Origin of the sequence: Rugamonas rubra (assembly GCF_900114705.1) — a bacterium.
GTDB lineage: Bacteria > Pseudomonadota > Gammaproteobacteria > Burkholderiales > Burkholderiaceae_D > Rugamonas > Rugamonas rubra.
Map to the genome: position 1 here is coordinate 55,064 of NZ_FOTW01000017.1, position 54,602 is coordinate 109,665.

Here is a 54,602-nt window from a genome sequence, read left to right on the forward strand (position 1 = left end):
TCTGCCAGCTGCTGCTGCGCGCCGCGCAGGACGGCGGCGTGCACCTGCCGGGCGCCGCCAACGACGCCTCCAGCGTCAACCCGGCCGCCCTGGCCGCCGCCGTGCAAGTACTGGGAGGCGTCCATGAGCAAGCGTAAGAAGGACCTGTCCATCCTCATCAAGAGCCCGGCGCAGATCGAGATGGCGCGCGTGGCCGCCGAGCTGGCCGCCGACGTGCTGACCTTCATCGAGCCGCACGTCAAGGCCGGCGTCAGCACCGAGTATCTGGACCAGCTGTGCAACGACTACATCGTCAACACGCAGAAGGTGATTCCGGCCAACGTCGGCTACGGCGGCTTCCCCAAGACCGTCTGCACCTCGGTCAACCAAGTGGTCTGCCACGGCATTCCGGCGCCCGACCAGATCCTGGTCGACGGCGACATCATCAACATCGACGTCGCCGTCATCAAGGACGGCTGGCACGGCGACACCAGCCGCATGTACGTGGTCGGCACGGCCAGCAAGGCGGCGCAGAAGCTGATCGACACCACCTTCGCGGCGATGTGGGCCGGCATCCGCGCGGTGCGCCCCGGCGCCACGTTGGGCGACGTCGGCCACGCCATCCAGACGGTGGCCGAGAAGGCCGGCTACAGCGTGGTGCGCGACTATTGCGGCCACGGCATCGGCATGGTCTACCACGAGGAGCCGCAGGTGACCCACTACGGCAAGCCGAGCCAGGGCCTGGTGTTGAAGCCGGGCATGCTGTTCACCATCGAGCCGATGATCAACGCCGGCCGCGCCGCGACGGTCGAGCTGGACGACGAGTGGACCGTGGAGACGCGCGACGGCAGCCTGTCGGCGCAGTGGGAGCACATGGTGGCGGTGACCGAGACCGGCTACGAGGTGTTGTCGCTGATCGCCAGCGAGCGCAAGGCGGCGGTCCAGCCGGCGGCGCCGGCGCAGGTGCAAGCCGAGGCCTGATGCAATCATTTGCGCCGCGTCCTACCCGCCGATTTGCTTGCAGGACTTGCGCAAGCGGGTCTTGACCAAGTGCGCGGCAATTGGCCATGCCAGGGAGCTGGCAATGGCCGCAAACTCTGTTGGATTCATGCTCCAACGAGCGCTGATTGTGCGGCCCAACGTGAAAGTGAGGGGCGGCCGGAGCGCAGCCTAGGGAACCACAAGCGCAGCTTGTGGCCGTCCCTCTCGACTGCGGTGTTGTGTGGCATTACTCGTAGGCCGCCAGCGTGTTGAAAATTTCCTGTGACAGAGCTTCAAATTGACTGTGAATGGACTCCGATAGCTTTGTTGAACTATCAAAGTCTGGGGCCAAAAGTAGAGGAGCTTCGAAAATTGAATACTCTGGCATTGCCTCCTCATTGACCCACTTCACTTCTTTTAGTTTTCTCCAGTAGAGAATCTGTACATCCTTTGTTTGCCCAAGAAGCCACAGCTCAAAGTTGGCATTTTTATGGTTGAAAACAATCGCAAGTTTGAGTTTTTTCCTCTTGAGATAGTCATTTTGCAAGTAGAAGTATGTGAAATCTATATAGCCATGTAGCACATTCGCAACCAAGAATTCACTTTTGTATTTCTTTGAGAATTCAGTTCTTAGATTTTGAACAATACCAACTAGATCTTGATAGGTCTTTTGGAGTTCTCCACTGGAGAATGCGGTTTTGTAAGCTGCTACACGTGCATTCAGACTTTTGCTCGGCATCCCCCATTCCCTCCAAATTCAACTGACACCTAGCGCAGCACCAGCTTGAGGGCCGGCTTCTCGCCGTAGTCCTCGTAGCGCTCGTTGATGCCGGCCACGCAATACGTGACCTCCTCCAGAATATCCGGCACGGCGGCGCGCATCGCCTCGGCGCCGTCGATGACGATCTCCAACACCTCGTTCGGTTTCAGGCGGAACTTGCTCATGCCGTCCTCGTCGCGCAGGTAGCTGAGGCAGTCGACCCAGGCGTCCATGCTGTTGCCGTAGGTGTCGGGGAAGCCCATCGCCGTCTTGCACTGCGCGTGGAAGGTGGGGAAGTCGACGATCGCTGCGCCATTCAATTGTGCTGTAGCCATTATTTTTTCTCTTGTTGGTTGGGGTCGGTGACGAAGCTCAGCTTGTTCAGGCCGCGCCCTTGCGCCGCCGCCATCACCTGCGCGACGACCTCGTAGCGGGTGTCCTTGTCGGCGCGCAGCTGCAGCTCGGGCTGCGGCTGCAGCGCGGCCGCCGCCAGCAGGCGGGCGTCCAGGGCGGGCAGGGCCAGCGCCTCGTCGTTCCAGTAGATGTGTCCCTTGGCGTCGATCGCCAGCGTCACGCTGGCGGCCGGCGGCGCCGGCTGCGCCTGCGCCTGGGCGCGCGGCAGCTCGAGCTTGACGGCGCTGGTGAACATCGGCGCGCTGAGGATGAAGATCACCAGCAACACCAGCATCACGTCGACCATCGGCGTGACGTTGATGTCGGCCATCGGGCCCTGCTGGCGGTGGTGGTTGAAGGCGCCGAATGCCATGTGCGCTCCGTTTAGTGGCGCAGGCGCTCGCCGCTGCTCAGGTAGGCGTGCAGGTCGTGCGCGAAGGCGTCCAGCTCGGCCAGGGTGAGCCGGTTGACGCGGTTGAATCCATTGTAGGCCAGCACCGCCGGAATCGCCACCGTCAGGCCGATGGCGGTCATGATCAGCGCCTCGCCGACCGGGCCGGCGACCTTGTCGATCTGCACCGCGCCGGCCGCCGAGACGTTGGCCAGCGCGTGGTAGATGCCCCACACCGTGCCCAGCAGGCCGATGAAGGGCGCCGTGGCGCCGATCGAGGCGAGCAGGGTCAGGCCGGACTCGAGCCGCGCCGTGCTGTGGTGGATGGCGGCGCGCAGCACGCGGGTGACCTGCTCGGCATGGCCGAGCTCGCCGCCTATCGACGGCCGGCCGGCCGCCATCAGCTGGGCCGCGCCCTGCCGCGCCAGCGGCGCGTAGATGTCCTCCGGGTCGGCCAGGACCAGGCCGGCGACGCCGTCGTGCATGGTCGGCGCGTCCCAAAAGGCCTGCAACGCCGGCGCGCTGCGCCGCACGCGCCAGGCCGCCAGCGACTTGGAGAGGATGAAGTACCAGCTCAGCAGCGACATCGCCAGCAACAGGTAGGCGACGGCGTGGCTGATGGCGTCGCCCTGCTGCCAGTAGCTCGCCAGACTGAAGTGGTTAGCGGCGGTGGCGCCCATGTCGGTCGGCGATCAGGCGCCGGCCGGCGTGTTGAGCGACAACACGTCGTTCATGTCGAACAGGCCGTTCGGCTTGTCCGCCAGGAAACGCGCGGCGCGCAGCGCGCCGTGGGCGTAGGTGATGCGGCTGCTCGACTTGTGGCTGATCTCGATGCGCTCGCCGGTGCCGGCGAACAACACCGTGTGGTCGCCGACGATGTCGCCGCCACGGATGGTGGCGAAGCCGATCGACGAGGGGTCGCGCTCGCCGGTGATGCCTTCGCGGCTGTAGACGGCGCAGTCCTTCAGGTCGCGGCCCAGCGCGCCGGCCAGCACTTCGCCCATCTTCAGCGCGGTGCCGGACGGGGCGTCGACCTTGTGGCGGTGGTGTGCCTCGATGACCTCGATGTCGTAGCCGGTGGCCAGGCTCTTCGCCGCCAGTTCGAGCAGCTTGAGGGTGACGTTGACGCCGACGCTCATGTTGGGCGACAGCATGATGGCGGTCTTCTTGGCCGCCTCGGCGATGGCGGCCTTGCCGGCCTCGTCGAAGCCGGTGGTGCCGATGATCATCTTGATGCCGTGCTCGGCGCAATAGGCGACGTGCTCCAGCGTGCCCTCGGGGCGGGTGAAGTCGATCAGGAAGGCGGCGTCCGCCAGGCCCTTGGCCAGCTCGGACTCGATCAGCACGCCGGTCGGCTTGCCGAGGAAGGCGGCGGCGTCGCTGCCGGCGCCGGGGGCGGCGGCCACGTCGAGGGCGCCGGCCAGGCGCGCGTCGGGCGCGGCCAGGATGGCTTCGATCAGCATGCGGCCCATGCGGCCGCCGGCGCCGGCGACGGCGATGTTCAGTTCAGTCATGGCTTAGTCCTTGTTCTTGATGACCGGCGTCACCTCGACAGGGCGGGCGGCGGCGTTGTCGTTACCGGCGGGCAGCGGCGCGCTGCTCGGCGCCGGCTGCAGCGCGGGCGCGTTCGGGTTTTTCAGCACCGGCGCGGGGCCGGCGATGCGGGCGATGTATTCCTTCTCGGTCGGCAGGTTGCCGCCCTCGAAGCGGTCGACCTTGCCGTCCTTGAAGAACACCACGACGCGGCTGCTGGTCACCTCGCCGTTGCCCTTGGCCAGGCGGAAGGGATAGTCCCAGCGGTCGGCGTGGAAGATGTCGGTCAGCAGCGCGGTGCCGAAGATGAAGCGGACCTGGTCGCGCGTCATGCCGACCTTCAACTGGGCGAGCATCTCCTCGGAGACGAAGTTGCCCTGTTGAATGTCGGGCCGATAGGGCGAGAAGAACCACATGAACTTCTGCAACTTGGTGATATTGGTGGTCTGCGCGCCGCTGGCCGGGGCGACGCTGGCGCTCTCCTGCTGGGCGGCGGCCGGCTTCTCGCCGAGCACGGTGCGGCTGGCGCAACCCGTGACGGCAACGGCGGCCAGCGCGACGCACACGGCGCCCGTCAAGCGGGGCGCGCGCTGTGTAAGACGGTGCAACAAAGACTGCGATAAAGCCTGGGTGACGCGCATAAGTGTCCTCAATTGGATTGAGCAGAAGTGCCAAAACGCTATATCATAAAGCACATGAACCAGAATAGAGTAACAAACATGAGTAACAATCCCTCCGACCTGAAGGCCAGCGGCCTGAAAGCCACCCTGCCGCGGCTGAAGATCCTCGACATCTTCCAGAGCAGCCCGGTACGCCATTTGACCGCCGAAGACGTGTATAAGATCCTGTTGGCCGACAATATGGACGTCGGCCTGGCCACCGTCTACCGCGTGCTGACCCAGTTCGAACAAGCCGGCTTGCTCAACCGCAACCATTTCGAGACGGGCAAGGCGATCTTCGAACTCAACGAGGGTTCCCACCACGACCACCTGGTGTGCCTGGACTGCGGCCGCGTCGAGGAGTTTTTCGACGCCGAGATCGAGCAGCGCCAGCAGATGATCGCCAAGGAGCGCGGCTTCCACATCGCCGAGCACGCGCTGGCGATCTATGGCAATTGCGTCAAGACGGCCTGCCCGCACAAGGCCTAAGCCGCTTCAAACAGGACGCCCGGCCGCACGGCCGGGGCCGCGTCAATGCTGGCTCAGCGCGTTCGACAACAACTTGGCGGTGATGTCGACGATCGGGATCACCCGCTCGTAGGCCATGCGGGTCGGGCCGATCACCCCCAGCGTGCCGACGATCTTGCCGTTGGCCGCGTAGGGCGCCGTCACCACGCTCATCTCGTCCATCGGCACCAGGTTGGACTCGCCGCCGATGTAGATCTGCACGCCGCTGGCCTTGCTCGAGACGTCGAGCAGCTGCATCAGCCCGGTCTTCTGCTCGAACATGTCGAACATCTGCCGCAGCGAGCTCATGTTGGACGACAGGTCGCTCACCGACAGCAGGTTGCGCTCGCCGGCGATGACCATGTCGTCGGAGCTGTCGGCCATCGCCTCGCTGCCGGCCTCGACGGCCGCCTGCATCAGCCGGCCCATGTCGTCGCGCAGCTGGCGCAGCTCGGCCTGCATGCGCGTGCGCACCTCGTCGAAGCCCAGGCCGCCATAGTTCTGGTTGATGTAGTTGGCCGACTGCACCAGCTGGGCCGGCGTGTAGTCGACGTCGGTCAGCAGCAGGCGGTTCTGCACGTCGCCGGTGGGGCCGACGATGACCAGCAGGATGCGCTTCTCGGACAAACGCAAAAACTCGATCTGCTGGAACACCGATTCGCGCCGCGGGCTCAGCACCACGCCGGCGAACTGCGACAGCGACGACAACATCTGCGCCGCGTTGGCGATCATCTTCTGCGGCTGCGGCGCCTGCAGGCGCATGCGGCCCTCGACGGCGTGCTCGTCGAAGTGCTGCACGGTCAGCAGGGTGTCGACGAAGATGCGGTAGCCGCGCGGCGTCGGCACCCGGCCGGCCGAGGTGTGCGGGCTGGCCACGTAGCCCATCTCCTCGAGGTCGGCCATGATGTTGCGGATCGTCGCCGGCGACAGGTCGAGGCCGGAGATCTTCGAGAGCGCGCGCGAACCGACCGGCTGGCCGTCGGCGATGTAACGCTCGACCAGGGCTTTGAGCAGGGTTTGGGCACGGGTGTCGAGTTGCATGGTTCTGTGTGCGGCGGCTAGGTTGCTAGCAAGTTGCTAACGAGTGGTATCGGGTGTTGCCCGGAGGATTCGAGGGCGGTGTTCTTATTATGCACGCTTGACGGCGGTGCTGGGCATCATTCTTCCAGCTGGCGCTCGATCCAGTGGCGAACTTCGTCAAAACTACTGCAGATGGCGTCCGGCACCACGCCGGCGGCCAGGTGGGCGTCGCCGCCGTGGCGGTTCAACCAGACGGCGCGCAGGCCGGCGCCCTGGGCGCCGACCACGTCGAGCCGCAGGTCGTCGCCGACGTAGACGGCCTGCTGCGGCGCCACGCCGAGCGTGGCGCAGGCGGCCAGGAAGATCGCCGGGTCCGGCTTGCCACGGCCGAAATGGCAGGCCGCCAGGCTGACCTCGAAATGCTGCTCCAGGCCGATCGCCGCCAGGTCGCCGTTGCCGTTGCTGATGGTGCCCAGGCGCAGCCGCTGCTTCAGCCGCAGCAGGCCGGGCAGCACGTCGTCGTAGGGCACCACCTCGTTGCGGGCGGCCAGGAAGTGGCGCATCGCCGCCTCGACATGGAGCGCGTCCTCGCCGGCCTCGGCGAAGGCGGCCAGCAGGCCGGCGCGGCGCACCGCGCTCAGGTCGATGGCCAGCTCGGGCTGGCGGCGCAGCAGCTCCATGCGGCGCTCGCGCAGCTGCTCGATGGAAAAGCGCCGCGCCACCTTGGGCGCGTGCTGGCCCAGCCAGGCGTGCAGCGTCAGCTCGGCGCGGGCGATGACGGGGCCGATCGGCCACAAGGTGTCGTCGAGGTCGAACAGGACGGCCAAGGGACGGACGGCGGCGGGCGGGACGGCGGTGGTGGACATGGCATGGGCGATGGTGGTGGAGAAAGTATTGTCGCACTTCCCGCGCCGGCGCGCCGCCAGCCTTTGCGGCAATATTTCCCCGAATGCATGGCGGAGCGTGCCAGCGGGGCGCTTCGCGGCTATCATACGTGGCTGTCATACTGCCTTGCCCCAGGAGTGAAAGCCATGCCCTACGCCCTTGCCGCCGCGCGCGCCGCCGCGCCGCCATCGTTGTTGCCGCCCGCCCTACTCGCCTTGTCGGCGCTGCTGACCGGCTGCGCCGGCCTGGCGCCGCCCGCCGCGCCGGGCGGCGCCGAGGAATTCGCCAGCTTCGTCGTGCTGGGGCCGGAGGGCGCCGCCGTGGCCCGCGTGCTGACCGCCGCGCCGGCCTGCCCGGCCATCGAACTGGACGGCCGCACACTGCCGATGACGCTGCGCGCGCCGGCCGCCACGCTGGCGCCGCGCCGGGCCGACACCAAGGCGGCGGGCTCGGCGCTGGCCAAGGCGGATGCCACAGCCGTGGCCAAGGCCGTGGCCAAGGCCGTGGCCAAGGCCGTGGCCTTCCCGGTGCTCAGCTGCGAGGCGGCGCTGCCGGCCGGCACCGCCAGCGCCAGCGTGCTGGGCCGCGCCCTGCCGCTGCCGCGCGGCGAAGCGCGCCGCATCGTCGTCATCGGCGACACCGGCTGCCGCCTCAAGCGCAGCGACGACGGCGACAGCTACCAGGCCTGCAACGACGCCGAGCAATACCCCTTCGCCACGGTGGCGGCCGCCGCCGCCGCCTGGCGCCCCGAGCTGGTGGTCCACGTCGGCGACTACCACTACCGCGAACACCCCTGCCCGGCCGGCAACGCCGGCTGCGCCGGCAGCCCCTGGGGCTACGGCTGGGACGCCTGGAACGCCGACTTCTTCGCACCCGGCGCGGCGCTGCTGCGGGCGGCGCCGTGGGTGGTGGCGCGCGGCAACCACGAGTCCTGCGAGCGCGCCGGCCAGGGCTGGTGGCGCCTGCTCGACCCGCGCCCGCTGCTGCCGGGGCGCGACTGCAACGCCACGGCCGACGACGCCGTCGGCGACTACAGCGAACCCTACGCCGTGCCGCTCGGCCAGGACACCCAGCTGCTGGTGCTCGACACGGCCGCCACCTCGTGGCGCGGGCTCAAGCCGGACTCGCTCGGCTACCGCCGCTACCAGGACGCCTACCGCCAGCTCGACGCGCTGGCGCGCCGCGCCAGCCGCAACATCGGCGTCAACCACCATCCGCTGCTCGGCTTCGGCGCCGAGCGCGGCGCCGACGGCGCCATCGTCCTGCGGCCGGGCGACGCCGGCCTGCAGCAGGCCTTCGGCGCGCTCAACCCGCTGCTGCTGCCCGAGCGCATCCAGACCATGCTGTCGGGCCATGTCCACCTGTGGCAGCAGGTCAGCTTTTCCAGCGCCCACCCGAGCCAGTTCATCGCCGGCTTCTCCGGCACCGCCGAGGACGTGGTGCCGCTGCCGGCGCCGCTGCCGCCCGGCGCCAGCCCGGCGCCCGGCGCCGTGGTCGAGCAACTGAGCTCGTGGATAGACGGCTTCGGCTTCATGACCATGGAACGCCAGGGCGCCGAGCAGTGGCTGGTGCGGGTGCACGACCGCCACGGCGTCCTGCGCAACACCTGCCAGATCGACGGCCGCCGCTCGCGCTGCGCGCTGGCCAAGGTCGAATAGCCGGCGCCGGCAATTTCACATGCTGTTACAAGGGTTTGCGTCCGGGCATTAGCAAATGCACTAAAATATGCGCCAATTCCGTGTAGCATACGGTCTCCCGCCGGCGCCCACGCGCGCCGTGCGCGACGGCCGCGTTACAGCCGTCCCGGCCCCGATTCGTTTTTGGAGAGAGTGTTTATGAAAAGTATTTACATCCGTTCGGGCTTGGCCCTGCTGTGCGCGGCAACCCTGGGCGCCTGCGGCGGCGGCAACGGCAACATGGTGCTCGGCGGCACCATCAAAGGCCTGACCCAGCCCAACATGGTCCTGAAGAACGGCAGCTGGGAAACCAAGCCGGCGGCCACCGACGGAACCTTCCGCTTCAGCGAGCTGATCGCCGACGACAAGGACTTCTTCATCGAGATCTTCAAGCAGCCGGACAATTCCAAGTGCACGATCGCCAACAACAGGAACAAGGCCAACACCTACACCGTGGTGCAGACGGTGGTCACCTGCGTCACCGACAGCTATGCGCTGGGCGGCACCGTCACCGGTCTGGACGCCGGCGACGGCTCGCTGGTGCTGGCCAACGGCAGTGAAACGGCCGCCGTGCCGAAGCCGGCCACGGCGGGCGCGCCCGTCAAGTTCAGCCTGCCGAAGGTCATGGTCGGCTCGCCCTACGGCGTGACCGTGCTGACCAGCCCGCTGGGCAGCGCCAAGAACTGCGTCGTCAGCAACGGCAACGGCACCATGGCCACCAGCGCCATCGACAACATCAGCGTCGTCTGCAGCAAGTAAGCAAGCAGCAAGCACAAACAAGCCAAGCAACCTGACCTGGCGCGGCGGCCCGAGCGGCCGCGCCGTCCTCCCCCTTTGGAGAATGCAATGAAATTTTCGACCCTGCGCGCCTCAGCGGCGCTGGCACTGATCCTGGCGCTGGCCGGCTGCGGCGGCAAAGCCTCGTTCGACGTCAGCGGCACCGTCATGGGCCTGACTACCCCCGGCCTGAAACTGACCATGGGCGGCAATGACGACGTCGACGTGGCGCCTGGCGCTGGCGACGTCAACTTCACCTTCGGCCGCCGCCTGTCCTACGGCGACGCCTACAGCGTCACCGTCAAGCGCAACCCCGACCACATGACCTGCAACCCCTACCGCGGCGTCTCGGGCACGGCTGGCCAGACCACCAGCATCGCGGCCATCTTCAGCTGCACCAAGAACGCCTACATGGTGACGGGCTGGGTGGTCGGCCTGACGCCGGTGGGTAAGGATGACGCCGCACTGGTGTTGATCAACGGCAGCACCAGCGGCACGACCACCATCGCCGGCACCACCGACGGCAGCAACCCGGTCTTCAGCTTCGGTCCGGTCGAACATGGCGCCTCCTACGGCATCACCGTGCAGTCCCAGCCCAAGGGCCAGTTTTGCACGGTCGTCAATGGCGTCGGCATCATGGGCGACGAACTGGTGCGCAACGTCCAGGTCAACTGCAAGCCGCTGTAGTGGAGACGCGGCGCGATGCTGGCGCGCCGCTGGATGGAGAGACATCACAGACTGTGATATCTGGTATGCGAAAGATAAATTGGCGTTATATGCGGCGCCGCAGCATACTAGATCCGTCTCCTCCACTTCTGCAAAGAATTGGATTTCGCCCGCTTTCACCAGCGGGCTTTTTTTTGCCCGGACGGTTTACGTGCAGGCAAAAAAAGGTTCTTCACGGATCGGCGGGGTGCGGGCCTTACCCCGCAAGCAAAGGGGTCTGACCCCGTGGCGTATCGGGGTGCGGGGTAAAAAAAGGGGCAGGCCCTGCGGCGCTGCCCCCTGTACGGACGCGGTGGAGGAGCCGGGCCGCGACTCAGGCCGGCGCGGCCAGCAGCTCGTCGATGACGGCCACGCTGCGTTGGTCGACCTTGATGAACTGCACCCCGGTCCTGTAGCCCAGCAGCGGGTCGGGGTCGCTGTAGACCACCTGGCCCATCGCCAGCACGGTGCGGCGCTCCTCGCCGACGGCGACCTGGAAGCTAACCGCGCAATACTGCGCCAGGCGGATCTGGCTGGCGGTCTGCAGGCTGACCCCGCCCTGCGACAGGTCGAGCGTGTGGGCGGCGTGGCGCGACTCGTCGATCATGGTCACGGTGGCCGGCAGGCGCAGATCGGCGCGGCGGCTGAGGCGGGCGTTCTTGCTCATCTTCGGCTCTCCCTCGGGTCGCACTAGCTAGGTCAGGATGGAACGGGCGGTGCTTTCAGGCTGTTGGCCAGGGCGACGTACTGCGCCACGCCGACGGTCTCCGGCCGCATCGACGGATCGATGCCGGCGGCGACGATCTGCGCCTCGCTGAACATGCCGGCCAGGCAGTTGCGGATCACCTTGCGGCGCTGCGAGAAGGCCTTCAACACCACCGCCTCCAGAGTCGGGCCGTCGCAGGCCAGCGGCTCGGCCAGCGGGATCATGCGCACGATGGCCGACTCCACCTTGGGCGGCGGATCGAAGGCCTCGGGCGGCACCACGAACAGCAGCTTGATGGCGTAGCGCCATTGCAGCATCACCGACAGGCGGCCGTAGGTCTTGCTGCCGGGCGGCGCGGCCATGCGTTCGACCACCTCCTTTTGCAGCATGAAGTGCTGGTCCTGCACCAGCGGGGCGATGTCGGCCAGGTGGAACAGCAAGGGGCTGGAAATATTGTATGGCAGGTTGCCGACCACGCGCAGCTTTTGCCCGGCCGGCACCGGGATGGTGGAAAAATCGAACTTCAGCGCGTCGCCGGCGTGGATGGTCAGCTTGGCCGGGTTGAAGGTCTTCTCCAGGCGCGCCACCAGGTCGCGGTCGAGCTCGACGACGTGCATCATCTTCAGGCTGCGCATCAATTGTTCGGTCATGGCGCCCAGGCCGGGGCCGATCTCGACCATGGCGTCGTCGGCTTGCGGCGCGATCGCTTCGGTGATGGCCGACAGCACGTACTTGTCGTGTAAAAAATTCTGGCCGAAGCGTTTGCGGGCGATGTGTTTCATGGTTGTTCTTCTTCTGCGTGAGGGGTTCTGCGGTTCTGCGGTTCTATGCTTCTATGCTTCTATGCGCTGGACTAGCCGGCGGCGGCGACCATCGCCAGCGCGCTGGCGATGGCCAGCTCCATGCTGGCGCAGTCGGCCAGGCCGAGGCCCCGGGCCGCCAGGTCGAGGGCGGTGCCGTGGTCGACCGAGGTGCGGATCAGCGGCAGGCCCAGCGTGATGTTGACGCCCCGGCCGAAGGTGGCGTACTTGAGCACCGGCAGGCCCTGGTCGTGGTACATGGCCAGCACGCAGTCGGCCTCGCGCAGGTGTTTGGCCTGGAACAAGGTGTCGGCCGGGTACGGGCCGCGCGCGTCGATGCCGCGCGCCTGCGCCGCCGCGATGGCCGGTTCGATGATGTCAATCTCCTCGCGCCCCAGGTAGCCGCCCTCGCCGGCGTGCGGGTTGAGCCCGGCCACCAGGATGCGCGGCGCGGCGATGCCGAAGCGCTGGCGCAGGTCGCGCTCGATGATGTCGAGGGTGGCGCCGAGGCCGGCGACGCTGAGCGCGGCCGGCACGTCCTTCAGCGGCAGGTGGGTGGTGGCCAGCGCCACGCGCAACTGCGGCGCCAGCGGCAACTGCGCCGCGCCGCCCTGCGGCTGGCCGGCCAGCATCATCACCACCCGGGCGCCGCCGCAACGCTCGGCGAAGTATTCGGTGTGGCCGGAGAAGGCCACGCCGGCGTCGTTGATGGTGCTCTTTTGCAGCGGCGCGGTGACCACGGCGGCGAACCAGCCGGCCTGCACGCCCTCGATGGCGGCGTCCAGCGTGGCCAGCACGCTGCGGCCGTTCTCCTTGTCGAGCACGCCGGCGCGCACGTGCGCCGCCAGCGGGATGTCGACCACGCTCAGACTGGCCGGGCCGAAGTGCGGCAGGCCGCCGTTGCGCAGCGCCTGCAGCGACAGCGCCGACAGGCGGATCGCCGGGTCGATCTCGTGGGCGATCATGGCCAGGTAGGCGGCGTCGCCCAGCAGCACGCAGTTGACCTCGTGGCGGCGCGCCCAGGCGGCGCGGATCGAGATCTCCGGGCCGATGCCGGCCGGCTCGCCGACGGTGACGGCGATGGCCGGCCGCCGGCCGGCGCTGCGGGTGGCGCTCATGCCTGGCCCCCCACGCTATTTCGCCTCGTCGCTGCGGAACTCGACGTAGGCGCGGTCGCGCACCTGGCGCTGCCAGTCCTCGGCCGCCTCCTCGATCTTGCGGTCGCGGATGGCGTTGCGCGCGGCGTTGCGCTGGCGCTCCTTGGAGGCGTCGTCGCTCTTGCGCTCCAACACCTCGATCAGGTGGTAGCCGAAGCTGGTCTCGACCGGCGCGCTCACCTCGCCCGGCTTGAGCGCGTTCATCGCCGCCTCGAACTCGGGCACGATGTCGCCCGGGTACAGCCAGCCCAGGTCGCCGCCCTTGGCGGCCGAGCTGTCGGTGGAGAACAGGCGGGCCAGCTCCTCGAACTTGGCGGCCTTGTTGTCGAGCCGCTCCTTGAGCTCGGTCAGCTTGCGCTTGGCGTCGTAGGCGCTCATGGTCGGCGTCACCTTGATCAGGATCTGCCGGGCGTGGGTCTGCTGCACCGCCGAGGCGGCGGCCGCCTCGGCCAGGCTGCGCTTGTCGACCATCTTGATGATGTGGAAGCCGCCGACGCTCTTCATCACCGGCGTCACCTGGCCCGGTTTCAGCTTGACCAGCGCCTCGGCGAACATCGGCGGCAGGCGGTCGGCGCTGCGCCAGCCGATCTCGCCGCCCTTGAGGGCGTCGCTGGCGTCGGAATAGGTGCCGGCCATCTTGGCGAAGTCGGCGCCGGTGCGCAGCTGGCGCATCACCTCGTCGGCGCGCGCCTTGCGCGCGGCGATCACCTCGGGCGAGGCGTTCTCCGGGATGCGCACCATGATCTGCGCCAGGTTCATCTCGAACTGCTCGGCGGCGGCGGCCTTCTCGGCCTCCAGGTAGTTGTCGACCTCGGCGTCGGAGATCTGGATCTTGGCGTCGACCTCGTGCTCGCGCAGGCGCTGCATGATGATCTCCTCGCGGATCTCCTCGCGGAAGGCGGCGAAGGCGGTGCCGTCCTTCTCCATCTGGTCGCGCATCGCCTGCACGGTCAGCTTCTGCTGCTCGGCGATGCGGCCGATGGCGCGGTCGAGCATGGTGTCGTCGACCCGCACGCCCATCTCCTTGGCCAGCTGCAGCTGGGCGCGCTCGACGATCATCCGCTCGAGCATCTGCCGCCGCAGGTCGGCCGGCTCGGGCATGGCGACGTTCTGCGCCTTCATGCGGCGGGTCACCGTGCCGATGCGCGCGGCCAGCTCCTGGCGCGTGATGACGTCCTCGTTGACCACCACGGCGATCGAGTCGATCGGCTTGTTGTTGGACTGCTGGCCGGGCGGCGTGAAGCCCTTGGCGGCGGCCGGCGTCGCAGCGGCCGGCGCGGCGGCCGGCTTGGCGTCCTGCGCCCAGGCGGCGCAAACGGTGGTGGCGCACAGCAGGGCTGCGGCGATCTTCAGTGGGTGCATACTGGCATTACGCATAATGTGGAACGCTCATCATCAGGTGGTACACAATCAAAAAACACGCCGGACATGGGACCGCCGCGCGTGCGCAAAGTTCTAGCGGCCGTAGCCCTCGTTCAAGCGCTGGTAGCCGGGAATGCTGTTCTTCATCGCCTCGAGCGGGTTGCCCACGCCCAGCTTGGACAGGCCGTTCAACTCGAGCTGGAAGAAGATCGGCGTCGAGACGTTCTTGGCGGTGGCGACGAAGCGCTGCGCGCCCATGCGGAACACCCAGCAGTCGCCATTGTATTCAAGACCGACCAGGCTTTCGATGACTTTCTTGCTGAGCTGGGAATACACCACCCGGCCGACGCCGTACCAGCGCTGCGACAGCGGCCACTGGCTCGACACCTCGAGGTTCTTCAAGGCCGTGTCGACGTAGTGGTAGCTCAGGTTGACCACCTTCTTCTGCCCCGGCTGCCAGTGCACGCCGTAGCTGGCGGCGACCATCTTGCTGTCGCGGTTGTTGTACTGCACCTCGCTCTCGAAGGTCCAGGTATCGGAGATGCGGCCGGCGGCGGCCAGCAGCTGGTCGGAGCGGGCGTCCTTGACCGGGTTGCTGGCGTCGAGCTGGACGCGCTGGTCGCGGAAGTAGAAGCGCTGGCCGATCGACAGGCGCAGCCGCTCGGCGCCGGAGCTCTCGAGGAAGCGCGAGACCAGCGCGGCGGTCACCTGGTTGGCGTCGCCGATGCGGTCCGAGCCGATGAAGCGGTTCTCGCTGAACAGCTGGGCGAAGTTGAAACTGGAGGCGTCGGTGTCGAAGTGCGGCAGCTTGCTCTGGTCGCGGTACGGCGTGTTGACGTAGAACAGGCGCGGCTCGAGCGTCTGCGTGGCGGTGCCGAACAGCTTGGCGTCGCGCTCGAACACCAGGCCGGCGTCGAGCGAGAAGGTGGGCACGACGCGGCTCAGCGACTGCGCCGGGGTCTGCGCGCCGCCGGCGTCCTTGAAGGCGTCGAGCTGGTAGGCGGCGGCGTTGAGCATCAGCTTGGGCGTGATGTGGAAGCTCGGCCCGATGATCGGATAGCTGAGCTGGGGCGCCGCCACCAGGCGGCTGCCGCGCACCAGCGTGGGGTGCCAGAAGTTCGTCAGCTCGCTGTTGAACGACCAGTCGAAGCCGCCGACGTCGTACTGGGCGGCGCTGTAGCTGACGGCCGGCAGGCGGTCGTAGGGGCGCGAGACGAACAAGCGCGGGTCGGTCTTCGAGTCCGGGTCCTGCAGCACCTGGTACTTCTGCACCCGCGCCGTCAGGTTCCACCAGCTGCCGCGGTAGTCCGTGCGCAGCTCGCGCAGCAACTGGCGCTCGGCGCTGCCGGAGACGGTCTTGGCGAAGTCGTTCGGATAGTTGTCGTCCGAGGCGGCCCGCAGGCTCCAGCCGAACGACCAGTCGCGGGCCAGGTCCTGGCTGTGGTTGGACTTGATGTTCCAGCGCTTGCCGCCGGTCTGCTTGTCGTGCGGCAGCAATTCGATGTCGGTCTCGCCGCCGTACAGGCCGGCGTCGGTCTCGCCGATGTAGCGGCCGCTGGCGCCGAGCTGGATGCCGCGCCGCGGGATCAACTTGGGATACAGCGTCAGGTCGCGGTTGGGCGCGATGTTGACGTAGTAGGGCACGGTCAGCTCGGCGGCGCCCTTCGAGCCGAAGCCGGGCATCGGCGGCAGCCAGCCGGAGCGGCGCGCGCCCGACAGCGAGAACGACATCGCCGGCGTGCCGAGGATGGGCACGTCCTTGAAGTAGACGATGGTCTTGCCGGCGGTGCCGACGTCGCGCCCCGAGTCCAAATTCAGCGTGCTCGACTTCAGATACCAGTCCGGGTTGGGGCCCTGGCAGGTGCTGTAGGTGCCGTCGAGCACCAGCGCCTCGTCCTCGTTGAGGAAGTTGATGCGGCGCGCCTTGCCCTGGGCGTGGTTGAGCTCCATGCGGTAGGTCGGCTGCAGCATATAGCCCTTGCCGGTGTCGAGGTTGAGCTTGAGCTCGTCGCCGGTGAAGTAGTCGCCGAAGCGCCAGATGCGCACGTGGCCGTTGGCCTCGACCTCGTCCTCGACCTGGCGGTAGCAGGCCGTGTCGGCCTTGACCCGGGTCTGGTCCTTGACGATCTCGACGTCGCGCTCGAGCGTGATTTCGCGCTCGGGGCGGCCGCCGATGTCCTCGGCGCGCACGGTGGTGACGGCGTTCTGGTCCTCCACCCTGGGCGGCCGCGGCTTGGTCTGGGCGTGGCTGGGCGCCGCCGTGGCGGCGAGCAGGGCGGTCAGGGCATAGGCCCATCGGTACAGCTTGGGGGGGGCAGTTGGCCGGCGCATACTGCTCATGAAAAGAGGAATCGAAACACCATGACAGGCGATTTTTTGATTTGAATCCCTTATTATATGGGAATCTTCACAATCAACCGGATTCCACAGGCCGCTTTATGTCTTTATTGTCTAATTCATCACCCGACGCGGCGCCCGCCGCGCCCGACACCCGCCTGATCCTGTTGCAAGCCTGGCTCTCCGGCCTGAACCTGGTGCGGGTCGACAGCACCCGCGCCGCCTCGGCCGACGCCAGCTTCCGCCGCTACTTCCGCGTCGACGTGCTGGCCGAGCACCGCGCCGCCCACGGCGCCACGCTGATCGTCATGGACGCCCCGCCCGAGCGCGAAAAGAGCGCCGCCTTCGTCAAGCTCGACGCCATGCTGGCCGCCGCCGGCGTGACCGTGCCGGCCATCGTCGCGCAGGACCTGGCGCAGGGCTTCCTGCTGCTGTCCGACCTGGGCGACACCACCTACCTGCAGGTGCTCGACCACGACAACGCCTCGACCCTGTACGCCGAGGCGCTCGAGGCGCTCAGCCGCTTCCAGCTGGCCAGCCAGCCCGGCGTGCTGCCCGAGTACGACCGCGCCTTCTTCCAGCGCGAGCTGGACCTGTTCCCCGAGTGGTACGTCGGCAAACACCTGGGCGCCACGCTGAGCGCGGCGCAGGCGGCCGAGCTGGACAAGGTGTTCGCCGCGATCCAGGCCAACATCCTGGCGCAGCAGCAGGTCTACGTGCACCGCGACTACCACTCGCGCAACCTGATGCGCATGGACGCCGGCAACCCCGGCGTGCTCGACTTCCAGGACGCCGTCTACGGCCCGATCACCTACGACCTCGGCTCGCTGCTGCGCGACGCCTACGTGCAGTGGGACGAGGAGCTGGTGCTCGACTGGGTGATCCGCTACTGGCAGCGGGCCAAGCAACTGGGCCTGCCGGTCAACCAGGACATCGACGCCTTCTACCGCGACTTCGAGTTCATGGCGTTGCAGCGCCACCTGAAGAACCTGGGCCTGTTCTGCCGCCTGGCCTACCGCGACGGCAAGACCAACTTCCTCGGCGACCTGCCGATTTTGCTCGACTACGTGCGCAAGACGGCCAACCGCTACCGCGAGCTGAAGCCGCTGGTGCGCCTGCTCGACCAGCTCGACGACGTCCAGCCGCAAGTCGGCTACACCTTCTGAGCGGGGCCGCGATGAAAGCCATGATCTTCGCCGCCGGCCGCGGCGAGCGGATGCGCCCGCTCACCGACACCTGTCCGAAACCGCTGCTGGCCGTGCGCGGCCGGCCGCTGATCGTCTGGCACGTGCTCAACCTGGTGCGCGCCGGCATCACCGACATCGTCATCAACCACGCCCACCTGGGCGACCTGATCGAGCAGACGCTGGGCGACGGCAGCCGGTTCGGCGCGCGCATCGCCTACTCGCCCGAGCAGACCGCGCTGGAGACGGCCGGCGGCGTGGCCCAGGCCCGCCACCTGCTCGGCGACGAGCCCTTCGTCGCCATCTCCGGCGACATCTACTGCCCCTACTTCGACTTCGAGCAGGTCAAGGACGTGCTGCCCGAGCACGACATGTGGGGCGTGCCCTGGCCCGAGGAGAAGCGCGACCTGGCCTGGCTCTACCTGGTGAAGAACCCGGACCACCACCCGCTGGGCGACTTCGGCGTCAACCTGTACACGCTGACGAACGAGGGCGCGCCGCTGTGGACCTTCGCCAACATCGGCGTCTACCGGCCGGAAATCTTCGACGGCATCGAGCCGGGCAGCCACGCCAAGCTCGGCCCGCTGCTGCGCCAGCTGATCGGCCAGGGCCGCGTCGGCGGCGAGGTCTACCAGGGCGACTGGACCAACGTCGGCACGGTCGAACAACTCGAGGCCCTGAACCGCCCCGCCGCGCGATGAGCCCCTACGCCGCGCGCCGCGCCCGCCTGCTGGCGCACATGCAGGCGGGCGGCGTGGCGGTGCTCGCCACCGCGCCCGAGGTGGCGCGCAACAGCGACAGCGACTACCCCTACCGCCACGACAGCTACTTCTACTACCTGAGCGGCTTCGACGAGCCCGACAGCGTGCTGGTGCTGCTCGCCGCGCGCGCCGACGCGCCGGCCCGCAGCATCCTGTTCTGCCGCGAGAAGAACCCCGAACGCGAGATCTGGGACGGCCTGCGCCACGGCCCCGAGGCGGCGCGCGCCGGCTTCGGCTTCGACGCCGCCCACCCGATCGACGAGCTCGACGCAGAGATGGGCCGGCTGCTGGCCAACGCGCCGGCGCTGTACTACGCGCTCGGCCACAGCGCCGCGCTGGACGCCCAGGTCAAGACCTGGCTGGCCGGCGTGCGCCAGCTGGCGCGCAGCGGCGTCACCGCGCCCACCCTGGCCTGCGACCTGCTGCCGCTGCTCGACGAGATGCGCCTGTTCAAGGACGCCGACGAACAGGCGCTGATGCGGCGCGCCGGCGCCATCTCGGCCCAGGCCCATGCGCGCGCCATGCGCGCGACCCGGCCCGGCATGCACGAATACGAGATCGAGGCCGAGCTGCTCTACGAGTTCCGCCGCCACGGCGCCCAGGCGCCCGCCTACACCTCGATCGTCGCCGCCGGCGCCAACGCCTGCGTGCTGCACTACCAGCGCAACAACGCCCTGTGCCGCGACGGCGAGCTGGTGCTGATCGACGCCGGCTGCGAGTTCGACGGCTACGCCGCCGACATCAGCCGCAGCTATCCCGTCAACGGCCGCTTCAGCGCGCCGCAGCGCGCCCTGTACGAATTGGTGCTGGCGGCGCAGGCGGCGGCGCTGGAAGCGGCCCAGCCGGGCCGCCGCTACAGCGAGATGCACGACGCGGCGCTACGCGTGCTGGCCGAGGGCATGCTCGAGCTGGGCCTGCTGTCGCGCCAGCGCTGCGGCATGGTCGACGACGTCATCGCCAACCGCCACTACCTGCAGTTCTACATGCACGGCACCGGCCACTGGCTGGGCATGGACGTGCACGACGTCGGCCACTACCGCGACCTGGCCGAGGCCGGCAAGCCCTCGCGCCCGCTGCAGGCGGGCATGGTGCTGACGGTCGAGCCGGGCATCTATGTGCGCCCGGCCGAGGGCGTGCCCGAACAATTCTGGAACACCGGCATCCGCATCGAGGACGATGTGCTGCTGACCGCCACCGGCCACGAGGTGTTGAGCGCCGCCGCGCCCAAGACCGTCGCCGAGATCGAACTTTTGATGCGCCACACACCATGACCACCGCCCACGCCACACCGCCCGCCCCACCGCAGCACACCCAACACGACACACCGCAAGGCACGCCGCAGCCGGCGGTACAACCAGCGCCCGCAGCGGCAGCCGACTACGACTACGACATCGCCATCTGCGGCGCCGGCCCGGCCGGCATGGCGCTGGCCGCGCTGCTGGCCAAGCGCGGCGTGGCGCCCGGGCGCATCGTGCTGGTCGACGCCAAGACGCTGGAGCAGGCCAGCCACGACCCGCGCACACTGGCGCTGTCGCACGGCAGCCGGCAGATCCTCGAACAGGTCGGCGCCTGGCCGCTGGCCTGCACCGAGATCCACCAGATCCACGTCTCGCGCCGTGGCCAGTTCGGCCGCAGCCTGATCGACCGCGCCGAGCACCACCTGCCGGCGCTGGGCTATGTGACCCGCTACGGCGACATCGTCACGGCGCTGGGCGCGGTGTGCCAGCGCGCCGGCATTGCCACGCTGCGCCCGGCCCGCGTGCTCGGCCACACCGAGCACGCCGAGCATGTCGAACTACGCCTGACCGGCGACGAGTCCGACGCCGACGCCGACGGCGACGCCGGTCGCACGCTGCGCGCCGCCATCGTGGTGCAGGCCGAGGGCGGCCTGTTCGACCAGCAGGAGGGCCGCAGCCTGCGCCGCGACTACGGCCAGACCGCGCTGATCGCCGAGGTGCGCAGCAGCGCGCCCATTCCGCAGCGCGCCTACGAGCGCTTCACCGAACAGGGCCCGCTGGCGCTGCTGCCGCAGGACGACGGCTATTCGCTGGTGTGGTGCGCGCGGCCGGACACGGCGCGCCAGCTGCTGGCCCTGGACGACGCCGCCTTCCTGGCCGCGCTGGGGCAGGCCTTCGGCGGCCGCCTGGGCAGCTTCACCCACGCCACGCCACGGCTCGGCTTCCCGCTCGGCCTGAACGCCGGCGAGCGCGCCAGCGCCCGCACTGTGGCCATCGGCAACGCCGCGCAGACGCTGCACCCGGTGGCCGGCCAGGGCCTGAACCTGGGCCTGCGCGACGTCAGCGTGCTGGCGCGCCTGCTGGCGCAGGGCGCCACGCCGGCCATGCTGGGCCAGTTCAACGGCCTGCGCCGGCAGGACCGCGCGCTGACCGTGCGCCTGACCGACGGCATGGCGCGCGTCTTCGCCAACGACTCGCCGCTGCAGGCGCTGCTCGGCCTGTCGCTGGCGGCGATCGACGTGGTGGCGCCGGCCCGTGGCCTGCTGGCCGAGCTGATGCTGTACGGCCGCCGCTGAACGCCTGCGGCACGGCAGCAGGTTCACCTTAGGGTCAGACCCTAGGGTCTGACCCTGAATTTGCTGCCCGCCTACTCGAGGAAGGTGACCACCGCGCCGACCACCACGTCGGCCGGTTCGGCGCCGCTGGTGCGCACGGCGGCGCGCGCCGGCACCGCGATGGTGGCGTAGGCGTAGCCGCCGTCGCGGCGGCGCGCGCCGGCGGCCAGGATGGCGCTCGGCTCAAGCCGCTGGCGATGGTCCAAGGTCACATGGCGCTCCTGCTTGAGCGCCGCGTCGACCACGCGCACGCCGGCGCGCAGGCGCTCGCCCTGGGCGTGCAGCTCCGAACCGAACAGCAGCAGCGAGCCGTCGCGCTTCTCGAAGGCGTGGCGCACGGCGAAGTCGAACGGCTTGTCGCCCTGGGTGCGCGCCACCACCGCCAGCGTCTCGTCTAGCGTGACCACGCTGCGCGGCAGCGCGTCGTTGGCCGGCACCGAACCGAACAGCTTGACCGGGCCGCTGGACTGGCCGTGCAGCAGCAGATAGCGGCCGTCGAAGCGGCGGTGGGCGCGCAGCCGGCCGTCGGCGTCGAAGCGCAGCACCTCGGTGTCGACGTTGTCGGTGGCCGACACCAGCAGCGCGCCGCCGACGTCGCGCACCACCACGCCCTGGCCGTCCGGCGCGAAACCCTCGCCCAGCGTCGGCACCACCTGCTCCCATTTGAAATTGCCCAGCCGGTCGAAGGCCAGCAGCAGGTAGGAGGCGCGCACGCCGTGACCGCCGTCGGCGCCGGGCAGCGGGTAGTGCTGCTCGTGGGCCAGCAGCACCACGCCGCCGCCCCAGGCGATGCACTGGTCGGCGCGGTAGACCATGGCGCCGCGCAGCGCCGGCGTCTCCAGCGGCCTTTCGCTGAGCAGCTGGCCCTGGCGGTCGAGCTGGGTCAGGAAGATGTTCGAGGCGCCGCTGCGGTACGGCGTGTTGCCGCACAAGAAAACGCTGCCGTCGGCCATGCTGGCCACGGCGCGGAACTCCGGCGTGGTCGCACTGGCCTCCTGCGCCAGCCGCTCGGCCGGCGGCGACTCGCGGAAGTACATCCACTCGACCTTGTTGGCGGCGCTCAGCCGCGCCGCCCAGGCCTGCCGCGTGGCGGTGGCGCCGCCGGCCACCAGCAGGCCGTCGTCGGCGCCGACGGCCATCGCCAGCGGCTCCATCACGGCGTTGGCCGCGCTGTTGAGCAGCACCTCCTGGCGCACCTCGGTTGGCCGCACGCCGCCGGCCCAGCCGCGGCAGCCGGCCATCGTCAGGCTGGCCAGCGCCGCCGCCAACACCACGGCGCCGACCACGACGCGGCCCGGCGACAGGCGCAGGCGGCGGGGCGGCGGGGATGGCTGGCGAGGGTTCATGCTGTGCGGGCTGGCGGTGGACGGTGCGGGACGCGGTCAATTGCGGCAATACAAAATGTGTTGCCATTATCCCCGAGTCGTTGGCTTGCAATCTAACCAATACTATCTGAAGGGTACTATTTTTCGGCGCACGGCAGCGCCGCCGCCAAAAACCACCGGCCAAAATCTAGGGTCAGACCCTGAGGGTCTGACCCTGGCTCTTCGCCTGTGGGGTTTTCCGGCCGCCCCGGCGCCTTGGCGTCCACGCAAAAAAAACCGCGTCGGGCTGGCGCCGGACGCGGTTGTTGCTGCGGCGGCGCCGCGCGGGCGCCGCCGTGGCGGCCTACTCGACCGCCTTGACCATGTCCTCGATGACCTTCTTGGCGTCGCCGAAGACCATCATGGTGTTGGCCTGGTAGAACAGGTCGTTGTCCAGGCCGGCGTAGCCGGAGGCCATCGAGCGCTTGTTGACGATGATGCTCTTGGCCTTGTACGCCTCCAAGATCGGCATGCCGGCGATCGGCGACTTGGGGTCCTTGGCGGCGGGGTTGACCACGTCGTTGGCGCCCAGCACCAGCACCACGTCGGTCTGGCCGAACTCGCCGTTGATGTCCTCCATCTCGAACACCTGGTCGTAGGGCACCTCGGCCTCGGCCAGCAGCACGTTCATGTGGCCCGGCATGCGCCCGGCCACCGGGTGGATGGCGTACTTGACGCTGACGCCCTTGTGGGTCAGCTTCTCGACCAGTTCCTTGAGCGAGTGCTGGGCGCGCGCCACGGCCAGGCCGTAGCCCGGCACGATGATGACGCTCTCGGCGTTGGCCATGATGAACGCGGCGTCGTCGGCCGAGCCGGCCTTGACCGGACGGGCCTCCTGCGCGCCGGCCGGACCGGCCGCCGCCGGGTCGCCGCCGAAGCCGCCCAGGATGACGTTGAAGAAGGAGCGGTTCATCGCCTTGCACATGATGTAGGACAGGATCGCGCCGGAGGAACCGACCAGCGAGCCGGCGATGATCAGCATGGCGTTGTTGAGCGAGAAGCCGATGCCGGCCGCCGCCCAACCCGAGTAGGAGTTGAGCATCGACACCACCACCGGCATGTCGGCGCCGCCGATCGGGATGATGATCAGCACACCGAGGGCGAATGCGATCGCCGTCATGACGATGAACGGAATCCACGCCGGCTCGCTGCCGCCGGCCAGGCAGAACACCAGGCCCAGGCCGACCATCACCAGCGCCAGCACCAGGTTGAGCATGTGCTGGCCGGGGAAGCTGACCGGCGCGCCCTGGAACAGGCGGAACTTGTACTTGCCCGACAGCTTGCCGAAGGCGATCACCGAACCGGAGAAGGTGATGGCGCCGACGAAGGTGCCGATGAACAGTTCGATGCGGTTGCCCAGCGGCAGCGCCTCGCCGAGGGCGGCGATGTTGAAGGCGTGCGGCTCGGAGACGGCGGCGACGGCGATGCAGACGGCGGCCAGGCCGATCAGCGAGTGCATCGCCGCGACCAGTTCCGGCATCTTGGTCATCTCGACCTTTTTCGCCAGCAGCGCGCCGATGCCGCCGCCCACCACCACGCCGCCGATCACCAGCAGGTAGCCGATGCTGCCGCCGGTGGCCTGCGACTTGAGCTTGAGGATCAGCGCCAGCGTGGTGACGGCGGCGATGGCCATGCCGGACATGCCGAAGGCGTTACCCTTGCGCGCGTTGGCCGGCGAGGACAGGCCCTTCAAGGCCTGGATGAAGCAGACGGACGCGATCAGGTACATCATCGTGACCAGGTTCATGCTGATGAAATCCATGCTGAAACTCATGCCTTGCCTCCGTCCTGTTTGGCCTTCGGCTCTTTTTTCTTGAACATCTCGAGCATGCGCTGGGTGACCAAAAAGCCGCCGAAGACGTTGACCGCCGCCAGCGCGACGGCGACGGTGCCGGCGATCTGGCCGACCAGGCCTTCGGTCAAACCGGCGGCCAGCATGGCGCCGACGATGATGATCGCCGAGACGGCGTTGGTGACCGCCATCAGCGGCGTGTGCAGCGCCGGCGTGACGTTCCAGACCACGTGGTAGCCGACGTAGATGGCCAGCACGAAGATGATCAGATTGGTGATGGTGTGGGTGACTTCCATATTCTTCTCCAGTTATTTGCGCAGCACTTCGCCGCCGGCGCACATCAGCGCGGCCTTGAGGATCTCGTCTTCGCGGTCGATCACCAGCTTGTCTTCCTTGTCGAAGATCAGCTTGAGGAAGTCGAGCACGTTGCGCGCGTACAGCGCCGAGGCGTCGGCCGCCACCAGGGTGGCCAGGTCGGGTTCGCCGACGATGTGCACGCCGTACTTGACCACGGTCTTGTTCAATTCCGACAGCGGGCAGTTGCCGCCCTGCGAGACGGCCAGGTCGACGATCACCGAGCCCGGCTTCATGGCCTTGACGGTCTCCTCGGAGATCAGCACCGGCGCCGGCCGGCCGGGGATCAGCGCGGTGGTGATGATGATGTCGGCCAGCTTGGCGCGCTCGTGCACCAGCTCGGCCTGGCGGCGCATCCAGTCGGCCGGCATCGAGCGGGCGTAGCCGCCGACGCCCTTGGCGATCTCGCGCTCCTCGTCGGTCAGGAAGGGCACGTCGATGAACTTGGCGCCGAGCGACTCGACCTGCTCCTTGACGGGCGGACGCACGTCGGAGGCTTCGATCACCGCGCCCAGGCGCTTGGCCGTGGCGATGGCCTGCAGGCCGGCCACGCCGACGCCCATGATCAGCACGCGCGCCGCCTTCACCGTGCCGGCCGCCGTCATCAGCATCGGCATGAAGCGCTGGTAGGTGTTGGCCGCCACCATCACCGCCTTGTAGCCGGCGATGTTGGCCTGCGACGACAGCACGTCCATCGACTGGGCGCGGGTGATGCGCGGCACCGCCTCGAGGGCGAAGGCCTGCAACCCGGCCGCCGCCATGGCGGCGTTGTTGTCGGCGTCGAAGGGGTTGAGCATGCCGACCACCACCGTCCCCGGGGTCATCAGCGCGCGTTCATCAACATTCGGTGCGCGTACCTTGAGCACCACGTCGGCGCCGAAGGCTTGCGCCGCCGTGCCGATCTGCGCGCCGGCGGCGGCATAGGCCTCGTCCGTCACCGAGGCCGTCAGGCCCGCGCCGGACTGCACGATGATCTGGTGTTTGGCTGCGAGCTTTTTGACTGTCTCGGGCGTTGCCGCCACGCGGGTCTCGCCCGACCGCGTCTCGGCCGGTATGCCTATTCTCATAAATGCCTCCAAAGGTTGATAAACTGACTAGAATCTAACACGGAAAGCCTTGACCACAACAGTTTTGCCCCAGCAACAATTAGGGGCGTCCCACTAGTCCATACCGTGCCGCAAGGGGCTGTGCCGCTGCCGCGAGGCCTACTATACTTGCTATTTATTTATCAATAAATACGCCATTTATCACTACATTTATTACTATTTGTAATGAATCCGCAACAAAAGACGTGAACAAGCGGAAAAGCCAACAGTCGACCATAGTTTTTCCGCATCAACTTTGTTCTATTTCAAGGTAAAGCCAATTAATGACAACACGATGAAAGAACGAAGCGCGCGGAACAGGCTAAAATGTCGGCTCTTTCAAGGATGACTCATGCCGCGTATCTGGAAACCCTCTGTTACTGTTGCCGCCATCATCGAACGGGATGGCCGCTTTTTGCTGGTCGAAGAAGAGACCAGCGACGGCATCCGCCTCAACCAGCCGGCCGGCCACCTGGACCCGCATGAGTCGCTCGAGCAGGCGGTGATCCGCGAGACGCTGGAGGAGACGGCGCACGATTTCACGCCCACCGCGCTGGTCGGCATGTACATGTCGCGCTACACCTCGCGCCGCACCGGCGAGGAGGTCACCTACCTGCGCTTCACCTTCTGCGGCGTGCCCGGCGCCGAATACGACCAGCCGCTCGACGACGGCATCATCCGCACCCTGTGGATGACGCGCGACGAGATCGCCGCCTGTCCCGAGCGCCACCGCAGCCCGCTGGTGCTGCAGTGCGTCGACGAATACCTGTCCGGTCTGCGCGCGCCGCTGGCGCTGCTGCACACCCACGCTTCCGTGTTCAAGGAAGTGGAATCTACCTAATTTGGAAATGAAGCAAGATGAGTAAGAAGAAAGTCGTGATCGGCATGTCGGGCGGGGTCGATTCCTCGGTCGCGGCATGGATGCTGAAGGAGCAAGGCTACGAGGTGGTCGGCCTGTTCATGAAGAACTGGGAGGACGACGACGACTCAGAGTACTGCTCGACGCGGCAGGACTGGATCGACGCGGCCAGCGTGGCCGACGTGATCGGCGTCGACATCGAGGCGGTCAACTTCGCCGCCGAATACAAGGACCGCGTGTTCGCCGACTTCCTGCGCGAATACCAGGCCGGCCGCACGCCCAACCCGGACGTGCTGTGCAACGCCGAGATCAAGTTCAAGGCCTTCCTCGACCATGCCATGCACCTGGGCGCCGACCTGATCGCCACCGGCCACTACGCCCGCGTGCGCCAGAACGGCGCCCGGTTCGAGCTGCTCAAGGCGCTCGACCACACCAAGGACCAGAGCTACTTCCTGCACCGTTTAAACCAGGCGCAGCTGTCGAAGACCCTGTTCCCGCTGGGCGAGATCCCCAAGACCGAGGTGCGCCTGATCGCCGAGAAGCTGGCGCTGCCGAACGCCGCCAAGAAGGACTCGACCGGCATCTGCTTCATCGGCGAGCGGCCGTTCCGCGAGTTCCTCAACCGCTACCTGTCGTACAAACCGGGGCCGATGATGACGCCGGACGGCAAGGTGGTCGGCGAGCACGTCGGCCTGAGCTTCTACACGCTGGGCCAACGCAAGGGCATCGGCGTCGGTGGCATGAAGGCCTACAAGAACCCGGACGGCAGCAGCGACGCCTGGTATGTGGCGAAGAAGGACGTGGTCAACAACATCCTCTACATCGTGCAGGGGCACGACCACCCGTGGCTGCTGTCGGCCGCGCTGAGCGCCGACCAGGCCAGCTGGATCGCCGGCCACGCCCCCGAGGCGCGCGGCATGGCGGCCAAGACGCGTTACCGCCAGGCCGACGTGGCCTGCGCCATCGCGCCCGCCGGCGACAGCGAGTTCGCGCTCAGCTTCAGCGAGCCGCAGTGGGCGGTCACGCCGGGCCAGTCGGCCGTGCTGTACGACGGCGACGTTTGCCTCGGCGGCGGCATCATCGCCGGCTCCGGCCCGGCCTGAGGCGGGGGCTCAGCCCTCGCCGCCCTCGGCGGCGGCCGCGCCGTCGTTCTGCGCGGCCAGCGCGGCGCGCTGCCGCTTGACCATGGCGATGACGGTGTTGCGGATGGTGTTGAGCACGGTGTCGGCCTTGAACGGCTTGACGATGAAGCCGTTGACGCCCATCGCGTGGGCCGCCTGCACGGTGGCGGCGTCGAACTCGCTCGACACCATGAAGATCAGGCTCTTCGGCCAGGTGCTGCGGATCTCGCGCAGCACCTGCGGATCGCTCTCCATCTGCTCGCGCGCCATGCAGATCATCTGCGGGTGGTACTTGACCATCAGCGCCATGCCGCTGGCGCAGGTGTGGCCCTGGCCGACGACGTCGTAGCCGCCGTCCAGCAGGACCGTGTTGAGCAGGCCGCGCGCCACGGCGCTGGAATCGATAATGACCGCTTTTAACATCGTAAAGAACCTCTAATCACATTTGAGCTGTTGTTGTTCGACGCGCGTCCGGGGCCGCCCCCACCGCTGTTACTTCTCCCAAGCCAGCATGTTCCAGCTCACGCCGACCCGCACGTCCGTCTTCAATTCCACTAGTTGTCTTGAAAGATACAGCATTTCCCGCTCTTTTCGTAGTGTTTCTCCAAGGGTATCCTTGAGAATGCCGGCGCCGGCCATGATCGCGTCCAGAGTGCCGTAGGTGCGCAACAGTCTTGCCGCCGTCTTGACGCCGACCTTGGACACGCCGGGGATGCTGTCGGTGACGTCGCCCATCAGCGCCAGCAGGTCGGGCAGCTGCTCGGGCGGCACGCCCCATTTGCGCTCGACCCAGGGGGCGTCGTGCCATTCGCTCTTGAAATGGTCCCACACCATGGCGCCCTGGGCGATCAGGCCGTGCAGGTCCTTGTCGGTGCTGGCCACGGTGGCCTCGCCGCGCCCCTCGGCCAGCCAGCGCAGCACCACCGTGCCGATCACGTCGTCGGCCTCCACCTCCGGCACCGACACCACGTGCAGGCCGAAGCCGGCCAGCTTGTCGTAGAAGGCCGGCAGGCGTTCGCGCAGCACGGCCGGCATCGGCGCGCGGCCCTCGCGGTAGCGCGCGTACAGGGCGTGGCGCCAGGTGGTCCCGCCGAAGTCGAAGGCCGGCAGCACGTGGCTGGGCGCGTGCTCGGTGATCAGGGTGCGGAAGGACGACAGGGCGTGGCGCAGGGCGGTGTCGGCCTTCTCGGCCGAGTCCGGTTCGGGACTGGCTTCGTAGACGCGGCGCACAATGTTGAGGCCGTCGATGGCGAGTAATCTACCCATGTAGCTGGTTCCGGGCGTGTTCAATCGCATATTTTACAACACCGCCCCGGCGCGGCGGACGGCGCCGGGGCGGCGGCGCGGCGGACGCCAGCGGTAGCATCCGGCAAGAAAGCGCAGTACACTCGAATCCGGTTCCGCCGGGTAATGTTCCGGCGGCCGCGCGGCGCGCCCCGGGGCCGGCGCCGCCCGACCACCCCGCCACCACCGGAGCATCCATGACCTTGTTTTCCCCGCGCTACCTGGCCTTCCTGGTCTGCCTGCTGACCCTGCCGCTGTCGCTGTTCCTGCTCGACGGCCCGTGGCTGCCGCTGTTGTCGGGCGCGCTGGTGCTCGTCGGCGTCGCCGACATGATGCAAAGCAAGCGCGCGCTGCGCCGCAACTACCCCATCCTGGCCCACTTCCGCTTCTTCTTCGAGTCGATCCGGCCGGAGATCCGCCAGTATTTCCTGGAGGACGACACGGTGGCCGCACCGTTCTCGCGCAACCAGCGCAGCATCGTCTACCAGCGCGCCAAGGTCGAGACCGACAAGCGCCCCTTCGGCACCCAGCTCGACGTCTACCAGGCCGGCTACGAGTGGATCAACCACTCGATCCAGCCGGCCGTGGTGGCCGAGCCGAACTTCCGCATCGAGATCGGCAACCATCCCGACTGCCCGCGCGCCCAGCCCTACTCGGCCAGCGTGTTCAACATTTCGGCGATGAGCTTCGGCGCGCTGTCGGCCAACGCGATCTTGGCGCTGAACGGCGGCGCCAAGCTCGGCGGCTTCATGCACGACACCGGCGAAGGCAGCATCAGCCCCTACCACCGCGAGCACGGCGGCGACCTGGTGTGGGAGATCGGCTCCGGCTACTTCGGCTGCCGCAACCCGGACGGCAGCTTCTCCGAGGCCAACTTCGTCGCCAACGCCACCACGCCGCAGGTCAAGATGATCGAGCTGAAGTTGTCGCAGGGCGCCAAGCCGGGCCAGGGCGGCATCTTGCCCGGCCCCAAGGTGAGCATCGAGATCGCCACCACGCGCGGCGTCACGGCCGGGCGCGACTGCGTCTCGCCGGCCAGCCACTCGGCCTTCGCCACGCCGCTGGAGATGCTGGCCTTCCTCGACAAGCTGCGCACCCTGTCGGGCGGCAAGCCGACCGGCTTCAAGCTGTGCATCGGCCACCCGTGGGAGTTTTTCGCCATCGTCAAGGCCATGCTGGCGAGCGGCATCACGCCGGACTTCATCGTCGTCGACGGCGGCGAGGGCGGCACCGGCGCCGCGCCGGTCGAGTTCAGCGACCACGTCGGCACGCCGCTGCAGGAGGCCCTGCTGCTGGTGCACAACACCCTGGTCGGCGCCAAGCTGCGCGAGCGCATCAAGATCGGCGCCTCGGGCAAGATCATCACCGCCTTCGACATCGCCCGCACCATCGCGCTGGGCGCCGACTGGTGCAACTCGGCGCGCGGCTTCATGTTCGCGCTCGGCTGCATCCAATCGCAGAACTGCCACACCGACCGCTGCCCGACCGGCGTGGCGACCCAGGACAAGCTGCGCCAGCGCGCCCTGGTGGTGCCGGACAAGACGCAGCGCGTCGCCCACTTCCACCAGAACACCATGAAGGCGCTGGCCCAGCTGATCGCCGCCGCCGGCCTGAGCCATCCGAACCAGCTCAAGCCGCACCACATCGTGCGGCGCATCTCGCCCAACCAGGTCAAGCTGGCCTCGGCCCTGCTGCCCTACCTGGAGCCGGGCGAGCTGCTCGACCCGAGCCAGCTGTCGCGCCTGCCGCCGGTGTTCGGCCTGTACTGGCCGCTGGCCCAGGCCGAATCCTTCCACCAGCTGGGCTGAGGCGGCCGGCGTCGTTTTTCCGCACAAGATCCGCGTCCTTATCACTTTTTCCACCTAAGCGAGGCGTTTCGGGTTATTTTTCGGTTGCCAATTTATCTTTATTTATTGGCACGATCAAACCACCCACCACGCGAAAAAAGGTCACCGATGAAGTTAGTCGCACTCCTCTCCTCCCTGCTGCTCGCCGCCGGCGCGCAAGCCGCCCCCACCCTGGTCGGCGACACCGTCGACGCCGGCATGTACCGCACCGTCGACACCGGCCGCGGCATAGGCCGCATCGGCGGCTTCGGCCTGGAAGCGCCCTTCGTCGTGCAGGCCGGCACAGCCGATCTGCAACAATACAGCGTGGCCTACAGCCTGAACGTCGAAGGCGACAAATTCCTCATCGACTTCCTCCATCCCAGCCAGTGGGGGGTAGGCATCGTGTTCCGCCTGAGCGGCCTGGACTTTTCGCCCGCCGGCGGCCACCTGTCGTCGCTGACGGTGGACAGCAATCTGAGCGGCTACACGCTGAACGTCGGCAAGGATTACGTCGAGATCGGCCTGGCCGGCGTCAAGGGCACGGCGGACTCCTACTTCACCGGCAGCTTCGACGTCAGCGCCGTGCCGGAACCGTCGTCGTGGGCCATGCTGGCGCTCGGCCTGGGCGCGCTGGGCGCGGCGGCGCGGCGGCAGAAGCGGAAAGCCGGCGCGGTCTAATACTTACTTGCGAAAGAAGATCACCGCCGGCAAATGCGCAAAATGCGCGTCACAGGTCAGCAGCGACGCCTTGTGCAGCCTGGCGGTGGCATAGATGATCGCGTCGGCGGTCGCCAAGCCATATTGGCGATGCATGCGGGCGGCCTGAAATGCGATCTTTGTCGTGAGTGGCACGACGTCGCAGCGACGGGTATAGCGAAGCACATTTCTAATCCGTGCCACGCCGTGGTTATGCATGCCCCACTTGGCCAACTCCAACTGAACGATGGTCGGCACCACACAATTGGGCCAAGTGGCGAACAGCGGCGCCATTTGTCCGCCAAGCGGGCTGTCAAGCAAGCACTCGATCCAGGCGGATGTATCGATCGCCAACATTAGTAGCGATCATCGCGATCACGGTAACCGGTCGGGTCGGCGCCACGCATGGCGCCGCGCAGATCCTCGATGGCCAAATCCGCCTTCGCTTCGTCTTCCTCGTCCAGCTCGCCAAACATTCCATTAAGCTCGGCCTCATCCTCCTGCAGCGCAGCGAGTAGCTCCAGGGTGGTGGGCTCGATCTGCACATTGATCCCGTGCACGACGAAAACAAACAGCTGTCCAGCCTGCCAACCCAAGCGCCGCGCCACTTCCGCCGGAATGGGCAAGCTCATGTCGGCCGTGAGTGTCGATGTGAAAATCATATCGCCCCCAGAAAGAATCAAGACGTCCTTCGGAAAGTATATACCTGCCTTGCAGACGGCCGGCTTGCGATGCCGCAGCGTCGACCGTGCTCAACGATGGCCGCTGGCTTGGCCAGTGCCGTTGCCGTCCACCTAATCGCCATACCGCGCAAAGAAGGCGTTGACCTCTTCCACGCTGGCGAACTCGCCCCGGTCCGCCTCGGCGATGCCCTCTTCGATGTCGCGGATTTGGCCGGCCTCGGACTCGACATAGCTCTGCAACGCGGCCACGGCGATATTGCTCTTGCTCCGGCCGGTCAGCTTGGCGAGTTTGTCGAGCGCGCCCGCGAGGTCGGCCGGCAGGCGGACCGTCATCGGTTTCCCGGCGTTGGGTTTCTTGATGTCCATGGGAGCGAGCGAAGGGTGGAAGTCCCGCAGCGGTCACATCGGGGACAAGCTTCGGCAAGTATATACCCGCCCTATGGGCAGCGCGCTTGCGCCGCCGCAGGAGGGCGCAGCGGCTCAGCGCTGCACGTGCAGCATGATGACGCGCTTGCTCGAATTCGAGGAGGAAGAGGACGAGGAGGAGCTGGCGGAGTCGGACGCGGCCGGCTTGGCCGGTGTGTCGCAACTGCCGCAACTGCCGCAACCGGAGCCGCAGCTCGGGCCGGTCTTGAACAGCTTGGCCATCTTGGCCTGGTCGAAGCCGCGCCGCGCCAGGAAGTGGACGATCTGCTGGCGCCAGGCCAGCGGCAGGTACTTGGTGCAGAAGTGTAGCGCGGCACCGCCGACGATGAGGAAGACGATCAGTTGCTGCCACATATCAGGCTCCGCTCAGGGCAAGGGCGATGCGGTAGGTCAGGAACGAGGCCGTGTAGGCCAGCGCGAACATGTAGCCGGCCATCAGCAGCGGATAGCGCCAGCTGGACGTCTCGCGCTTGACCACGCTGAGCGTCGACATGCACTGCGGCGCGAACACATACCAGGCCAGCAGCGACAAGGCGGTCGGCAGCGTCCACGAGCCGGCGATGATGGGCGCCAGCGACTGCGCCAACTCGTCGCCGGTCTGCGACAGCGCGTACACCGTGCCCAGCGCGCCGACCGCCACTTCGCGCGCGGCCAGGCCGGGCACCAGGGCGATGCAGATCTGCCAGTTGAAGCCGATCGGCGCGAAGATGAACTCCAGGCCGCGGCCCAGCAGGCCGGCCAGGCTGTAGTAGATCGGCGGATGGGTGGCGCCCTCGGGCGCGCCGGGGAAGCTGCTGAGGAACCACAGCAAAATCATCAGCGTCAAAATGATGGTGCCGACCCGCGAGACGAAGATCTTGGCGCGTTCCCACAGGCCCATGCCCAGGTTGCGCAGGTGCGGCCAGTGGTAGCTGGGCAGCTCGAGCATCAGCGGGTGCTGGTGTTGCGAGCCCATGCCGCGCTTCATCACCCAGGCCACCGCCATCGCCGAGGCGATGCCGGCGAAGTACAGCGCGAACAGCACCAGGCCCTGCAGGCTCATGAAGCCGGCCACCTCGCGCTCGGGGATGAAGGCGGCGATGATCAGGGCGTACACCGGCAGCCGCGCCGAGCAGGTCATCAAGGGCGCGATCATGATCGTCACCAGGCGGTCGCGCGGGTTCTGGATGGTGCGCGCGGCCATGATGCCGGGAATGGCGCAGGCGAAGCTCGACAGCAGCGGGATGAAGGCGCGACCCGACAGGCCGACCCCGCCCATCAGGCGGTCGAGCAGGAAGGCGGCGCGCGGCAGGTAGCCGCAGTCCTCCAAAATCAGGATGAAGAAGAACAGGATCAAAATCTGCGGCAGGAACACCAGCACGCTGCCGGCGCCGCCGAGGATGCCCTCGACCAGCAGGCTGCGCAGCAGGCCCTCCTGCATGTGGGTGGCGAGCAGCTGGCCGAGCCCGCCAACGCCGTCCTTGATCAGGTCCATCGGCGTGTTGGCCCAGCTGAACACGGCCTGGAACACCAGGAACATCAGCAGCGCCAGAATGACCGGGCCGAGCACGGGATGCAGCACCACGTCGTCGATCTTCTCGCTCAGGTTGCCGGTGTCGTGGAAGTCGTTGCTGACGGCGGCCAGGATGCGCCGCACCTCGCGCTGGGTCTGCTCGACCGGCACCGCGTCGATCGCCGCCAGCGGTTGCACCTTGACCTGGTGCAGCGGCCACATGGCGTCGAGCGCGCGCAGCAGCGACTTCTCGCCGCCGTTCTGCACCGCCACCGTCTCGACCACCGTCATGCCCAGCTCGACGGCCAGCTTGTCGGCGTCGATCTCGATGCCGCGCTTCTTGGCCACGTCGACCATGTTCAGCGCCAGCACCATCGGCAGGCCGAGCCGCTGGATCTCCAGCACCAGGCGCAGGTTCAGGCGCAGGTTGGTGGCGTCGACCACGCACACCACCACGTCGGGCGACTGCTCGCCCTCGCGCAGGCCGGCCACCACGTCGCGCGTGATGGCCTCGTCCGGCGTGTGCGCCGACAGGCTGTAGGCGCCGGGCAGGTCGAGCACGCGGAAGGGCCGCCCGTCCGGCGAGGTGAACAGGCCTTCCTTGCGTTCGATGGTCACGCCGGCGTAGTTGGCCACCTTCTGCCGCGCCCCGGTCAGGCGGTTGAACAGCGCGGTCTTGCCGCAGTTGGGGTTGCCCAGCAGGGCGACCATCGGCAATTGCGCCACCACCGGCGCGCTGTGATCCAAAGCGCCCATGCTCACTCCGCCTGTATCGAGACCAGCGCCGCCTCGAAGCGGCGCAGCGCGAAGGTCGAGTTGCCGACCTTGATGGCCAGCGGCTCGCCGCCCGGCACGCCGCGCTTGAGCATGCGGATCTTCTCACCCGGCACGAAACCCAGCTCCATCAGCCGGCGTGCCAGGTCGGCGCCGTCGCCCGCGTCGCCCGGCGCGACATGCACCACGGTGCCGCTGCTGCCCACCTTCAGGGCGTCTAGTGTGATCAGGGTGGGGGCGAGTGTCATGAGCAAAGTGTCCGGTTATGTATAACAACGACGTTACGACGGCAATCCAACAATACAGCACAGCAGAAATGCGGCCCCGGCCCACGCCAATATAACGTTCCGGCCGGAAAGACCAATACTAGCATTATAAACGGTAATGCGAATAGTTTCTATTTGCGCTTGCAAACTGCTGAAAGTTGCGGCAGAATGCATCAGGTAATGATAATGATTCGCATTAGGTAGAAGCCAACATTGTCTTGCCCACAGCCGCCGACCCCGCCCCCGTCGCCCCGTGCCTGTGCCGACCGCCCTTTGATTGACGTTGCCTTTCCCGACTTATAGGTACACCGATGATTGTATGTGTCTGCAACAACATATCCGACCGCGAGATCCGCCAGGCCATCGACCTGGGCCTGAACTCCATGGCCGAGCTGCGCCGCGACCTCGGCGTGGCCACCTGCTGCGGCAAGTGCCACAGCTGCGCCAAGGAGGTGCTGGGCGACCATCTGGAGCGCATCCAGGAAACCGTGTTGGCGCGTCCCGTGCTGACCACCTGAGAACACTGAAAGCATTCATATGAGCAGCATGACGATGTCGTCGGCCTACGGCGCCGACCTGGGCCAGCCCGGCCTGAAGCAGCGTTGCGCCAAGCTGGCCCCGCTGGCCGGCATTGTCGTCCTGCACGGCGTGTTGTTCTACCTGCTGCAAACGGGCACGCTGCACCAGATGGTGCGCGCCCTGCCGCAGGTGGTCAACGTGACCTTCGTCGCCGCCGAACCGCCGCCGCCGCCGCCCAAGCCGAGCAGCCCGCCGAAGACCGTCGCGCTGGCGCAGGCGCCGACCTTCGTGCCGCCGCTGCCGCTGCTGAGTACGCCGCAGATCGAGCCCACCATCACCCTGCCGCCGGCCGCGCCGGCGCGCGCCATCGAGGCCCGCGTCGCCACCAGCAGCACCGCCGCCGTCACCCCGTCCGCCGCGCCCAGCGCGCCGAAGACCGTCACCGGCGTCGAATACCTGCGCGCGCCGCAGCCGGTCTACCCCAACATCTCGCGCCGCCTGGGCGAAACCGGCGTGGTGATGCTGCGCGTGCTGATCGGCGAGAAGGGCCTGCCCGAGCAGGTCTCGGTGCACAAGTCGTCCGGCTCGAGCAACCTCGACGAAGCCGGCCGCCAGGCCGCCCTGCGCGCCCTGTACAAGCCCTACCTCGAGGACGGCAAGCCGGTCTCGGTCTACGTGCTGGTGCCGATCAACTTCCAGATGAGCTGAGCCGCCCCGGCCAGCCCCCCCCTCCCCCCGTTCGGCCCGCGGCGCCGGCCGCGCCGCCCGGCGCCGGCCGGCGCCGTTGCATTGCGCCCACCGGAATGCGAATAGCAACAATTCTCATTTACTTTCAAACCGCACTTCGTTACAATCTCACACAATATTTAATCTACATCAAATTTTTACCCAGCCAGCGCGGCAGTGGCAACAGCCGCCGCCGCCAGCCAGCACACCACCCATCGACGAGAGAAGACATGGCATTCATCAAGAGCCGTAAGCACGCCCCCCTGAGCATGACCCAACATGTCGGCACCGCCCTGGCGGCGATGCTGCTGCCGGTCGCCGCCCACGCCGCCGAGGCCGCCCCGGCCCCGGCCGCCGCCACCGCGCAGACCGGCCAGACCCTGCAGGAAGTCAAAGTGCTCGGCGCCAAAGAGAACGATTTCAAGGCCGACAAGGCCAGCTCGCCCAAGTACACCGAGGCGCTGGTCAACACGCCGCAAACCATCACCGTCATCAAGCGCGAGCTGATCGAGCAACAGGGCGCCGTCACGCTGACCGAGGCGCTGCGCAACACCCCCGGCGTGGGCACCTTCTTCCTCGGCGAGAACGGCAGCACCAACACCGGCGACGCCATCTACATGCGCGGCTTCGACACCTCCGGCAGCATCTATGTCGACGGCGTGCGCGACGTCGGCTCGATCTCGCGCGACGTCTTCAACATCGAACAGATCGACGTGCTCAAGGGCCCGGCCGGCACCGACAGCGGGCGCAGCGCGCCGACCGGCTCGGTCAACCTGAGCACCAAGCAACCGACGCTGGAAAATTCCTTCGGCGCCATCGTCACCGTCGGCAGCGCCAAGCAGAAGCGCGTCGCCGCCGACTGGAACCACGTCATCAACGCCGACACCGGCACCGCCGTGCGCCTGAACGTGCTCGACCAGGACAGCGAGAACCCGGGCCGCCGCGAGGTCAAGAACAAGCGCTGGGCCATCGCGCCCACCGTCGCCTTCGGCCTGAACGGCAAGACCCGCGTCTTCCTCGACTTCCTCCACGTCAAGCAGGACAACGTGCCCGACGGCGGCGTGCCGACCATCGGCCTGCCCGGCTACAGCAGCCCGGACAAGGCCCGCCCCTACATCGCCAACGCGCCCAAGGTCGACCCGAAGAACTTCTACGGCGCCACCTCGGACTTCGACAAGGTCAAGGCCGACATGGTCACCCTGCGCGTCGAGCACGACTTCTCGCCGACGCTGAAACTGCAAAACACCACGCGCTACGGCAAGACCCAGCAGAACTACCTGCTCACCGGCTTCATGGGCCGCACCGAGAACCTGTGGACCGAATCGCGCATGGTCGACAAGAAACTCGTCGACGTCGGCGCCGTCGCCACCGATCCGAGCACCTGGAAGCTGGACCGCACCATCCGCACCGTGCGCGACCGTGAAAACACCATCCTGACCAACCAGACCAACGTCACCGCCGAGTTCGACACCGGCGCCTTCAAGCACACCATGGTGGCCGGCCTGGAGCTGACCAGCGAGAAGCAGACCAGCTACGGCTACAAGGGCACCGGCATCTTCAAGGAACTGACTCCGCTGTACGCGCCGAACCCCAACGCGCAGCCGCAGGACCTGAACTTGGCGCGCGACGGCACGTTCATCGACACCACCGTCAACACCCAGAGCGCCTACCTGTTCGACACCGTCAAGATCGGCGAGAAGTGGATGATCAACGGCGGCGTGCGTCTGGACCGCTTCGACATCGGCTACAGCGACATCGTGCTGAGCACCGCCACCAACAAACTGCTGCCGGTCGGCACGCCGGTGCCGACCCGCCTGAGCGCCGCCGACACCCTGGTCAACGGCAAGATCGCCGCGCTGTACAAGCCGACCCCGGACAGCAGCGTCTACGCCATGTACGCCACCTCCAAGGCGCCGCCGGGCGGCAGCACCTTCGCGCTGAGCGCCTCGGCCAGCAGCGCGTCCAACGCCAACTACGAGCCGCAGGTCACCACCACCAAGGAGATCGGCACCAAGTGGGACTTCCTGAAACAGAAGCTGGCCCTGACGGCGGCGCTGTACCAGACCGTGGTCAAGAACGAGGTCGAACAGGACCAGACCGACCTGCTGAAGTACTACCAGACCGGCAAGAAGCAGGTGCAGGGCATCGAGATCGGCGTCACCGGCGAGCTGATGCGCAACTGGCTGGTCAGCGCCGGCTACACCCGCATGAACGCCACGGTCGAGTCGGGCAAGATGGTCTCGGCCAACCTCAGCAACAGCCTGGTCTACACGCCCAAGCAGGCCTTCACCGCCTGGACCTCGTACACCCTGCCGATGGGCCTGAAGCTGGGCGGCGGCGCGCGCTTCGTCGACCAGCTGCTGCGCGGCACCGACGGCGCCATCGGCACCCCGGTCTCGACCGACTCCTACTGGGTCTACGACGCCATGGCCACCTACCCGGTCAGCAAGAACGTCGACCTGCAGCTGAACGTCTACAACCTGGCCGACAAGCAGTACGTCGCCTCGATCAACAAGAGCGGCTACCGCTACACCCCGGGCGCGCCGCGCTCGGTCAGTGTCAGCGCCAACTTCCACTTCTGATCGCCGGCGCGCCGGCCGGCGCCGCCACCGCAACCCCGCCCCTTGCCGGCGGGGTTTTTTTTCGCGCGCCGGGCGGAAACTGCCCGAAAGCAACACTTCGCCGCGCGCCCCGGATATTTCGCCGCCTTGCCGCATTAATTGACACACGCCAGCCGCCCTCTGCTATTCTTAATCGAGTTCCTCCCCTCCTCCTTGCCACCGGCCTGTTGGTTTTCTCAGCGCTGATCGGCGCCAATCTGCGAGCCTGCTCTGCAGTTGTGGCACTACACCCCCTTGTCTGCGCCCCCGACTGAAACGCCACTCTTCACGCGGGCCACACCATGCACCGGACCAGCCTTGGCGGCAACGCCAGCGAACGCCCCAGCGGCCTCGAGGGCAACCTCGAACTGCTGCGCCAGGAAACCCTGCTCAAGACCGGCGCCCTGCAGGACGCCATCTTCAACAGCGCCTACTTCTCCAGCATCGCCACCGACGAGAAGGGGGTGATCCAGATCTTCAACGTCGGCGCCGAGCGCATGCTCGGCTACGCCGCCCTCGACGTGCTCAACCGCATCACCCCGGCCGACATCTCCGACCCCGCCGAGCTGATCGCCCGCGCCGCCACGCTCAGCCTGGAGCTCGACACCCCCATCACCCCCGGCTTCGAGGCGCTGGTGTTCAAGGCCTCGCGCGGCATCGAGGACATCTACGAGCTGACCTACGTGCGCAAGGACGGCAGCCGCTTCCCGGCGGTGGTGTCGGTGACGGCGCTGCGCGACGCCGGCGAGGCCATCATCGGCTACCTGCTGATCGGCACCGACAACACCGCGCGCAAGCAGGTCGAGGCGGCCCAGGCCCTGCTCGACCAGCGCCTGCGCGACCAGCAGTTCTACACCCGCTCGCTGATCGAGTCGAACATCGACGCCTTGATGATGACCGACCCGCAGGGCATCATCTCCGACGTCAACCAGCAGATGGTGGCGCTGACCGGGCGCACCCGCGACGAGTTGATCGGCGCGCCCTGCAAGAAGTTCTTCACCGACCCGGCGCGCGCCGACGCCGCCATCCGCCGCGTGCTCACCGAGCACAAGGTCAGCGACTACGAGCTGACGGTGCGCGCCATCAACGGCGAGGAGACGGTGGTGTCCTACAACGCCGCCACCTTCCACGACCGCGACCGCCAGCTGCAGGGCGTGTTCGCCGCCGCGCGCGACGTCACCGAGCGCAAGCGCTTCGAGCGCGCGCTGGAGGACAAGAACGTCGAGCTGCAACGGGCCAGCCGGATGAAGTCGGAGTTCCTCGCCACCATGTCGCACGAGCTGCGCACCCCGCTCAACGCCATCATCGGCTTTTCCGAGGCGCTCAAGGACGGCCTGATGGGGCCCACCAGCGAGCTGCAGCACGAGTACATCGACGACATCTTCAGCAGCGGCCACCACCTGTTGGCGCTGATCAGCGACATCCTCGACCTCTCCAAGGTCGAGGCCGGCATGATGGCGCTCGAGCTCGAGCCGGTCGACCTCAACGCCCTGCTGGCCGGCAGCCTGACCATGGTGCGCGAGAAGGCGGCGGCGGCGCAGGTGGTGCTCGAACTGGCCGCGCCCGAGGCGCTGGGCGCGCCGCTGCTGGACCTGCGCAAGACCAAACAGATCGTCTACAACCTGCTCAGCAACGCCGTCAAGTTCGGCGCCGACGGCAAGGCCGTCACGCTGGCGGCGCGCCGCGTGCCGCGCGCGGTGGTCGGCACGCTGGCCGGCGACTGGCCGGTGCACCGCTTCGCGCTGGCCGACAACGAGCACCAGCACTTCCTCGAGATCAGCGTGGCCGACAGCGGCATCGGCATCTCGCCGGGCGACATGGCCAAGCTGTTCCAGGCCTTCAGCCAGATCGACAGCAGCCTGGCGCGCAAGTTCGAGGGCACCGGGCTGGGCCTGGCGATGGTCAAGCAGCTCGCCGAGCTGCACGGCGGCACGGTGGCGGTGGCCAGCGCGGTCGAGCGGGGCGCCCGCTTCGCCGTCTGGTTGCCGCTGCGCGCCGCGCTGGCGACACCGGACGCCGACTCCGCGCCGGCCGCCACGGGCCGCGCGGCTGAGGGCGGCGGCGGCGGCGGCGGCGGGGCCGAGGCCGAGGGCGCCGGCGCGGCCGCGCCGGGCGAGCGCACCGCCCTGGTGGTCGAGGACAACGACCAGGCCGCCGAGCTGGCCCGCCTGCTGCTCGAGGCCGAGGGCTTCAGCGTGCTGCGCGCCGCCAGCGCCGAGGAGGCGCTGCGCATGGCGCCGCGCCAGCCGCTCAGCCTGATCGCGCTGGACATCCAGCTGCCCGGCATCGACGGCTGGGAGTTCCTCCAGCGCATACGCGACGACGCCGCCCTGTGCCGGGTGCCGGTGGTGGTGGTCTCCGGCGGCGCCGACGCCGAGCTGGCGCTGGCCGGCGGCGCCGCCGCCGCGCTGCAAAAACCCATCAGCCGTGGCCAGCTCAAGGCCGCGCTGGCCGCGCTGGCGCTGGCGCCGGCGCCCGAGCACAGCCGCACGGTGCTGGTGGTCGACGACGACCCCAAGGCGGTCGAGGTGATCGCCGGCTTCCTCCGCCCGCCGGCCTACAGCGTGGCTAGGGCCTACAGCGGGGTCGAGGCGCTGAGCCTGGCGCAGCGCCTGCGGCCGGACCTGATCCTGCTCGACCTGATGATGCCCGGCATGGACGGCCTCGACGTCGTCGCCGCGCTGCGCGGCGACCCGTTGACGGCCGCCATCCCGCTGCTGGTGGTGACGGCCAAGCAGATCGGCGAACGGGAGCGCGGCGCGCTCGACGACGCGCGCGCGCGGCCCGTCCGCGTCGTCGAGAAGGCCGGCTTCAACCAGGGCCGCTTCCTGGCCGAGGTGCGCCGCGCCCTGGCGCCGCACTGAGGGGGCGCCATGGCCACCATACTCGTCGTCGAAGACAACCTGGCGAACATGAAGCTGGCCGCGCTGTTGCTGCGCAACGCCGGCCACCAGGTGCTGGCGGCGGCCGACGCCGAGAGCGGCCTGGCGGCGGCGCGCGCCGAACGCCCCGGCCTGATCCTGATGGACCTGCAGCTGCCCGGCATGGACGGCCTGGCCGCCACCGCCCTGCTCAAAGCCGACCCGGCCACCGCCGCCATCCCCGTCATCGCGCTGACCGCGCTGGCGATGAAGGACGACCGGGCGCGCAGCCTGGCCGCCGGCTGCGACGGCTACATCGCCAAACCGCTGCGCTACCGCGAGCTGTACGCGCTGATCGACGCCCTGCTGGGCGCAAGGAGCACCTGATGCACGCCACCGCCGCCACCATCCTGATCGTCGACGACGAGGCGAAGAACCGCAAGCTGCTCGACCTGCTGCTGCGCCCGACCGGCTACCGCACCGAGTACGCCGCCAGCGGCGAGGAGGCGCTGGCGGCGGTGCGGCGCAGCGCGCCCGATCTGATCCTGCTCGACGTGATGATGCCCGGCCTCGACGGCTACCAGGTGGCCAGCCGGCTCAAGTCGCAGGCCGCCACCGCGCGCATCCCGATCATCATGCTCACCGCGCTGACCGAGCGCGGCGCCCGCCTGGCCGGCCTCGACGCCGGCGCCGAGGAGTTCCTCAGCAAGCCGGTCGACCGCGCCGAGCTGTGGCTGCGGGTGCGCAACCTGCTGCGCCTGAAAGCCTACGGCGACCTGCAACAGCACAGCGCGGCGCTGCAGCGCCAGGTCAGCGCCCGCACCGCCGACCTGCAGCGCTTCCGCACCGCGATGGACGCCACCGCCGACGCCATCCTGCTGATCGACCGCGCCAGCATGCGCTTCGTCGAGGTCAACGCCACCAGTTGCAGCATGCTCGGCTACAGCCGCGCCGAGCTGCTCGCCGTCGGCCCGGAGGCGCTCGGCGGCGGCACCCGCGCCCAGTACGAGGGCGCCTACGACGCCATGATCGCCGGCCGCGGCGGCGCCGAGCTGTACGAGACCGAGCTGCGCCGCAAGGACGGCAGCCTGGTGCAGGTCGAGGTGCACCGCCAGGCGCTGCGCAGCGGCGCCGACTGGATCATCGTCGGCGTGGTGCGCGACATCACCGAGCGCAAGCTGGCGCAGCAGCGCCTGCACCACCAGGCCCACCACGACGCGCTGACCGGCCTGCCCAACCGCACGCTGTTCTACGACACGCTGAAGAAGACCCTGGCGCTGGCCGGCGAGCACGGCTGGCAGGTCGCCGTGCTGTTCGTCGACCTCGACCACTTCAAGAACGTCAACGACACCCTCGGCCACCTGGTCGGCGACGAGCTGCTGGTGCGCTTCAGCGAGCGGCTGGTGCAGTGCGTGCGCCTGCGCGACACCGTCGGCCGGCTCGGCGGCGACGAGTTCGCGCTGATCCTGGTGACGCCGGAGGGCCAGCAGGGCGCCGCCCAGGTGGCCAACAAGATCCTGGCGGCGCTGCGCGCGCCGTTCGAGCTGCGCGGCCACACCGTCAACGTCAGCGCCAGCATCGGCATCACCATCCACCCCGACGACGCCGACACCCCCGACGAGTTGATCAAGTACGCCGACACGGCGATGTACCAGGCCAAGCACGCCGGCCGCGACACCTACCGCTTCTTCACCGCGCAGATGAACGCCGCCGTGCTGGCCCGCCTGGAGCTGGAGACGGCGCTGCGCGCGGCGCTGGAGAACGGCGAGTTCGTGCTGCACTACCAGCCCAAGGCGCGCCTGGGCGACGGCCGCGTCGCCGGCCTCGAGGCGCTGCTGCGCTGGCAGCGCCCCGGCCACGGCCTGGTGGCGCCGGGCGAGTTCATCGCCCTGCTCGAGGAGACCGGTCTGATCGTGCGGGTCGGCAGCTGGGTCATCGCCACGGCCTGCCGGCAGATCCGCCGCTGGCTCGACTCGCCGGTCGGCGCGGTGGCGCTGTCGATCAACGTCTCGGGCCGCCAGTTCGTCGAGGGCGCCCTCGACGCCGAGGTGCTGGCGGCGCTGGTCGAGAACGCCGTGCCGGCCGAGCTGCTCGAACTGGAGCTGACCGAGACCTCGCTGATGGCCAACACGGCGCGCACCATCGACTGCCTGCGCAACCTGAAGCGGCAGCACGTCAAGATCTCGATCGACGACTTCGGCACCGGCTATTCCAGCCTGGCCTATCTGCGCCGCTTCCCCATCGACACGCTGAAGATCGACATCGCCTTCATCCGCGACGTCACCAGCAACCCGGACGCGGCCGCCATCGTGCGCGCCATCATCAGCATGGCGCACAGCCTGAACCTGAACGTGGTCGCCGAGGGCGTCGAAACGCCGGCCCAGCTGAGCTACCTGCGGCGCCACCACTGCGACCAGATCCAGGGCTACTATTTCAGCCGGCCGCTCGACGCCGAGCGGGTCGGCGAGCTGCTGCTGCAGGGCCGCCGGCTGGCGCCGCCCGAGCCCTGCGACGAGCGCCGCCAGACGCTGCTGATCGTCGACGACGACCCGCTGATGCTCGGCATGCTGGTCGAGCTGTTCAAGGACGACGGCTACCACGTCGAGACGGCGCGCTCCGGCGCCGAGGGCTTCGACGCGCTGGCGCGCCACGAGGCGCAGGTGATCCTGTGCGACCAGTGCATGCCGACACTGGACGGCGCCGCCTTCCTCGACCAGGTCAAGGCGATGTATCCGGACACGGTGCGCATCGTCCTGTCGGGCAACGCCGACCTGGCCTCGATGATGGCGGCGGTCAACAGCGGGGCGGTCGACCGCTTCTACACCAAGCCCTGGGACGGCGCGCTGCTGCGCGACAACATCCGCCAGGCCTTCCGCCACCACCGCCCGCCGTGCGGCGGCGGCCCCGGCCCGCACGGCGGCGACGCCCTGCCGGAAGCGGCCTGAGCGGCCCAGCTTCCTGCTTAAGCTTGCTTGTTGTCCATGCGGTGGATATCTCGACTCGTTGGCAGTCCGTCAAGCGCCATGCCGACCTTGGCCGAGCATGCCCGGCGTGACATTGCGCATTTCATGCTCGACGCGAAACACTCTTAGGAACTCGCCATCGACGGCATAGAAAATGCGGAACGGGAAACGGTCGATTGACCAGGTGCGCAGATCAATACCCGGGAAGAGATAGGAAAAGCGCCGCGAACCGATGCCGGGCAAGCCGCACAACAGCGTCAAGGCAGCGCCGAGATTGTCGCGAAAGGAGGTTCTTAGTGCGGGGGGAATTGCAGCGTAGTAGGCGAGCGCTTCAGCCGCGTCGTCTTCCGCGAGCGCGGACATGTCCAACTTAAGCACGGCACCAAGTCGGCGGCGTCATCAAGGCACACGGGTATCCAAGGCCTGTATGAAGTCCGCAACCGTGGCGTACTTCTTGCCCGGGCCGGCGTCGAGGGCTTCCTGAACCAGCTGATGGACGCGCAGATCCTCATCGTTCCGCGGACCGTAGCTTTCCGGAACTTCGGGAGTCGGCAGCAATAGTGCCGGATCGATGGATTTGAGGTTGCGCGTTGCCATGCTGGCGATTATACGCCGGCCGGAAAGATCCAAGCCGGGCGTACTAGTGTCGTGTTGCGTCCTTGTTGACGTGGCGCAACGACGTGGCGATCACACCAGTTTTACAGCTCGGCCCACATGCGCAACAGGTTGTGGTAGTGGCCGGCCAGGCCGACGGTGGCCTCGCTGTCGCCGTGGGCGCCGCGCAGCTTCTGGATGTTCTGGTCCAGCTCGAACAACATGCCGCGCTTCCAGTCGTCGCGCACCATGCTCTGGGTCCACATGAACGAGCAGACCCGCTCGCCGCGGGTGACCGGCTCGACCCGGTGCACGCTGCTCGAGGGGTAGACGATCAGGTCGCCGGCCGGCAGCTTGACCTCGTGCGCGCCGTAGGAGTCCATCACCACCAGCTCGCCGCCGTCGTACTCCTCGGGGCCGCTGAGGAACAAGGTCGACGACACGTCCGAGCGGATCGTCAGCGGCGTGCCGGCGCGGTTGCGGATGGCGCCGTCGATGTGCGAGCCGTAGTGCTCGCCGCCGGCGTAGCTGTTGAAGTAGGGCGGCAGGATGCGCAGCGGCAGCACGGCCGAGAAGAACAGCGGGTGGGCCGCCAGCGCGCGGGTAATGATCTCGCCCAGCTCGACGGCCAGCGGCGAGGTCTCGGCCAACTGGCGGTTGCGCTTGACTTGGGCGCCCTGCGCGCCGACGGTGACACGGCCGTCGACCCAGTCGCTGGCGGCCAAACGTTGGCGGAATTCGCTTACCTGTGCCGGCGTCAGCACGCCGGGAATATGCAGCATCATGGAAGGTCCTTTTTCTTCGTCGCGCGGGGCGGTTCTGCCGCGCGCCGCGCGCGGTGGACGGGGCGCGAAAGGGCTCCGCCGGCACCCTGGAATGATAATGGGTTTCATTCCACGCCACAACGATGATAATGGTTTTCATTCCAGGCCATTGCCTTGATTTTATGGCGTTTTTCTCACTTTTTCCGCTTCGCGCGCGCCCCGCTTCGTGGCAGAATGGCGGAATTCTTCACCATTTTAGAAAGCCTCCCATGAAGGGCGACAAAGACGTCATCAAGCTGCTCAACGCGCAGCTGACCAACGAACTCACCGCGATCAACCAGTACTTCCTGCACTCGCGCATGTATCGTCACTGGGGCTTCGACAAGCTGGCCAAAAAAGAGTACGAGGAATCGATCGGCGAGATGAAGCACGCCGACAAACTGATCGACCGCATCCTGATGCTCGACGGCCTGCCGAACGTGCAGGCGCTGCACAAGGTGATGGTGGGCGAATCGACCGAAGAGATGCTGGCCTGCGACCTGAAACTGGAACGCGGCGCCCACAGCACCGTCAAGGACGGCATCGTCGCCAGCGAGAAGGCCGGCGACTACGTCTCGCGCGACCTGCTGCTGATGATCCTGGAAGACACCGAGGAGCACATCGACTGGCTGGAAACGCAGCTCGACCTGATCGGCAAAGTCGGCCTGCAGAACTACCTGCAGAGCCAGATGTCGGAATAAGCAGGACCTCGCTGCGGCGAACCACCCACCGGCAGCAAGCCAGGGTCAGACCCTAGGGTCTGACCCTAGAATTACGCCGGTGGGTGTTCTCACCTTGGCCGCCGGCGCCGCCGCCGCCCCCCTCAGCTTGACGAACAACACGGCCACCGCGCCACACAACATCAATCCCCCCGCCAAGCGAATCACGTTCTCCGGATTGCCGCCCAGCCAGCTGCGGTAGTACAGCGGCAGCGTGAAGATCTGGATGATCATCGGGATGACGATGAACATGTTGAAAATCCCCATGTAGACGCCGGTGCGCTCGGGCGGGATGCAGTCGGCCAGCATCACGTACGGATTGCCCATGATGCTGGCCCAGGCCAGGCCGATGCCGACCATCGGCACGAACAGCAGCGCCGGCGTGTGGATCAGCGGGATGCTCAGCATGCCGATGCCGGCCAGCGCCAGGCAGACGCTGTGCATCGCCTTCGGCCCGAAGCGGCGCGTGAACGGCACCAGCGCCAGCGCGCCGACGAAGGCGACGAAGTTGTAGAAGGCGCCCACCTGCCCGGTCAACAAGCCGGCGTCGCGGAAGCCCTGCGAGCTCTGCTCGGTGGTGCCGTAGATGGTGGTCGACAGCGACAGCATGATGTACTGCCAGTAGCAGAACATGGCGTACCACTGGAACAGCTTGACCAGCGCCAGCTGCTTCATCGTCGGCGGCATCTCGCGCACCGCGTCGACGATGTCGCCCAGGGTGTGCGCCAGGCCGCTCGGCCGGGCGCGGATGGCCGCCAGCTCGTCCGCGTCGAGCGGATGCTCGGGCGTGGTCTTCAAGGTCCACAGCACGCTGCTGATCGAGAACACCGCGCCGATCAAGAACGCCACGATGACGATGTGCGGAATGTGGCTGCCGTTGACGGCGTCCTTGTTCATGCCGAACCAAACCAGCAGCGACGGCGTCAGATAGGCCAGCGTCTGCCCCAGGCCGGTGAAGGCGCTCTGCGTCAGGAAGCCGAGCGAGTGCTGGCGCGGCGCCAGCTTGTCGCTGACGAAGGCGCGGTAGGGCTCCATGGTCACGTTGTTGGCGGCGTCGAGTATCCACAGCAGGCTGGCGGCCATCCACAGGGTCGGGCTGAAGGGCATGGCCAGCAGGCCCAGGCTGCACAGGATGGCGCCGATGAGAAAGTACGGCGTGCGCCGGCCCCAGCGCGTCACCGTGCGGTCGCTCAGCGCGCCGATCAGCGGCTGCACCAGCAGCCCGGTCATCGGCCCGGCCAGCCACAGGTAGGGCAGGCTGGCCTCGTCGGCGCCGAGGTATTTGTAGATCGGGCTCATGCTGCTCTGCTGCAGTCCGAAGCTGAACTGGATGCCGAAGAAGCCGATGTTCATGTTGACGATCTGCCAGAACGACAGATGCGGTTTGTGCGTTGCCATCAGGGGCTCCGGTTCAGGTCGGGCTGCCGCTGGCTTGCCAGCGCGCCAGCCAGGATTGGTAGAAGGCCAACTCCGGCGCCACCGCGCCGGCGATGCCGCAGACGGCGCCGGCGAAGTCGTTGGCGCGCGCCAGCGTCAGCGCCAGCGGCCAGTCCTGCGCGCGGCCGTACAAGAACACGGCGGCGAAGGCGTCGCCGGCGCCGACCGTGTCGACCAGCGGCGGCGGTGTCGCGCTGCCCGGGCTGAGTTCGACGCCGCCGTCGGCGCCGAACCAGGCCGCGCCGCGCGGGCCGAGCGTGACGATCAGCCCCTCCAGCGCGAAGATGCGGATCAACATGGCGCAGGCGGCGCGCAGCGCGGGGGAATCGATCGAGTCGGTGCCCGGGCTGGTGTGGGTGTACCAGTTGAACAGGTCCTTCAGCTCCTCCTCGTTGACCTTGACGATGTCGGCCTGGCGCAGCGACTCGTAGACGCAGCGCTCGGTCACCTGCCCTTCGCGCACGTTCAGGTCGAGGAAGCGCTTGGCCGGGGTGGTCGCCAGCAGCGCCTGCAGGCTGGCGTAGGAGGTCGGCCGGCGCTGCGCCAGCGTGCCGAAGTACAGCATGGCCGGCGCCGTCGCGCACAGCGCCGCCAGCGCCGGGCCGGGCTCGATGTGGTCGTAGGCCTGGTCGGGCAGGATGATGAAGCGGTGGCCGCCGCCGCCGGCTTCGCGCTCGACGACGACGCGGCCGGTCGGCTCGCTCAGGTCGCTCTGCACGCCGTCGACACGCATGCCGAAGCGTTCGAACTCGGCCAGCACCTTGGCGCCGTTGCCGTCGCGGCCGATGCGGGTGATCATCAGCGGCGCCATGCCGAAGGCGGCCAGGTTGCGCGCCAGGTTGAAGGGTGCGCCGCCGACCACCTGCTCGGTGCCGAAGTCGTCGACCAGGGCCTCGCCGAATACCGCGATGGAGTGCTGTGGGTTCATGCCGTGGTTCCTTGCGTTGCCGCCATGGAGGGGATCTGCGGGGACACTGCGTCGTCAGTGCGGGCCAGCCATAGCATGCCATACGGCTCCAGCGTGACACTCGATTCAATGACGCGATCGTCCTGCAGTACCGTCCAGCGGCCGTCCAGCGCCATGCCGCGCGGCTGCGCGGAGAAATTGAACAGTGCCAGGAAGCGCGCGCCGCGCGCCAGCGCCAGCAGCGCCGGGTCGCCGCTGCGCTGCTGCGCCAGCGGCGCGCCGGCCGCCAGCTCGGGCAGGCGCCGGCGCAGCCGCACCAGTTGGCGCAGCGCGGCGTAGACCTGGCCCGCCTCGCTGTGCGGATCGTCGCGGCCGGCCCAGCGTTGCAGGTCGAACTCGGGCCGCTGCAGCCAGCGGCTGTCCATCGCGTGCTGCGGCCGCGTGGTGTAGCTGTAGTCGTTTTGCTGCGCCAGCTCGTCGCCCATGTACAGCACCGGCAGCGCGCCGAAGCTCAGCGCCAGGCCGTGCAGCAGCAGCAGGCGGCGCCGCGCGGCGGCGCGTTGCTCGGCGTCGCGCGCCGTCTCCAACCCGGCCAGCGAGGCGGCCATGCCGTTGCTGCCGTGCGCCGCGTGCGGGTCGCTGCTCTGGAAGGCGGCGCCGGCCGCGTAGCTGCCGTCGGCGCCGCTGAAGAAGCGGGCGATGCGCGCCAGCCGCGCCGCCGCCGCAGTCGGATCGTCGGCCGCGCCGGCCTCGTCGCGCAGCACGTTCCAGCCGATGTCGTCGTGGCAGCGCACGTAGCTGAGCCAGCTGGCGGCCGGCGGCAGCGCCGGCGTGGCGGCGATCACTTGGCGCAGCAGGCCGGCGTCCTGCTCGGCCAGCGCGGCCCAGCCGGCCGCCATCAGGCTGCTGTGGTAGGCGATGTGGCATTCCGGCGCGGCCGCGCTACCGAAGTAGGCCGGCAGCTGGCGCGTCGGCACGATCGCCTCGGCCTTCAGCAGCACGCCCGGCGCGGCGATGGCCACCACGGCGCGCAGCGCCTGCAGCAGCGCGTGCGCCTCCGGCTGGTTCATGCAATTGGTCCCCTCGCGCTTCCACAGGAAGGCGGTGGAGTCGAGGCGGAACACCTCGATGCCGCGATTGGCCAGCCGTAGCAGGGCCGCCGCCATCTCGGCGAACACCGCCGGGTTGGCGTAGTTCAGGTCCCACTGGTAGGGGTAGAAGGTGGTCCAGACCCAGCCGCCGAGTTCCTCGACGTGGCTGAAGTTGCCCGGCGCCGCCTGCGGAAACACCTGGCCCAAGGTCTGCTCGTAGCGGTCCGGCAGCGCGCGGTCGGGGAAGACGTGGAACATCGCGCGCAACGCCGGGTCGCCGGCGCGCGCGCCCTGCGCCCAGGCGTGGTCGTCGGCGACGTGGTTGAGGATGAAGTCGGAGCACAGGCTGATGCCGGCGCCGCGCAGCCGCGCGGTCAGCGCCTCCAGGTCGGCGTTGCTGCCCAGCGCGGGGTCGACCTGGTCGAAGTTGGCGACGGCGAAGCCGCCGTCGTTCTCGCCGGCGCGCGGGCGCAGGAAGGGCAGCAGGTGCAGATAGCTGACGCCCAGCTCCTGCAAATGGGCGATGCGCTCGCCGACGCCGTTCAGCGTGCCGCCGAAGCGCTGCACATAGGCGCAATAGCCGAGCATCTGCTGGCCGAGGAACCAGTCCGGTTGCGCCGCGCGCAGCGCGTCCTGTTGGTGCAGCGCCGCCGGCCGCGCCGCGTGCAGGCGGCCGATATTTTCCATCAGCTCGCCCAGCCAGGGCAGGAAGTCGGCGCGTTCGCCGTACAGGCCGGCCAAGCGCTGGCGCAGCACCGGCTCGGCGCCGGCCAGGCGTTGTGCCGCCACCGCGCGCAGGGGTTCGGGCAGCACGGCCAGCATGCGTTCAACAGGGGTTGGGGTTGTGGTCATTGGGGGCGTCGTAATGCAAAGTGAAGTCAGTGGCGCGGAAATGCAGGGTCAGACCCTTGGGTCTGACCCTTGCTGCGTTGGCTAGTCGGGTCGTGGCAAGAATCGAAACGCCGGTAGGGTCAGACCCGAGGGTCTGACCCGGTGGCTCGTCAGAAGGCGTAGCTCAGGCTGAGCTTGACGGCGCGGCCGGTGATCGAGCGGGCGGCGTGGCCGTCGCCCTCGACCTCGGTGTAGCCGATCTTGTCGAACAGGTTGTTGGCGGTCAGCGACAACAGTGCCTTGGCGTTCAACTGGTAGTTGAGGAAGGCGTTGACCACTTGGTAGGCCGGCATGTTGATGGTGTGGGCGTCGTCGGCCCAGGACTTGCCGGTGCCGACGATGCTGGCGCCGAAGGTGGCGTCGTTCCAGGTGTAGCTTGGCGCGATCTGGTAGACCACCTTGGCTTGGCGCCGTGGGGTGTTGCCGATCACCGCCACGTCGCCCGGCGCGGTGCCGGTGATCTTGGCCTTGGTGTAGGTCAGGCCGCCGTTGACGCGGAAGTCGCCGGCGCTGTAGGCCGCCTCCAGCTCGATACCCTTGGCGTCGTACTTGTTGGAGGTGCTGCGCTGGGTGGTGGCCTCGTAGTTGCTCTCGTCGGTCTTGGCTTGGAACAGCGTGGCGAAGGTGCTGACGCCACCGCTGCGCCACTTCACGCCGCCCTCGATCTGCTTGACCGTGTTGATGTTGATCGGCGCGCTGCCGTCGAGCGGGGTGCCGAACAGGATGCGGTCGGCGTTGAAGGCGACCCCGTCGCTGACGCGGGCGAACACGGCCAAGTTGCGGTCGATCTTGTAGTTGCCGCCGACCGAGTAGGAGTTGTGGTTCATCTCGTAGTCGACCAACTGCTGGGTGGCCGGGTCGTAGCGCAGGCCGCCGGTGGCGATGTTGGCGGTGCCGCTGGCGCGCTGGCGGTCCTGGCGCACGCTGGCGTCCAGGTTCAGCGCGCCCTGCTCCCAGGCCAGCGCCAGATACGGCGAGGTCAGCTTGTATTCCATGTCGACGGCGCGCGAGCAGCAGCCGCCGAAGGCCGGGCCGACCAGGCCGGGCGTGGCGCTGGCCGTTTGCAGCAGGGCCGGCTTGTCACCGCTGGCCTGCATCAGGTACTCGTTGAAGTTCCAGGTCAGGCCCAGTTTTTGGATCGACGAGTACAGGCCGGCGGTGGTGGTCAGCTTGGCGCCGTCGGCCAGGGCGAAGGTCTTGGCCAGCTTGGCGTCGTTGAGCGTGTTGCCGGCGTCGTCGATCGAGGTGTTGAACACCACGGCGGAGAAGGCGCGGCCGTTGTAGGCCTGGCCCTTGTTCGGCCCGGTGGCGAACACGTAGTTGCCCAGCGTGCCGTTGTTGGCGGCGAAGACGCCGGCGAAGCGGCCGCTGTTGCTGGCCTTGCGGAACTTGTCGCTCAGCGTCCAGCCCGAACCGAGGTCGAACGAAGCCTCCAGGCCGACGGCGTCGCTCTTCACCGACAAACCGTCGTTGACGTTGGTCGAGACGTGGTTGTTGTTCTTGTCGAGCACCACGTCGCGCACCCAGTGCGGCGAGTAGAAGGTGACCTTGCGCGGGTCGATGCCGGCGATCTCGCGCACCTCGCGGTTGACCACCTGCACCGGCACCGGCAGCGCGCTGGGCGACTTGTCGTCGAGGTGTTTGAAGGACAGGCGGATGAAGCCGTTGTCGAGCTCGTGCGTGATGTTGCCGCGGATCTGGCCGCCGTCCGCGCTCGACAGGCCGGTCTTGCGGATGCCCTCGCCGCTGCGGTAGTGGCCGCCGATGAAGAAGCGGGTCTTGTCGGAGATCGGCGCGCCGTAGTCGAAGTCGTAGCGCGTCTCGTCGTAGCCCAGGCCGCGGCTGATGCCGATGTGGCCGCCCCGCTCCGCGCCGGTCTTGCTGATGAAGTTGACGATGCCGCCCGGCGAGTTGCTGGCCAGGGTGGAGGCGGAGCCGCCGCGCACCACTTCCAGATGGTCGAGGCTGCCGTCGATCTTGACGTAGCTGTCCGGCGTGATGAAGTTGAAGTCGCCCGACTGCAGCACCGGCAGGCCGTCCTCCTGCAGCTGCACATAGCGCGAGCCGCCGGCCGAGATCGGCACGCCGCGCACGGTGATGTTGGCGTTGCCCTCGCCGCCCGAGGACTCCGAGCGCAGGCCCGGCACCGAGCGCAGCACCTCGGCGGCGCTGGTCGGCGCGCCCTGCTGGATGGCGTCCAGCTCCATCGTGCTGACCGAGACGCTGGATTTCATCTTCGACGAGCCGCCGGTGGTGCCGGTGACCACCACCCGCTCCAGGTTCAGACCGTCGGTCTTGTTGTCGCCGGCGGCGCCGGCCTGCTGGGCGTGGGCGGCGCCCATCTGCAGAACGGCCAGTGCGACGGCGGCGGCGATGCCGCTCAGTTTGACGTTACGTGTATCCATAGTCTCCTCCAAGTGTGTGGTGCGCCGCATCGGGGCGGCTGTCAGGGACCCAAGGCATCGATCCGGATTCTTGGCGCCGGTTGCCGATTGCTTGAGCAGGTGCGCCATTATTCCTCGAAATTGAATTCTTTGCAATCGATTGCATTAACGCGCCGCAGCATGCATTACTTACACAGCCACAAAGGGCACTTCATAGGAGTAATGCCGTCGATACGACTTTAAAGTTGCCTAATGGAACACTTAATGCTGCGTCGCAGCACAAAAAGTGTGGTATCGGATGAGGATTTATTGCAAACGGTTGCAATTGGTCGGCGCGGGGCGCGGGCGCGCCCCGCCCTCAGGCGGTGCTGCTGGCGCGCACGACCAATTCGGTCGCCAGCTGCTGCGACGGCGCCGGGCGGCCGTCGACCAGCGCCAGCAGGGCCGCCACCAGCGCGCGGCCGGCCGCCGGGATGGCCTGGCGCACCGTGCTCAACGGCGGATGGAAATAGCTGGCCAGCTCGATGTCGTCGTAGCCGACCACCGCCACCCGCTGCGGCACGGCGACGCCGTCCTGGCGCAGGGTGTTGATGGCGGTCATCGCCAGCAGGTCGCTGCAGGCGAAGATGGCGTCGTACTCGGCGTGGCGGGCGGCCAGCTCGCGCACGCCCAGCCCGCCGCCCTCGGGCAGGAAGGAGACCGCCACGCACAGCGCCGGATCGGCGCCGATGCCGGCCTCGGCCAGCGCGGCGCAATAGCCGGCGTGGCGCTGCGCCACCTCGGGTAGGGCGATGTCGCCGAGGAAGGCGATGCGGCGCCGGCCCTGCGCCAGCAGGTGGGCGGTGGCCAGGCGGCCGCCGGCCAGGTTGTCGCCGCCGATGGTGCAGTACAGCTGCTGCGGCAGCTGGGCGCCCCACACCACGATGGGCACGTGGCG

54 protein-coding genes (2 of these 54 running past the window's edge) are annotated in these 54,602 nt (G+C 68.0%); 21 read left to right on the forward strand and 33 right to left on the reverse strand.

Going from position 1 to position 54,602, the window contains the following annotated elements; translation table 11 throughout:
- Positions 1 to 137, forward strand: partial view of a ParD-like family protein gene (locus tag BM252_RS17960; protein WP_093389043.1) — the final stretch only. Its footprint begins 148 nt before the window's first position; the window shows 137 of its 285 coding nt (coding positions 149-285); its start codon lies beyond the left edge, outside the window; the stop codon is at positions 135 to 137.
- A gap of 43 nt (positions 138 to 180) precedes the next feature.
- Positions 181 to 960: a type I methionyl aminopeptidase gene (gene map, locus BM252_RS17965; RefSeq protein ID WP_245774330.1), complete on the forward strand. Its 780-nt coding sequence runs from the start codon at positions 181 to 183 to the stop codon at positions 958 to 960.
- A 247-nt stretch (positions 961 to 1,207) separates the two neighbouring features.
- On the opposite strand, the gene BM252_RS17970 is transcribed toward map, so the two are convergent.
- The 6 genes from BM252_RS17970 to BM252_RS17995 are packed head-to-tail and all read right to left on the reverse strand — an operon-like array spanning position 1,208 to position 4,678.
- The gene (locus BM252_RS17970) at positions 1,208 to 1,699 is read right to left on the reverse strand and encodes a DUF7000 family protein (protein ID WP_093389045.1); all 492 of its coding nucleotides are present in this window, start codon (positions 1,697 to 1,699) and stop codon (positions 1,208 to 1,210) included.
- A 29-nt stretch (positions 1,700 to 1,728) separates the two neighbouring features.
- A complete protein-coding gene (locus tag BM252_RS17975; protein ID WP_093389046.1) occupies positions 1,729 to 2,055 on the reverse strand; it encodes a barstar family protein in 327 nt (108 codons plus the stop codon).
- Positions 2,055 to 2,486 carry an ExbD/TolR family protein gene (locus BM252_RS17980; RefSeq protein ID WP_093389047.1) on the reverse strand — a complete coding sequence of 144 codons (432 nt, stop codon included), beginning with the start codon at positions 2,484 to 2,486 and terminating at the stop codon, positions 2,055 to 2,057. Before BM252_RS17980 ends, BM252_RS17975 begins: the two co-directional genes overlap by 1 nt.
- 11 nt (positions 2,487 to 2,497) lie before the next feature.
- A complete protein-coding gene (locus BM252_RS17985) occupies positions 2,498 to 3,184 on the reverse strand; it encodes a MotA/TolQ/ExbB proton channel family protein (RefSeq protein WP_093389048.1) in 687 nt (228 codons plus the stop codon).
- 12 nt (positions 3,185 to 3,196) lie between these two features.
- Positions 3,197 to 4,018 (reverse strand): 4-hydroxy-tetrahydrodipicolinate reductase, encoded by an 822-nt coding sequence (gene dapB / locus BM252_RS17990; RefSeq protein ID WP_093389049.1) that lies wholly within the window; start codon positions 4,016 to 4,018, stop codon positions 3,197 to 3,199.
- 3 nt (positions 4,019 to 4,021) lie between these two features.
- Positions 4,022 to 4,678, reverse strand: coding sequence for an outer membrane protein assembly factor BamE (locus BM252_RS17995; protein ID WP_093389050.1), 657 nt, complete (start codon positions 4,676 to 4,678; stop codon positions 4,022 to 4,024).
- A 78-nt stretch (positions 4,679 to 4,756) separates the two neighbouring features.
- On the opposite strand from BM252_RS17995, the gene fur reads away from it, so the two are divergent.
- Positions 4,757 to 5,185, forward strand: a complete 429-nt coding sequence (fur, locus tag BM252_RS18000; RefSeq protein WP_093389051.1) for a ferric iron uptake transcriptional regulator — start codon at positions 4,757 to 4,759, stop codon at positions 5,183 to 5,185.
- A gap of 42 nt (positions 5,186 to 5,227) precedes the next feature.
- Here the strand turns inward: fur and hrcA are convergent, their stop codons facing one another.
- Both hrcA and BM252_RS18010 read right to left on the reverse strand, forming a co-directional pair.
- Positions 5,228 to 6,244, reverse strand: coding sequence for a heat-inducible transcriptional repressor HrcA (gene hrcA, locus BM252_RS18005; protein ID WP_093389052.1), 1,017 nt, complete (start codon positions 6,242 to 6,244; stop codon positions 5,228 to 5,230).
- A 116-nt stretch (positions 6,245 to 6,360) separates the two neighbouring features.
- Entirely contained in the window at positions 6,361 to 7,089 is a 729-nt protein-coding gene (locus BM252_RS18010) for an HAD family hydrolase (protein ID WP_093389162.1), read from the reverse strand.
- A gap of 165 nt (positions 7,090 to 7,254) precedes the next feature.
- On the opposite strand from BM252_RS18010, the gene BM252_RS18015 reads away from it, so the two are divergent.
- The 3 genes from BM252_RS18015 to BM252_RS18025 all read left to right on the forward strand — a co-directional run bounded on the left by BM252_RS18015 (position 7,255) and on the right by BM252_RS18025 (position 10,248).
- Positions 7,255 to 8,766, forward strand: coding sequence for a metallophosphoesterase (locus tag BM252_RS18015; RefSeq protein WP_093389053.1), 1,512 nt, complete (start codon positions 7,255 to 7,257; stop codon positions 8,764 to 8,766).
- Between the two features lie 177 nt (positions 8,767 to 8,943).
- Complete coding sequence (locus BM252_RS18020; RefSeq protein ID WP_139236591.1) at positions 8,944 to 9,543, forward strand: hypothetical protein; 600 nt, start codon at positions 8,944 to 8,946, stop codon at positions 9,541 to 9,543.
- An 87-nt stretch (positions 9,544 to 9,630) separates the two neighbouring features.
- The gene (locus BM252_RS18025) at positions 9,631 to 10,248 is read left to right on the forward strand and encodes a hypothetical protein (RefSeq protein WP_093389055.1); all 618 of its coding nucleotides are present in this window, start codon (positions 9,631 to 9,633) and stop codon (positions 10,246 to 10,248) included.
- Between the two features lie 352 nt (positions 10,249 to 10,600).
- Here BM252_RS18025 and BM252_RS18030 read toward each other — a convergent pair whose 3' ends face one another.
- The 5 genes from BM252_RS18030 to BM252_RS18050 all read right to left on the reverse strand — a co-directional run bounded on the left by BM252_RS18030 (position 10,601) and on the right by BM252_RS18050 (position 16,622).
- Complete coding sequence (locus BM252_RS18030) at positions 10,601 to 10,933, reverse strand: PilZ domain-containing protein (protein WP_093389056.1); 333 nt, start codon at positions 10,931 to 10,933, stop codon at positions 10,601 to 10,603.
- Positions 10,934 to 10,965: 32 nt separating this feature from the next.
- Positions 10,966 to 11,754 (reverse strand): 16S rRNA (adenine(1518)-N(6)/adenine(1519)-N(6))-dimethyltransferase RsmA, encoded by a 789-nt coding sequence (gene rsmA, locus BM252_RS18035; RefSeq protein WP_093389057.1) that lies wholly within the window; start codon positions 11,752 to 11,754, stop codon positions 10,966 to 10,968.
- Between the two features lie 71 nt (positions 11,755 to 11,825).
- Positions 11,826 to 12,890: a 4-hydroxythreonine-4-phosphate dehydrogenase PdxA gene (gene pdxA, locus BM252_RS18040; RefSeq protein WP_093389058.1), complete on the reverse strand. Its 1,065-nt coding sequence runs from the start codon at positions 12,888 to 12,890 to the stop codon at positions 11,826 to 11,828.
- Positions 12,891 to 12,905: 15 nt separating this feature from the next.
- Complete coding sequence (locus BM252_RS18045) at positions 12,906 to 14,291, reverse strand: peptidylprolyl isomerase (RefSeq protein WP_093389059.1); 1,386 nt, start codon at positions 14,289 to 14,291, stop codon at positions 12,906 to 12,908.
- 93 nt (positions 14,292 to 14,384) lie between these two features.
- On the reverse strand, positions 14,385 to 16,622 hold the full coding sequence (locus BM252_RS18050) for an LPS-assembly protein LptD (RefSeq protein ID WP_245774322.1): 2,238 nt from the start codon (positions 16,620 to 16,622) through the stop codon (positions 14,385 to 14,387).
- Between the two features lie 107 nt (positions 16,623 to 16,729).
- Between BM252_RS18050 and BM252_RS18055 the strand changes: the two genes are divergently transcribed.
- From BM252_RS18055 to BM252_RS18070, 4 genes are all read left to right on the forward strand, one after another.
- Entirely contained in the window at positions 16,730 to 17,794 is a 1,065-nt protein-coding gene (locus tag BM252_RS18055) for an aminoglycoside phosphotransferase family protein (protein WP_093389061.1), read from the forward strand.
- An 11-nt stretch (positions 17,795 to 17,805) separates the two neighbouring features.
- Positions 17,806 to 18,513, forward strand: a complete 708-nt coding sequence (murU, locus tag BM252_RS18060; protein ID WP_093389062.1) for an N-acetylmuramate alpha-1-phosphate uridylyltransferase MurU — start codon at positions 17,806 to 17,808, stop codon at positions 18,511 to 18,513.
- Complete coding sequence (pepP, locus tag BM252_RS18065) at positions 18,510 to 19,844, forward strand: Xaa-Pro aminopeptidase (RefSeq protein ID WP_093389063.1); 1,335 nt, start codon at positions 18,510 to 18,512, stop codon at positions 19,842 to 19,844. Before murU ends, pepP begins: the two co-directional genes overlap by 4 nt.
- Before the next feature lie 149 nt (positions 19,845 to 19,993).
- Complete coding sequence (locus tag BM252_RS18070) at positions 19,994 to 21,106, forward strand: FAD-dependent monooxygenase (RefSeq protein ID WP_245774331.1); 1,113 nt, start codon at positions 19,994 to 19,996, stop codon at positions 21,104 to 21,106.
- A 71-nt stretch (positions 21,107 to 21,177) separates the two neighbouring features.
- Here BM252_RS18070 and BM252_RS18075 read toward each other — a convergent pair whose 3' ends face one another.
- The 4 genes from BM252_RS18075 to BM252_RS18090 form a co-directional block, all read right to left on the reverse strand.
- Positions 21,178 to 22,491: a hypothetical protein gene (locus BM252_RS18075; RefSeq protein WP_093389065.1), complete on the reverse strand. Its 1,314-nt coding sequence runs from the start codon at positions 22,489 to 22,491 to the stop codon at positions 21,178 to 21,180.
- Positions 22,492 to 22,813: 322 nt separating this feature from the next.
- Positions 22,814 to 24,271, reverse strand: coding sequence for an NAD(P)(+) transhydrogenase (Re/Si-specific) subunit beta (locus BM252_RS18080; protein WP_093389163.1), 1,458 nt, complete (start codon positions 24,269 to 24,271; stop codon positions 22,814 to 22,816).
- Positions 24,272 to 24,279: 8 nt separating this feature from the next.
- Positions 24,280 to 24,597, reverse strand: coding sequence for an NAD(P) transhydrogenase subunit alpha part 2 (locus BM252_RS18085; protein ID WP_093389066.1), 318 nt, complete (start codon positions 24,595 to 24,597; stop codon positions 24,280 to 24,282).
- Between the two features lie 12 nt (positions 24,598 to 24,609).
- On the reverse strand, positions 24,610 to 25,722 hold the full coding sequence (locus BM252_RS18090; RefSeq protein WP_093389067.1) for a Re/Si-specific NAD(P)(+) transhydrogenase subunit alpha: 1,113 nt from the start codon (positions 25,720 to 25,722) through the stop codon (positions 24,610 to 24,612).
- 370 nt (positions 25,723 to 26,092) lie between these two features.
- On the opposite strand from BM252_RS18090, the gene BM252_RS18095 reads away from it, so the two are divergent.
- On the forward strand, positions 26,093 to 26,581 hold the full coding sequence (locus tag BM252_RS18095) for an NUDIX hydrolase (protein ID WP_093389068.1): 489 nt from the start codon (positions 26,093 to 26,095) through the stop codon (positions 26,579 to 26,581).
- A gap of 17 nt (positions 26,582 to 26,598) precedes the next feature.
- Entirely contained in the window at positions 26,599 to 27,702 is a 1,104-nt protein-coding gene (gene mnmA, locus BM252_RS18100; protein ID WP_093389069.1) for a tRNA 2-thiouridine(34) synthase MnmA, read from the forward strand.
- A gap of 9 nt (positions 27,703 to 27,711) precedes the next feature.
- Here the strand turns inward: mnmA and BM252_RS18105 are convergent, their stop codons facing one another.
- A complete protein-coding gene (locus BM252_RS18105) occupies positions 27,712 to 28,143 on the reverse strand; it encodes a response regulator (protein ID WP_093389070.1) in 432 nt (143 codons plus the stop codon).
- A gap of 69 nt (positions 28,144 to 28,212) precedes the next feature.
- Complete coding sequence (locus BM252_RS18110; RefSeq protein WP_093389071.1) at positions 28,213 to 28,986, reverse strand: 5'-3' exonuclease; 774 nt, start codon at positions 28,984 to 28,986, stop codon at positions 28,213 to 28,215.
- A gap of 215 nt (positions 28,987 to 29,201) precedes the next feature.
- On the opposite strand from BM252_RS18110, the gene BM252_RS18115 reads away from it, so the two are divergent.
- Positions 29,202 to 30,812, forward strand: coding sequence for an FMN-binding glutamate synthase family protein (locus tag BM252_RS18115; RefSeq protein WP_093389072.1), 1,611 nt, complete (start codon positions 29,202 to 29,204; stop codon positions 30,810 to 30,812).
- Positions 30,813 to 30,959: 147 nt separating this feature from the next.
- Positions 30,960 to 31,511: a PEPxxWA-CTERM sorting domain-containing protein gene (locus BM252_RS18120; protein WP_093389073.1), complete on the forward strand. Its 552-nt coding sequence runs from the start codon at positions 30,960 to 30,962 to the stop codon at positions 31,509 to 31,511.
- A 3-nt stretch (positions 31,512 to 31,514) separates the two neighbouring features.
- Here BM252_RS18120 and BM252_RS18125 read toward each other — a convergent pair whose 3' ends face one another.
- From BM252_RS18125 to BM252_RS18150, 6 genes are all read right to left on the reverse strand, one after another.
- Positions 31,515 to 31,886, reverse strand: a complete 372-nt coding sequence (locus tag BM252_RS18125) for a type II toxin-antitoxin system VapC family toxin (RefSeq protein WP_093389074.1) — start codon at positions 31,884 to 31,886, stop codon at positions 31,515 to 31,517.
- On the reverse strand, positions 31,886 to 32,191 hold the full coding sequence (locus BM252_RS18130; protein WP_139236593.1) for an AbrB/MazE/SpoVT family DNA-binding domain-containing protein: 306 nt from the start codon (positions 32,189 to 32,191) through the stop codon (positions 31,886 to 31,888). Before BM252_RS18130 ends, BM252_RS18125 begins: the two co-directional genes overlap by 1 nt.
- Positions 32,192 to 32,323: 132 nt before the next feature.
- A complete protein-coding gene (locus BM252_RS18135; protein ID WP_093389076.1) occupies positions 32,324 to 32,578 on the reverse strand; it encodes a CopG family ribbon-helix-helix protein in 255 nt (84 codons plus the stop codon).
- Between the two features lie 114 nt (positions 32,579 to 32,692).
- Positions 32,693 to 32,992 (reverse strand): DUF6587 family protein, encoded by a 300-nt coding sequence (locus tag BM252_RS18140; RefSeq protein WP_093389077.1) that lies wholly within the window; start codon positions 32,990 to 32,992, stop codon positions 32,693 to 32,695.
- Position 32,993: 1 nt separating this feature from the next.
- Positions 32,994 to 34,886, reverse strand: a complete 1,893-nt coding sequence (gene feoB / locus BM252_RS18145) for a ferrous iron transporter B (protein ID WP_093389078.1) — start codon at positions 34,884 to 34,886, stop codon at positions 32,994 to 32,996.
- Positions 34,887 to 34,888: 2 nt separating this feature from the next.
- Positions 34,889 to 35,152 (reverse strand): FeoA family protein, encoded by a 264-nt coding sequence (locus BM252_RS18150; protein ID WP_093389079.1) that lies wholly within the window; start codon positions 35,150 to 35,152, stop codon positions 34,889 to 34,891.
- A gap of 329 nt (positions 35,153 to 35,481) precedes the next feature.
- On the opposite strand from BM252_RS18150, the gene BM252_RS18155 reads away from it, so the two are divergent.
- The 6 genes from BM252_RS18155 to BM252_RS18180 all read left to right on the forward strand — a co-directional run bounded on the left by BM252_RS18155 (position 35,482) and on the right by BM252_RS18180 (position 44,821).
- Entirely contained in the window at positions 35,482 to 35,688 is a 207-nt protein-coding gene (locus BM252_RS18155; RefSeq protein WP_093389080.1) for a (2Fe-2S)-binding protein, read from the forward strand.
- A gap of 19 nt (positions 35,689 to 35,707) precedes the next feature.
- Complete coding sequence (locus tag BM252_RS18160) at positions 35,708 to 36,397, forward strand: energy transducer TonB (RefSeq protein ID WP_093389081.1); 690 nt, start codon at positions 35,708 to 35,710, stop codon at positions 36,395 to 36,397.
- Positions 36,398 to 36,645: 248 nt separating this feature from the next.
- A complete protein-coding gene (locus BM252_RS18165) occupies positions 36,646 to 38,997 on the forward strand; it encodes a catecholate siderophore receptor Fiu (protein WP_093389082.1) in 2,352 nt (783 codons plus the stop codon).
- A 320-nt stretch (positions 38,998 to 39,317) separates the two neighbouring features.
- The gene (locus BM252_RS31725) at positions 39,318 to 41,879 is read left to right on the forward strand and encodes a hybrid sensor histidine kinase/response regulator (RefSeq protein WP_093389083.1); all 2,562 of its coding nucleotides are present in this window, start codon (positions 39,318 to 39,320) and stop codon (positions 41,877 to 41,879) included.
- 9 nt (positions 41,880 to 41,888) lie between these two features.
- The gene (locus BM252_RS18175; protein WP_093389084.1) at positions 41,889 to 42,263 is read left to right on the forward strand and encodes a response regulator; all 375 of its coding nucleotides are present in this window, start codon (positions 41,889 to 41,891) and stop codon (positions 42,261 to 42,263) included.
- Positions 42,263 to 44,821: an EAL domain-containing protein gene (locus BM252_RS18180; protein ID WP_093389085.1), complete on the forward strand. Its 2,559-nt coding sequence runs from the start codon at positions 42,263 to 42,265 to the stop codon at positions 44,819 to 44,821. Before BM252_RS18175 ends, BM252_RS18180 begins: the two co-directional genes overlap by 1 nt.
- Positions 44,822 to 44,890: 69 nt before the next feature.
- Here the strand turns inward: BM252_RS18180 and BM252_RS18185 are convergent, their stop codons facing one another.
- The 3 genes from BM252_RS18185 to BM252_RS18190 form a co-directional block, all read right to left on the reverse strand.
- Entirely contained in the window at positions 44,891 to 45,202 is a 312-nt protein-coding gene (locus BM252_RS18185) for a type II toxin-antitoxin system RelE/ParE family toxin (RefSeq protein WP_139236595.1), read from the reverse strand.
- Between the two features lie 36 nt (positions 45,203 to 45,238).
- Entirely contained in the window at positions 45,239 to 45,436 is a 198-nt protein-coding gene (locus tag BM252_RS30280; RefSeq protein WP_139236597.1) for a hypothetical protein, read from the reverse strand.
- Between the two features lie 101 nt (positions 45,437 to 45,537).
- Positions 45,538 to 46,218 (reverse strand): Fe2+-dependent dioxygenase, encoded by a 681-nt coding sequence (locus BM252_RS18190; protein ID WP_093389087.1) that lies wholly within the window; start codon positions 46,216 to 46,218, stop codon positions 45,538 to 45,540.
- Between the two features lie 248 nt (positions 46,219 to 46,466).
- On the opposite strand from BM252_RS18190, the gene bfr reads away from it, so the two are divergent.
- Positions 46,467 to 46,937, forward strand: coding sequence for a bacterioferritin (gene bfr, locus BM252_RS18195; protein ID WP_093389088.1), 471 nt, complete (start codon positions 46,467 to 46,469; stop codon positions 46,935 to 46,937).
- A 45-nt stretch (positions 46,938 to 46,982) separates the two neighbouring features.
- Here bfr and BM252_RS18200 read toward each other — a convergent pair whose 3' ends face one another.
- From BM252_RS18200 to BM252_RS18220, 5 genes are all read right to left on the reverse strand, one after another.
- Positions 46,983 to 48,353 carry an MFS transporter gene (locus tag BM252_RS18200; RefSeq protein ID WP_245774323.1) on the reverse strand — a complete coding sequence of 457 codons (1,371 nt, stop codon included), beginning with the start codon at positions 48,351 to 48,353 and terminating at the stop codon, positions 46,983 to 46,985.
- A gap of 13 nt (positions 48,354 to 48,366) precedes the next feature.
- Positions 48,367 to 49,320: a PfkB family carbohydrate kinase gene (locus tag BM252_RS18205; RefSeq protein WP_093389089.1), complete on the reverse strand. Its 954-nt coding sequence runs from the start codon at positions 49,318 to 49,320 to the stop codon at positions 48,367 to 48,369.
- On the reverse strand, positions 49,317 to 51,242 hold the full coding sequence (locus tag BM252_RS18210) for an alpha-amylase family glycosyl hydrolase (RefSeq protein ID WP_245774324.1): 1,926 nt from the start codon (positions 51,240 to 51,242) through the stop codon (positions 49,317 to 49,319). Before BM252_RS18210 ends, BM252_RS18205 begins: the two co-directional genes overlap by 4 nt.
- 149 nt (positions 51,243 to 51,391) lie before the next feature.
- Complete coding sequence (locus BM252_RS18215) at positions 51,392 to 53,686, reverse strand: TonB-dependent receptor (protein WP_093389091.1); 2,295 nt, start codon at positions 53,684 to 53,686, stop codon at positions 51,392 to 51,394.
- Between the two features lie 337 nt (positions 53,687 to 54,023).
- A protein-coding gene (locus BM252_RS18220) for a LacI family DNA-binding transcriptional regulator (protein ID WP_342742524.1) crosses the window boundary here: on the reverse strand, positions 54,024 to 54,602 show its 3' portion. The gene runs 504 nt beyond the window's last position; only the last 579 of its 1,083 coding nucleotides appear in the window; its start codon lies beyond the right edge, outside the window; the stop codon is at positions 54,024 to 54,026.

What these genes read in the sequence shown, in the direction of transcription:
- BM252_RS18110 (WP_093389071.1), bottom strand. Translation starts at nt 28,986, where the DNA reads ATGGGTAGATTACTCGCCATCGACGGCCTCAACATTGTGCGCCGCGTC.
- BM252_RS18015 (WP_093389053.1), top strand. Translation starts at nt 7,255, where the DNA reads ATGCCCTACGCCCTTGCCGCCGCGCGCGCCGCCGCGCCGCCATCGTTG.
- BM252_RS18115 (WP_093389072.1), top strand. Translation starts at nt 29,202, where the DNA reads ATGACCTTGTTTTCCCCGCGCTACCTGGCCTTCCTGGTCTGCCTGCTG.
- BM252_RS18070 (WP_245774331.1), top strand. Translation starts at nt 19,994, where the DNA reads ATGGCGCTGGCCGCGCTGCTGGCCAAGCGCGGCGTGGCGCCCGGGCGC.
- murU (WP_093389062.1), top strand. Translation starts at nt 17,806, where the DNA reads ATGAAAGCCATGATCTTCGCCGCCGGCCGCGGCGAGCGGATGCGCCCG.
- BM252_RS17995 (WP_093389050.1), bottom strand. Translation starts at nt 4,678, where the DNA reads ATGCGCGTCACCCAGGCTTTATCGCAGTCTTTGTTGCACCGTCTTACA.
- BM252_RS18045 (WP_093389059.1), bottom strand. Translation starts at nt 14,291, where the DNA reads ATGCACCCACTGAAGATCGCCGCAGCCCTGCTGTGCGCCACCACCGTT.
- BM252_RS18185 (WP_139236595.1), bottom strand. Translation starts at nt 45,202, where the DNA reads ATGTCCGCGCTCGCGGAAGACGACGCGGCTGAAGCGCTCGCCTACTAC.
- pepP (WP_093389063.1), top strand. Translation starts at nt 18,510, where the DNA reads ATGAGCCCCTACGCCGCGCGCCGCGCCCGCCTGCTGGCGCACATGCAG.
- BM252_RS18030 (WP_093389056.1), bottom strand. Translation starts at nt 10,933, where the DNA reads ATGAGCAAGAACGCCCGCCTCAGCCGCCGCGCCGATCTGCGCCTGCCG.
- BM252_RS18175 (WP_093389084.1), top strand. Translation starts at nt 41,889, where the DNA reads ATGGCCACCATACTCGTCGTCGAAGACAACCTGGCGAACATGAAGCTG.
- feoB (WP_093389078.1), bottom strand. Translation starts at nt 34,886, where the DNA reads ATGGGCGCTTTGGATCACAGCGCGCCGGTGGTGGCGCAATTGCCGATG.
- BM252_RS18085 (WP_093389066.1), bottom strand. Translation starts at nt 24,597, where the DNA reads ATGGAAGTCACCCACACCATCACCAATCTGATCATCTTCGTGCTGGCC.
- BM252_RS18120 (WP_093389073.1), top strand. Translation starts at nt 30,960, where the DNA reads ATGAAGTTAGTCGCACTCCTCTCCTCCCTGCTGCTCGCCGCCGGCGCG.
- BM252_RS18050 (WP_245774322.1), bottom strand. Translation starts at nt 16,622, where the DNA reads ATGCGCCGGCCAACTGCCCCCCCCAAGCTGTACCGATGGGCCTATGCC.
- dapB (WP_093389049.1), bottom strand. Translation starts at nt 4,018, where the DNA reads ATGACTGAACTGAACATCGCCGTCGCCGGCGCCGGCGGCCGCATGGGC.
- BM252_RS18205 (WP_093389089.1), bottom strand. Translation starts at nt 49,320, where the DNA reads ATGAACCCACAGCACTCCATCGCGGTATTCGGCGAGGCCCTGGTCGAC.
- BM252_RS18150 (WP_093389079.1), bottom strand. Translation starts at nt 35,152, where the DNA reads ATGACACTCGCCCCCACCCTGATCACACTAGACGCCCTGAAGGTGGGC.
- BM252_RS17970 (WP_093389045.1), bottom strand. Translation starts at nt 1,699, where the DNA reads ATGCCGAGCAAAAGTCTGAATGCACGTGTAGCAGCTTACAAAACCGCA.
- BM252_RS18190 (WP_093389087.1), bottom strand. Translation starts at nt 46,218, where the DNA reads ATGATGCTGCATATTCCCGGCGTGCTGACGCCGGCACAGGTAAGCGAA.
- BM252_RS18165 (WP_093389082.1), top strand. Translation starts at nt 36,646, where the DNA reads ATGGCATTCATCAAGAGCCGTAAGCACGCCCCCCTGAGCATGACCCAA.
- rsmA (WP_093389057.1), bottom strand. Translation starts at nt 11,754, where the DNA reads ATGAAACACATCGCCCGCAAACGCTTCGGCCAGAATTTTTTACACGAC.
- BM252_RS18125 (WP_093389074.1), bottom strand. Translation starts at nt 31,886, where the DNA reads ATGTTGGCGATCGATACATCCGCCTGGATCGAGTGCTTGCTTGACAGC.
- BM252_RS18010 (WP_093389162.1), bottom strand. Translation starts at nt 7,089, where the DNA reads ATGTCCACCACCGCCGTCCCGCCCGCCGCCGTCCGTCCCTTGGCCGTC.
- map (WP_245774330.1), top strand. Translation starts at nt 181, where the DNA reads ATGGCGCGCGTGGCCGCCGAGCTGGCCGCCGACGTGCTGACCTTCATC.
- BM252_RS18200 (WP_245774323.1), bottom strand. Translation starts at nt 48,353, where the DNA reads ATGGCAACGCACAAACCGCATCTGTCGTTCTGGCAGATCGTCAACATG.
- BM252_RS18155 (WP_093389080.1), top strand. Translation starts at nt 35,482, where the DNA reads ATGATTGTATGTGTCTGCAACAACATATCCGACCGCGAGATCCGCCAG.
- BM252_RS18105 (WP_093389070.1), bottom strand. Translation starts at nt 28,143, where the DNA reads ATGTTAAAAGCGGTCATTATCGATTCCAGCGCCGTGGCGCGCGGCCTG.
- BM252_RS31725 (WP_093389083.1), top strand. Translation starts at nt 39,318, where the DNA reads ATGCACCGGACCAGCCTTGGCGGCAACGCCAGCGAACGCCCCAGCGGC.
- BM252_RS18210 (WP_245774324.1), bottom strand. Translation starts at nt 51,242, where the DNA reads ATGACCACAACCCCAACCCCTGTTGAACGCATGCTGGCCGTGCTGCCC.
- fur (WP_093389051.1), top strand. Translation starts at nt 4,757, where the DNA reads ATGAGTAACAATCCCTCCGACCTGAAGGCCAGCGGCCTGAAAGCCACC.
- BM252_RS18135 (WP_093389076.1), bottom strand. Translation starts at nt 32,578, where the DNA reads ATGGACATCAAGAAACCCAACGCCGGGAAACCGATGACGGTCCGCCTG.
- BM252_RS18180 (WP_093389085.1), top strand. Translation starts at nt 42,263, where the DNA reads ATGCACGCCACCGCCGCCACCATCCTGATCGTCGACGACGAGGCGAAG.
- BM252_RS18130 (WP_139236593.1), bottom strand. Translation starts at nt 32,191, where the DNA reads ATGATTTTCACATCGACACTCACGGCCGACATGAGCTTGCCCATTCCG.
- bfr (WP_093389088.1), top strand. Translation starts at nt 46,467, where the DNA reads ATGAAGGGCGACAAAGACGTCATCAAGCTGCTCAACGCGCAGCTGACC.
- BM252_RS18055 (WP_093389061.1), top strand. Translation starts at nt 16,730, where the DNA reads ATGTCTTTATTGTCTAATTCATCACCCGACGCGGCGCCCGCCGCGCCC.
- BM252_RS30280 (WP_139236597.1), bottom strand. Translation starts at nt 45,436, where the DNA reads ATGGCAACGCGCAACCTCAAATCCATCGATCCGGCACTATTGCTGCCG.
- BM252_RS18215 (WP_093389091.1), bottom strand. Translation starts at nt 53,686, where the DNA reads ATGGATACACGTAACGTCAAACTGAGCGGCATCGCCGCCGCCGTCGCA.
- mnmA (WP_093389069.1), top strand. Translation starts at nt 26,599, where the DNA reads ATGAGTAAGAAGAAAGTCGTGATCGGCATGTCGGGCGGGGTCGATTCC.
- BM252_RS18020 (WP_139236591.1), top strand. Translation starts at nt 8,944, where the DNA reads ATGAAAAGTATTTACATCCGTTCGGGCTTGGCCCTGCTGTGCGCGGCA.
- BM252_RS17975 (WP_093389046.1), bottom strand. Translation starts at nt 2,055, where the DNA reads ATGGCTACAGCACAATTGAATGGCGCAGCGATCGTCGACTTCCCCACC.
- hrcA (WP_093389052.1), bottom strand. Translation starts at nt 6,244, where the DNA reads ATGCAACTCGACACCCGTGCCCAAACCCTGCTCAAAGCCCTGGTCGAG.
- BM252_RS18160 (WP_093389081.1), top strand. Translation starts at nt 35,708, where the DNA reads ATGAGCAGCATGACGATGTCGTCGGCCTACGGCGCCGACCTGGGCCAG.
- BM252_RS18095 (WP_093389068.1), top strand. Translation starts at nt 26,093, where the DNA reads ATGCCGCGTATCTGGAAACCCTCTGTTACTGTTGCCGCCATCATCGAA.
- BM252_RS18025 (WP_093389055.1), top strand. Translation starts at nt 9,631, where the DNA reads ATGAAATTTTCGACCCTGCGCGCCTCAGCGGCGCTGGCACTGATCCTG.
- BM252_RS18075 (WP_093389065.1), bottom strand. Translation starts at nt 22,491, where the DNA reads ATGAACCCTCGCCAGCCATCCCCGCCGCCCCGCCGCCTGCGCCTGTCG.
- BM252_RS18140 (WP_093389077.1), bottom strand. Translation starts at nt 32,992, where the DNA reads ATGTGGCAGCAACTGATCGTCTTCCTCATCGTCGGCGGTGCCGCGCTA.
- pdxA (WP_093389058.1), bottom strand. Translation starts at nt 12,890, where the DNA reads ATGAGCGCCACCCGCAGCGCCGGCCGGCGGCCGGCCATCGCCGTCACC.
- BM252_RS17980 (WP_093389047.1), bottom strand. Translation starts at nt 2,486, where the DNA reads ATGGCATTCGGCGCCTTCAACCACCACCGCCAGCAGGGCCCGATGGCC.
- BM252_RS18080 (WP_093389163.1), bottom strand. Translation starts at nt 24,271, where the DNA reads ATGGATTTCATCAGCATGAACCTGGTCACGATGATGTACCTGATCGCG.
- BM252_RS17985 (WP_093389048.1), bottom strand. Translation starts at nt 3,184, where the DNA reads ATGGGCGCCACCGCCGCTAACCACTTCAGTCTGGCGAGCTACTGGCAG.
- BM252_RS18090 (WP_093389067.1), bottom strand. Translation starts at nt 25,722, where the DNA reads ATGAGAATAGGCATACCGGCCGAGACGCGGTCGGGCGAGACCCGCGTG.